The sequence below is a fragment of the Aquidulcibacter paucihalophilus genome, assembly GCA_030285985.1.
Taxonomy (GTDB): domain Bacteria; phylum Pseudomonadota; class Alphaproteobacteria; order Caulobacterales; family Caulobacteraceae; genus Brevundimonas.
In genome coordinates, this window is the sequence record CP127384.1 from 2,112,869 (window position 1) to 2,169,816 (window position 56,948).

At 67.0% G+C, this 56,948-nt stretch carries 54 protein-coding genes and 2 tRNA genes (2 of these 56 running past the window's edge); 17 read left to right on the plus strand and 39 right to left on the minus strand.

The genetic code is table 11. The annotated features are described in order from the left end of the window. Nucleotides 1–981: the 5' portion of a WYL domain-containing protein gene (locus KB221_10375; protein ID WIY68500.1), read on the minus strand. 3 nt of this gene lie to the left of the window's left edge; the window shows 981 of its 984 coding nt (coding positions 1–981); the start codon lies at nt 979–981; its stop codon lies beyond the left edge, outside the window. 85 nt (nt 982–1,066) lie between these two features. Between KB221_10375 and KB221_10380 the strand changes: the two genes are divergently transcribed. Continuing rightward, nucleotides 1,067–1,297, plus strand: coding sequence for a hypothetical protein (locus tag KB221_10380; GenBank protein WIY68501.1), 231 nt, complete (start codon nt 1,067–1,069; stop codon nt 1,295–1,297). Between the two features lie 4 nt (nt 1,298–1,301). Here the strand turns inward: KB221_10380 and KB221_10385 are convergent, their stop codons facing one another. The 13 genes from KB221_10385 to KB221_10445 all read right to left on the minus strand — a co-directional run bounded on the left by KB221_10385 (nt 1,302) and on the right by KB221_10445 (nt 11,204). Continuing rightward, nucleotides 1,302–1,706 (minus strand): DUF1801 domain-containing protein, encoded by a 405-nt coding sequence (locus KB221_10385; protein ID WIY68502.1) that lies wholly within the window; start codon nt 1,704–1,706, stop codon nt 1,302–1,304. 13 nt (nt 1,707–1,719) lie between these two features. Beyond that, nucleotides 1,720–2,445 (minus strand): alternative oxidase, encoded by a 726-nt coding sequence (locus KB221_10390; protein WIY68503.1) that lies wholly within the window; start codon nt 2,443–2,445, stop codon nt 1,720–1,722. Between the two features lie 133 nt (nt 2,446–2,578). Continuing rightward, complete coding sequence (locus KB221_10395) at nt 2,579–2,980, minus strand: hypothetical protein (protein WIY68504.1); 402 nt, start codon at nt 2,978–2,980, stop codon at nt 2,579–2,581. A gap of 7 nt (nt 2,981–2,987) precedes the next feature. Further along, nucleotides 2,988–3,758, minus strand: coding sequence for a hypothetical protein (locus tag KB221_10400; protein ID WIY68505.1), 771 nt, complete (start codon nt 3,756–3,758; stop codon nt 2,988–2,990). Beyond that, nucleotides 3,755–5,170 (minus strand): NAD(P)(+) transhydrogenase (Re/Si-specific) subunit beta, encoded by a 1,416-nt coding sequence (locus tag KB221_10405; protein ID WIY68506.1) that lies wholly within the window; start codon nt 5,168–5,170, stop codon nt 3,755–3,757. The genes KB221_10400 and KB221_10405 overlap by 4 nt, the downstream gene beginning before the upstream one ends. A gap of 21 nt (nt 5,171–5,191) precedes the next feature. Then, nucleotides 5,192–5,479, minus strand: coding sequence for a hypothetical protein (locus KB221_10410; GenBank protein WIY68507.1), 288 nt, complete (start codon nt 5,477–5,479; stop codon nt 5,192–5,194). Then, nucleotides 5,476–5,778: a hypothetical protein gene (locus tag KB221_10415; GenBank protein ID WIY68508.1), complete on the minus strand. Its 303-nt coding sequence runs from the start codon at nt 5,776–5,778 to the stop codon at nt 5,476–5,478. Before KB221_10415 ends, KB221_10410 begins: the two co-directional genes overlap by 4 nt. Further along, complete coding sequence (locus KB221_10420; protein ID WIY68509.1) at nt 5,775–6,113, minus strand: NAD(P) transhydrogenase subunit alpha; 339 nt, start codon at nt 6,111–6,113, stop codon at nt 5,775–5,777. The genes KB221_10415 and KB221_10420 overlap by 4 nt, the downstream gene beginning before the upstream one ends. Beyond that, complete coding sequence (locus KB221_10425) at nt 6,113–6,343, minus strand: hypothetical protein (protein WIY68510.1); 231 nt, start codon at nt 6,341–6,343, stop codon at nt 6,113–6,115. Before KB221_10425 ends, KB221_10420 begins: the two co-directional genes overlap by 1 nt. Beyond that, nucleotides 6,340–7,473: a Re/Si-specific NAD(P)(+) transhydrogenase subunit alpha gene (locus tag KB221_10430; GenBank protein WIY68511.1), complete on the minus strand. Its 1,134-nt coding sequence runs from the start codon at nt 7,471–7,473 to the stop codon at nt 6,340–6,342. The genes KB221_10425 and KB221_10430 overlap by 4 nt, the downstream gene beginning before the upstream one ends. 215 nt (nt 7,474–7,688) lie before the next feature. Next, nucleotides 7,689–7,931 (minus strand): aa3-type cytochrome c oxidase subunit IV, encoded by a 243-nt coding sequence (locus tag KB221_10435; protein ID WIY68512.1) that lies wholly within the window; start codon nt 7,929–7,931, stop codon nt 7,689–7,691. A gap of 85 nt (nt 7,932–8,016) precedes the next feature. Next, on the minus strand, nt 8,017–9,357 hold the full coding sequence (locus KB221_10440; GenBank protein WIY68513.1) for a serine hydrolase: 1,341 nt from the start codon (nt 9,355–9,357) through the stop codon (nt 8,017–8,019). Between the two features lie 44 nt (nt 9,358–9,401). Continuing rightward, nucleotides 9,402–11,204, minus strand: a complete 1,803-nt coding sequence (locus tag KB221_10445) for a M3 family oligoendopeptidase (protein WIY68514.1) — start codon at nt 11,202–11,204, stop codon at nt 9,402–9,404. A 98-nt stretch (nt 11,205–11,302) separates the two neighbouring features. On the opposite strand from KB221_10445, the gene KB221_10450 reads away from it, so the two are divergent. Continuing rightward, nucleotides 11,303–11,773 carry a DUF1203 domain-containing protein gene (locus KB221_10450; GenBank protein WIY68515.1) on the plus strand — a complete coding sequence of 157 codons (471 nt, stop codon included), beginning with the start codon at nt 11,303–11,305 and terminating at the stop codon, nt 11,771–11,773. Here KB221_10450 and KB221_10455 read toward each other — a convergent pair. From KB221_10455 to rpsL, 14 genes are all read right to left on the minus strand, one after another. Next, the gene (locus KB221_10455; protein ID WIY68516.1) at nt 11,770–12,204 is read right to left on the minus strand and encodes an NUDIX hydrolase; all 435 of its coding nucleotides are present in this window, start codon (nt 12,202–12,204) and stop codon (nt 11,770–11,772) included. The genes KB221_10450 and KB221_10455 overlap by 4 nt on opposite strands. Before the next feature lie 105 nt (nt 12,205–12,309). Next, entirely contained in the window at nt 12,310–12,810 is a 501-nt protein-coding gene (locus tag KB221_10460; GenBank protein ID WIY68517.1) for a DUF2059 domain-containing protein, read from the minus strand. Between the two features lie 144 nt (nt 12,811–12,954). After that, nucleotides 12,955–13,644 carry a 50S ribosomal protein L1 gene (gene rplA, locus KB221_10465; GenBank protein WIY68518.1) on the minus strand — a complete coding sequence of 230 codons (690 nt, stop codon included), beginning with the start codon at nt 13,642–13,644 and terminating at the stop codon, nt 12,955–12,957. Between the two features lie 4 nt (nt 13,645–13,648). Further along, nucleotides 13,649–14,080, minus strand: coding sequence for a 50S ribosomal protein L11 (gene rplK, locus KB221_10470; GenBank protein ID WIY68519.1), 432 nt, complete (start codon nt 14,078–14,080; stop codon nt 13,649–13,651). A gap of 194 nt (nt 14,081–14,274) precedes the next feature. After that, nucleotides 14,275–14,850, minus strand: a complete 576-nt coding sequence (nusG, locus tag KB221_10475) for a transcription termination/antitermination protein NusG (protein WIY68520.1) — start codon at nt 14,848–14,850, stop codon at nt 14,275–14,277. Between the two features lie 12 nt (nt 14,851–14,862). After that, nucleotides 14,863–15,156 (minus strand): preprotein translocase subunit SecE, encoded by a 294-nt coding sequence (secE, locus tag KB221_10480; GenBank protein WIY68521.1) that lies wholly within the window; start codon nt 15,154–15,156, stop codon nt 14,863–14,865. 64 nt (nt 15,157–15,220) lie between these two features. Beyond that, a tRNA-Trp gene (locus tag KB221_10485) sits at nt 15,221–15,296 on the minus strand. Nucleotides 15,297–15,407: 111 nt separating this feature from the next. Then, nucleotides 15,408–16,742 (minus strand): hemolysin family protein, encoded by a 1,335-nt coding sequence (locus KB221_10490; protein WIY68522.1) that lies wholly within the window; start codon nt 16,740–16,742, stop codon nt 15,408–15,410. Nucleotides 16,743–16,835: 93 nt separating this feature from the next. Further along, nucleotides 16,836–16,961: a hypothetical protein gene (locus KB221_10495; protein WIY68523.1), complete on the minus strand. Its 126-nt coding sequence runs from the start codon at nt 16,959–16,961 to the stop codon at nt 16,836–16,838. Between the two features lie 91 nt (nt 16,962–17,052). Further along, nucleotides 17,053–18,057, minus strand: coding sequence for a DUF4118 domain-containing protein (locus KB221_10500; GenBank protein WIY68524.1), 1,005 nt, complete (start codon nt 18,055–18,057; stop codon nt 17,053–17,055). A 167-nt stretch (nt 18,058–18,224) separates the two neighbouring features. Beyond that, nucleotides 18,225–19,415, minus strand: coding sequence for an elongation factor Tu (gene tuf, locus KB221_10505; protein WIY68525.1), 1,191 nt, complete (start codon nt 19,413–19,415; stop codon nt 18,225–18,227). A 56-nt stretch (nt 19,416–19,471) separates the two neighbouring features. After that, on the minus strand, nt 19,472–21,553 hold the full coding sequence (gene fusA / locus KB221_10510) for an elongation factor G (protein ID WIY68526.1): 2,082 nt from the start codon (nt 21,551–21,553) through the stop codon (nt 19,472–19,474). A gap of 151 nt (nt 21,554–21,704) precedes the next feature. Then, on the minus strand, nt 21,705–22,178 hold the full coding sequence (gene rpsG, locus KB221_10515; protein WIY68527.1) for a 30S ribosomal protein S7: 474 nt from the start codon (nt 22,176–22,178) through the stop codon (nt 21,705–21,707). Between the two features lie 66 nt (nt 22,179–22,244). Continuing rightward, nucleotides 22,245–22,616, minus strand: coding sequence for a 30S ribosomal protein S12 (gene rpsL, locus KB221_10520; protein WIY68528.1), 372 nt, complete (start codon nt 22,614–22,616; stop codon nt 22,245–22,247). A gap of 442 nt (nt 22,617–23,058) precedes the next feature. On the opposite strand from rpsL, the gene KB221_10525 reads away from it, so the two are divergent. Next, nucleotides 23,059–23,754 (plus strand): hypothetical protein, encoded by a 696-nt coding sequence (locus KB221_10525; protein ID WIY68529.1) that lies wholly within the window; start codon nt 23,059–23,061, stop codon nt 23,752–23,754. Nucleotides 23,755–23,756: 2 nt separating this feature from the next. Here KB221_10525 and KB221_10530 read toward each other — a convergent pair whose 3' ends face one another. The 3 genes from KB221_10530 to rpoB all read right to left on the minus strand — a co-directional run bounded on the left by KB221_10530 (nt 23,757) and on the right by rpoB (nt 33,028). Further along, on the minus strand, nt 23,757–24,467 hold the full coding sequence (locus KB221_10530; protein ID WIY68530.1) for a hypothetical protein: 711 nt from the start codon (nt 24,465–24,467) through the stop codon (nt 23,757–23,759). 148 nt (nt 24,468–24,615) lie between these two features. Continuing rightward, nucleotides 24,616–28,812: a DNA-directed RNA polymerase subunit beta' gene (gene rpoC / locus KB221_10535; GenBank protein ID WIY68531.1), complete on the minus strand. Its 4,197-nt coding sequence runs from the start codon at nt 28,810–28,812 to the stop codon at nt 24,616–24,618. Nucleotides 28,813–28,909: 97 nt separating this feature from the next. Next, entirely contained in the window at nt 28,910–33,028 is a 4,119-nt protein-coding gene (gene rpoB, locus KB221_10540) for a DNA-directed RNA polymerase subunit beta (GenBank protein WIY68532.1), read from the minus strand. 791 nt (nt 33,029–33,819) lie between these two features. On the opposite strand from rpoB, the gene KB221_10545 reads away from it, so the two are divergent. From KB221_10545 to KB221_10560, 4 genes are all read left to right on the plus strand, one after another. Next, complete coding sequence (locus KB221_10545; protein ID WIY68533.1) at nt 33,820–34,266, plus strand: hypothetical protein; 447 nt, start codon at nt 33,820–33,822, stop codon at nt 34,264–34,266. A gap of 73 nt (nt 34,267–34,339) precedes the next feature. After that, nucleotides 34,340–34,849 (plus strand): FKBP-type peptidyl-prolyl cis-trans isomerase, encoded by a 510-nt coding sequence (locus KB221_10550; protein WIY68534.1) that lies wholly within the window; start codon nt 34,340–34,342, stop codon nt 34,847–34,849. A gap of 337 nt (nt 34,850–35,186) precedes the next feature. After that, nucleotides 35,187–37,139 carry a peptidase M61 gene (locus tag KB221_10555; protein ID WIY70908.1) on the plus strand — a complete coding sequence of 651 codons (1,953 nt, stop codon included), beginning with the start codon at nt 35,187–35,189 and terminating at the stop codon, nt 37,137–37,139. A gap of 17 nt (nt 37,140–37,156) precedes the next feature. Next, the gene (locus KB221_10560) at nt 37,157–39,118 is read left to right on the plus strand and encodes a peptidase M61 (protein WIY68535.1); all 1,962 of its coding nucleotides are present in this window, start codon (nt 37,157–37,159) and stop codon (nt 39,116–39,118) included. Between the two features lie 37 nt (nt 39,119–39,155). Here KB221_10560 and KB221_10565 read toward each other — a convergent pair whose 3' ends face one another. The 3 genes from KB221_10565 to rplJ form a co-directional block, all read right to left on the minus strand. Further along, nucleotides 39,156–39,830 carry a type 1 glutamine amidotransferase domain-containing protein gene (locus tag KB221_10565; protein WIY68536.1) on the minus strand — a complete coding sequence of 225 codons (675 nt, stop codon included), beginning with the start codon at nt 39,828–39,830 and terminating at the stop codon, nt 39,156–39,158. A 141-nt stretch (nt 39,831–39,971) separates the two neighbouring features. After that, nucleotides 39,972–40,355: a 50S ribosomal protein L7/L12 gene (rplL, locus tag KB221_10570; protein WIY68537.1), complete on the minus strand. Its 384-nt coding sequence runs from the start codon at nt 40,353–40,355 to the stop codon at nt 39,972–39,974. Nucleotides 40,356–40,421: 66 nt separating this feature from the next. Further along, nucleotides 40,422–40,937: a 50S ribosomal protein L10 gene (rplJ, locus tag KB221_10575; protein WIY68538.1), complete on the minus strand. Its 516-nt coding sequence runs from the start codon at nt 40,935–40,937 to the stop codon at nt 40,422–40,424. Between the two features lie 360 nt (nt 40,938–41,297). Here rplJ and KB221_10580 point away from each other — a divergent pair, with 360 nt between their 5' ends. From KB221_10580 to KB221_10595, 4 genes are all read left to right on the plus strand, one after another. After that, entirely contained in the window at nt 41,298–43,163 is a 1,866-nt protein-coding gene (locus KB221_10580) for a DUF4153 domain-containing protein (protein ID WIY68539.1), read from the plus strand. A 193-nt stretch (nt 43,164–43,356) separates the two neighbouring features. Continuing rightward, nucleotides 43,357–44,490 carry an aspartyl/asparaginyl beta-hydroxylase domain-containing protein gene (locus KB221_10585; GenBank protein WIY68540.1) on the plus strand — a complete coding sequence of 378 codons (1,134 nt, stop codon included), beginning with the start codon at nt 43,357–43,359 and terminating at the stop codon, nt 44,488–44,490. A 251-nt stretch (nt 44,491–44,741) separates the two neighbouring features. Then, nucleotides 44,742–46,211 carry a sigma-54 dependent transcriptional regulator gene (locus KB221_10590; GenBank protein ID WIY68541.1) on the plus strand — a complete coding sequence of 490 codons (1,470 nt, stop codon included), beginning with the start codon at nt 44,742–44,744 and terminating at the stop codon, nt 46,209–46,211. Nucleotides 46,212–46,395: 184 nt separating this feature from the next. After that, entirely contained in the window at nt 46,396–49,002 is a 2,607-nt protein-coding gene (locus KB221_10595; protein WIY68542.1) for a TonB-dependent receptor, read from the plus strand. A 45-nt stretch (nt 49,003–49,047) separates the two neighbouring features. Here KB221_10595 and KB221_10600 read toward each other — a convergent pair whose 3' ends face one another. The 4 genes from KB221_10600 to KB221_10615 form a co-directional block, all read right to left on the minus strand. After that, entirely contained in the window at nt 49,048–49,299 is a 252-nt protein-coding gene (locus KB221_10600) for a hypothetical protein (GenBank protein ID WIY70909.1), read from the minus strand. Between the two features lie 98 nt (nt 49,300–49,397). Beyond that, nucleotides 49,398–49,673: a DUF2312 domain-containing protein gene (locus KB221_10605; protein WIY68543.1), complete on the minus strand. Its 276-nt coding sequence runs from the start codon at nt 49,671–49,673 to the stop codon at nt 49,398–49,400. Between the two features lie 188 nt (nt 49,674–49,861). Then, the gene (gene ykgO, locus KB221_10610) at nt 49,862–49,987 is read right to left on the minus strand and encodes a type B 50S ribosomal protein L36 (GenBank protein ID WIY68544.1); all 126 of its coding nucleotides are present in this window, start codon (nt 49,985–49,987) and stop codon (nt 49,862–49,864) included. A 571-nt stretch (nt 49,988–50,558) separates the two neighbouring features. Next, nucleotides 50,559–50,972, minus strand: coding sequence for a BLUF domain-containing protein (locus KB221_10615; GenBank protein ID WIY68545.1), 414 nt, complete (start codon nt 50,970–50,972; stop codon nt 50,559–50,561). 191 nt (nt 50,973–51,163) lie between these two features. On the opposite strand from KB221_10615, the gene KB221_10620 reads away from it, so the two are divergent. The 6 genes from KB221_10620 to KB221_10645 all read left to right on the plus strand — a co-directional run bounded on the left by KB221_10620 (nt 51,164) and on the right by KB221_10645 (nt 56,295). Then, the gene (locus KB221_10620; GenBank protein ID WIY68546.1) at nt 51,164–52,453 is read left to right on the plus strand and encodes a lytic murein transglycosylase; all 1,290 of its coding nucleotides are present in this window, start codon (nt 51,164–51,166) and stop codon (nt 52,451–52,453) included. Nucleotides 52,454–52,573: 120 nt separating this feature from the next. Then, on the plus strand, nt 52,574–53,446 hold the full coding sequence (locus KB221_10625; protein ID WIY68547.1) for a MoxR family ATPase: 873 nt from the start codon (nt 52,574–52,576) through the stop codon (nt 53,444–53,446). 107 nt (nt 53,447–53,553) lie between these two features. Continuing rightward, nucleotides 53,554–54,459: a methyltransferase type 11 gene (locus KB221_10630; protein ID WIY68548.1), complete on the plus strand. Its 906-nt coding sequence runs from the start codon at nt 53,554–53,556 to the stop codon at nt 54,457–54,459. 131 nt (nt 54,460–54,590) lie between these two features. After that, nucleotides 54,591–55,184 (plus strand): HD family hydrolase, encoded by a 594-nt coding sequence (locus tag KB221_10635; protein WIY70910.1) that lies wholly within the window; start codon nt 54,591–54,593, stop codon nt 55,182–55,184. 3 nt (nt 55,185–55,187) lie between these two features. Further along, complete coding sequence (locus KB221_10640) at nt 55,188–56,120, plus strand: NAD regulator (protein ID WIY68549.1); 933 nt, start codon at nt 55,188–55,190, stop codon at nt 56,118–56,120. A gap of 85 nt (nt 56,121–56,205) precedes the next feature. After that, nucleotides 56,206–56,295 (plus strand) — tRNA-Ser (locus KB221_10645). A gap of 67 nt (nt 56,296–56,362) precedes the next feature. On the opposite strand, the gene KB221_10650 is transcribed toward KB221_10645, so the two are convergent. Beyond that, nucleotides 56,363–56,948, minus strand: the 3' portion of a protein-coding gene (locus tag KB221_10650; GenBank protein WIY68550.1) for a DUF2189 domain-containing protein. The gene runs 179 nt beyond the window's last position; only the last 586 of its 765 coding nucleotides appear in the window; the start codon falls outside the window, past its right edge — the gene reads right to left on this strand; it ends in the stop codon at nt 56,363–56,365.

Below are 56,948 nucleotides of genomic sequence, written 5' to 3' on the forward strand. Positions count from 1 at the left end.
GCCCCGTTCGAGCGCCGCCTGCGCCGCTGCCAGCTCGGCGGCCATCACCGATTTCAGTCGCGCCGGCGCGACGATCTGCACCTGGTCGCCCCAGCTGAACAGATGCCAGGCCAGCTCACGCATGCCCGAGGCCCGGAACCGCACCTCGACCCCGCCGTCCGGCAGATCCTCGACCGTCTGGGTCGGGTGCCAGCGCCAGGCCCGCGCCTCGGCCGCGCCGCCCGGCGTGACCCGCAGCACCACATCCTCGATCTCGTCCTGATAGATGCCGAACGACTGGCTGGCGAAGGCCTGCAGGTCGAACTCCGCAGGCGGAGTGGCCACCCCGTCCTCGGCCCGCACGGCGCTCATCCGGTCGAGGCGGAAGGTCTGGATCCGCCCGCTCTCCCGGTCGGCGGCGACCAGATAGTTGGCACGGCCGAACATCACCCCGCACGGGGCCACGCTGCGCCGCCGCGCCTCCGCCCCCGGACGGCTGTAGATGAAGCCCAGCGGCTGCCCCGCCAGGATCGCCTGCCGGATCTCGGCCAGCACCGCCTCATCGGCCGACGGTCGCGGCCCCGCCTGCACGGCGATGGTCTCGGCCCTTACGAGTGCCTCCAGATCGGGGGCCAGCCGGTTCAGGGTGGTCGAGCGCATGGCCGACTTCAGCTTGCGCTCCAGCCCCTCCAGCGCCGCGGCCCGGCCCGGCTCGCCCGCCGCCCGCAGCCCTTGCGCCGCCTTGCTCAGCTCGACCAGTTCGGTCGTCGTCGGGGCCTGTTCGAACGCCGACAGGCCGCCCCGGATGCGCCAGCGCTTGGTCGGCGGGTCCGACACCTCCTCGGCGGCAGGATAGAGGGCCAGGACCGCGTCCCGCATCCGCTCGGCGGTGCGCCGGCCCACGCCGCTCTCGCGCGCCATCTCGTCCAGCGTCAGGCCCTCGGCGCTGGCCGCCATCCGCCGCGCCAGCTCGATCACCACGGCCGCCTTGTCCTGTCTCATGCGCCGACGATGGCATACGACCGTTTTTGACGCAACGCTGCTCCAAGGTGAGTTTCAACAGAGACCCACTCCCCGGAGACATCCCATGGCCCGCTCGTTCGCTCCCCACGCCGCCGTCGCCGCCAGCCGCTATCTGATCGTGCCGTGCGAGGCCGACGGCTGCGGTGATCTGGCCGTGATCTGGGACCGGCTGGAGGAACAGGTGATCGACGTCATCGACGCCCGCCTGTCCGCCCGCTACGCCGACGAGGACGCCCTGTGGGACGAGGCCCGCCCGGCCTTTGATCCGGCCGAAGATTTCCGCATGGCGGCGTGATCGGTCACCCGGGGTATTTCGCCCACATATGCGCCAGCGACGCGGCCGCCAGGTCGCGCAGCACCCCCTCGTCGACGGCGTCCATCCGGTTGATGTAGATGCAGCCGCCTTTGGTGCTGACCTTGCCCAGCCGTGAGACAAGATCACCCCGGGCTTCGAAATCGCCCATCACATACAGAACCAGCTGGGCCTTGCGCGGCGAGAAGGCGATCATCGGCCAGTCGCCCGTCGGCCCCCGATAGCTGCAGTAGCCGACGATTGATGGTCCCCACATGACCGGGGCAGCGCCGGACACCTCGGTCAGCAAGGCCTGCATGACCTCGGCATCCGCACGGCGACGGGGATTGTCGACGGCGGCGATGAAATCGGCGACCGGCACATCCGTCGGTTTTGTCTTCGGCTCGGCCATGGTCGCCCTCCCCTCAGGCTGCGCCCCTCAGCTCCGTCGCATGGGGCGGATAGGGGGCCGACGGTACAGTGCTGACGGGCAGTCTGGCCAGAGTGCTGGCGAAGCCGTGATTGACGTCGCGGTGATGCGCTTCATCGGCCCGCACCTTCAGCACCACATCGCGCAGCGTCGCGTTGGCCGGCAGCTTCCAGTAGTGGATGGCGATGGCCGGGGCCGCGACGTTGGGCGAACGGCCCTCGTCGATTTCCTTCAGATACAGGGTGTAGCTGATCACGGCCTCTTCCTCGAAATAGCCGACCACGCGGTGGGCCGTGCGCGACGAGATCAGGTAGAGCAGGAAGAAGCCGATATAGAAGACCGCCTGGGCCAGCTGGACCACCAGCCGCTCAAAATACGTCGGCTTCGCCACCTCGATGAAGGTCATCAGGTGCATCCTCTCGTTCTCCGCCTCCTCCATCAGGGTACGGATCCAGCCCTCGTCGTCCCGCATTTCGCGCAGGCAGCGGAGATGCTGAAGCGTCGCCCCGACCATGCCCGGCACGGCGGCGACCGTTTCCAGCACGATGGCGCGGTGGCCATATTTCTTGGCAAAGAAGGTGTCGGCGCAGACCCTCAGCAGTTTGGTGAAGCCGAGGGCGAAACGGTCGGAGAAGTCCTTCGGCTCATAATGGATGACGGGTTCGGCGTCCTTTTCCTCTTCGAGAGCGCGTTCGTCGGGAGCGAGGATCTTGTTGACCATAGGAAAGGGCTTTCAGGCATCACAGCCGCGATGGGCTGGCGCTCTGAACCCTAACGCGCGAGAGACCCCCCGCGGGGCCGGACGCAATATTGCAAAGGGCGGGCAGGGTGACGCAGTCGGGCGCGTCGGCGGCTCAGAATTTCCGTCCCCGCGGCTCGGCCACGATCTGGAACTGGTCCTGCCAGACGATCAGGCCGGGATCGCGGGTGGTCAAAACCTCGACGTGGATGCCGCATTCCTCGAGCGCGATCTTCAGCCGATGCATGCGGCTGATGTGCCCGGTGGCGGCGGGCTTGAACCATGACAGCCCCGGCTGGCCGAACCCCTTGTGGCCCCCGGTCGAAAAGGCCTTCGGGATGGCGAGATTGGCGTTGAACCAGGCGCTCAGGCTTCTCGCCTCTGCGATGGCCCAGCCCGGCGCGTGCTCACTCTCGACCGCTTCATCGATGGCCTTGAACAGACCGAGCCGACTGCGCTGGCGGCCGATCGACTGGAAGCAGACGAAGCGGATGTAGGTCTTGTCGGACAAAGCCATGACCGGATCAGCTCTCCGGGATCACGACATATTCGCCGGGCCTCAGCTCGGATTGATCGACAACAAGGAGTGCTGAAATTCGCTCAACAGGCACCCCCAGGCGATCAGCGAGGCGTGCGGGGCAACCGCTGTCGAACGCCGTACGACCATCACTGCGGCGCTGTGGAGCCCGAACCGCGCCCGCCTGTCCAGCGGCGGCAAAGATTCGCTCGACAACGGGAAGCCGCGGCTCCCGTTCGCGGTCCATCCAGCCACCGCCGCGATCCCATATCTCAAACCGCCTGCCGTCGCCGAAGTTCAGTGTAAGGCCGCCTCTCGGCTTTCCTGCCCGGCTCCCCCGTTGCCGCACGATAACGCACGAACTCTCTGTGCGGCGGATGTCCATGAAGCTCCGGGTCTCAAGCGGCTGCCCAAGTCCGGCATCCCGGTACATGAGCTTGTCCGGATAGAGCGCGACTCCGCTACTCGCATCCCACAGGATTCCAGCGGCGAAGGCGATAACTCCCAGGGCAACCAGGCCAACCCCCGTCCGGCGGGACCTTGTCCAGGGAGGGACCACACAGGCCAAGCCTCCCAGCATCAGCGGGGTGAAAGTCAGCGCGAAGCCGACAAACGACATCTCCGGCCACCATGCGAGCGGCTCGGACGGGAGCCCTTGCCGAAAAGCAGAGATAAGACGACTTCCGCCGAGGAGCATCGGGACGGAGAGTCCGCTCCAACCAAATACCAGAACCGCCGCGGGCCAGTTGAATGGCTTGTGCCCGAGGTAGCGGATCACAGCCCCTTCACGATCCCCTCGACCATCTTCTTGGCGTCGGCGAACAGCATCATGGTGTTGTCGCGGAAGAACAGCTCGTTCTCGACGCCGGCATAGCCCGCCGCCATGCCGCGCTTGATGAACAGCACCGTGCCGGCCTTCTCCACATCGAGCACCGGCATGCCGTAGATCGGGCTCTGCGGGTCGGTCTTGGCGGCCGGGTTGGTGACGTCATTGGCACCGATGACGAAGGCCACGTCGCAGGAGCTGAACTCGCTGTTGATGTCCTCCAGCTCGAACACCTCGTCATAGGGGACATTGGCCTCGGCCAGCAGGACGTTCATATGGCCGGGCATGCGGCCGGCGACGGGGTGGATGGCGTATTTCACCTCGACCCCTTCCTCCTTCAGCTTGTCGGCCATCTCGCGCAGCGCGTGCTGGGCCTGGGCGACGGCCATGCCGTAGCCGGGGACGATGATGACCTTGGAGGCGTTCTTCATGATGAAGGCGGCGTCGTCGGCGCTGCCCTGTTTGACCGGCCGGGTCTCGACCCGCGCCTCGCCGCCGGCGGCGTCCGTACCGCCGAAGCCGCCCAGGATCACCGAGATGAAGCTGCGGTTCATGCCCTTGCACATGATGTAGCTCAGGATCGCGCCCGAGCTGCCGACCAGCGCCCCGGTGATGATCAGGGCGATATTCTCGAGCGTGAAGCCCAGCGCGGCCGCGGCCCAGCCGGAGTAGGAGTTGAGCATCGACACCACCACCGGCATGTCCGCCCCGCCGATGGGGATGATCAGGGTCGCGCCGAGGATCAGGGCGATCAGGAACACGCCCCAGAACGCCCAGACCGCCGTCCCGCCGGAGGTGATCATCACCCCGATCAGGACCACGAGGCCGAGCAGCAGGCCGATGTTCAGCAGGTGTCGCGCCGGCAGGATGATCGGCGCGCCACTCATATTGCCGTTCAGCTTGGCGAAGGCGATCACCGAGCCGGTGAAGGTGATGGCACCGATGGCAACGCCGAGGCTCAGTTCGATGATCGACAGGGTCTTGATGCCGCCGGCAGCGGTGGCAATGCCGAAGCTCTCGGGGGCATAGACCGCGCCGATGGCCACCAGACAGGCCGCCATGCCGACCAGCGAGTGGAAGGCCGCGACCAGCTGCGGCATCTGGGTCATCTGCACCCGCCCGGCGATCAGGGCTCCCGCCCCGCCGCCGACCACCACCCCGCCCGCGATCAGGCCGAGGGTCAGGGTGTCCAGCGTCCCCGTCGACCACAGGGTGGCGAGGGTCACGCCGACCGCCAGCGCCATGCCGACCATGCCGAAGGTATTGCCCTGCCGGCTCGTCTCCGGGCTCGACAGGCCGCGCAGGCTGAGGATGAACAGGACGCCGGAGACCAGATAGGCCAGGGCCGCGAAGGATGCGTTCATGCGATCAGTCTTCCCTCAGTCTCAACGTCCGGGCGGGAGGTGGGCCGTGCGCGCCAGCCGCCAGAGGGCGGCGGCGATGAACAGCGGCCCGATGAAGATCATCGCCCAGTCCCAGGTGCTCATGGTCTTTTCCTGGGCCACGATGCGCAGCAGGATGGAGGCGAACAGCAACACCACGCCGCAGTCCAGAAACCGCAGCTTGCGGATGGCGTCCTTCTCGCGAAGCCAGCTCCACAGCCACAGCCCCGCCCCGATCGCCGTGGCGACCCAGGACGCGCCGACCGCGAGCTGGAGGACGTCTACGGTCACGCCCTCTGGCTCCGAAATCTCGGAAAGAGCGTCCCTGATCGAACCGACTGGACGAGTTGGAGTGCGAAGATGAGAGCCGCGGCAAGGAATAGGCTGAACTCAAGCCAGTCAGCGCGCTGCTGGCGTTCCCAGGCCTGCCATCCGAAGTGGAGGATCATGACAGGATAGACCGTCAGCATCAGTGCCCACTGAATACGAACCCGCGCTCGCTCGCTCAGATGGCCGCTGATCAATACGAATAGCAGCACCAGCAGGAGCGCCAGCGGCAAGATCGCCATGAAAAGCACGGCCTGCGTCATGCCTTGGCCGCCTCCGCCGCCTTGGGCTTTTCCTTCTTGCGGTACATGGCCAGCATGCGCCGGGTGACCATGAAGCCGCCGAAGATGTTGACGCTGGCCAGGGTCACGGCCGCGACGCCGGCTCCCTTGGCGATCCAGCCGTTCGGCCCCGCGTCGCCGCTGAAGGCCGCCGCCGCGATCAGCCCGCCGACCACGATCACCGAGGAGATGGCGTTGGTCACCGCCATCAGCGGCGTGTGCAGGGCCGGCGTCACCGACCAGACGACATAATAGCCGACGAAGATCGCCAGCACGAAGATGGCCAGCCGGAAGACAGTGGGGTCAACGTGTTCCATCAGGCAGCTCCCTTAACGCCGCGCGACTGCAGCAGCACCCTCAACACCCATCCGATCAGGACCAGCGCCCCGGCGCTCTGCAGCAGTTGCATCGGCATCCGCCAGTCCGGTCCGCCCGCGGCTTCCAGCCCCCACAGCGCCAGCCAGACGACGGCGAGCAGCAAGCCCAGGCCCATCGCCGCCGTGGCGAACCCCTGGATGAAGCCCGTCGCACCCTTTGAAGCGGTCATCCCCGCACCCCCTCGTGCACCACGGCGCCGCCGTGGGTCACCGCAGAGGCCTTGAGGATCTCGTCCTCCAGATCCAGCGCCAGCGCCCCGTCCTTGATCATCAGACCGACGAAGGCGACCAGGTTCTTGGCGTAGAGCGACGAGGCGTCGGACGCGATCCGGCCCGGCAGATTGGTATGGCCGACGATCTGGACACCGTTGGCCGTGGTCACCACCTCGCCGGCCTTGGCGCCCTCGACATTGCCGCCCGCCTCGACCGCCAGGTCGATCAGCACCGAGCCCGGCTTCATCGTCGCCACCTGGGCCGCGCTGACCAGCACCGGCGCGGCGCGTCCGGGGATCAGGGCGGTGGTGATGACGATGTCCTGCTTCTTGATGTGCTCGCCGGTCAGGGCCGCCTGTTTGGCCTGATACTCGGGCGACATCGGCTTGGCGTAGCCGCCGGCCGTCTGGGCGTTCCTGAACTCCTCGTCCTCAACGGCGAGGAATTTGGCGCCCAGCGATTCCACCTGCTCCTTGGTCGCGGGCCGCACGTCGGTGGCCGTGACCACCGCCCCGAGCCGCCGCGCCGTGGCGATGGCCTGCAGCCCGGCCACGCCCACGCCCATGATGAAGACCTTGGCCGGAGCGACCGTGCCCGCCGCCGTCATCATCATCGGGAAGCCCTTGCCATAGGCGTAGGCCGCCTCGATCACGGCGCGATAGCCGGCGAGGTTGGCCTGCGACGACAGGGCGTCCATCACCTGCGCCCGCGAAATCCGCGGCACGAACTCCATGGCGAAGGCGGAGGCGTTGGCACCGGCCAGGGCCGTCACCGTCTCCTTGTCGCGATACGCGTCCAGCAGGGCCACGACGATCGCGCCCGGCTTGAGCGCGCTGGTCTCCTGAGCCGTCGGCCCGCGCACCTTCAGCACGATATCGGCGCCCGACAGCACCGCCTTGGTGTCCTTGGCCACGGTCGCGCCGGCGGCGGCATAGTCGTCGTCGGGAATGGATGAGCCGGTCCCCGTCCCGGCCTCGACCGTCACGGTCGCGCCCATGGCGACGAATTTCTTCACCGTTTCCGGGGTGACGGCGCAGCGCGTTTCGCCATCTCGGCGTTCGCGGGTCACAGCGATGGCGACAGCCAAGCGAATCCCTCCGTCATCTCTCGACAGAGCGACGTTAGGCTTATCCGGGAGGGCGCGTCAAAGCAGCTTGTTTGCCGGGCCGCGGTCAGAAGGCTCCGCCTTCTCGACCAGTTTACCCTTGGGCCGACCAGAGGTCGGACCAGAGGGTGGCCTGGCGCTTCGCGCCGCGCTCAAGCAGCGAGCGACCGGGTCGCGGGCGTTAGCGCACCTGACGCTTAATGCTTTTTGGGCGACTTCAGGACGAAGAAGCCGAGCACCAGCACCACCACGGCCGAGATGAAGGCGGGGATGAAGGCACCGCCCGGCTGGAACCAGATCACCAGGAACAGCAGGGACGCCGCGATGATCAGAGAGCCCCATTTGGACAGGCCGACGAAAGCGTCGAACGTCGACTCCTGCTCGCTGATTTCCTGCGAACCGCGGACATAGGCGTCGTTGGAGTCGTGGGAGTTGGCCATGATCGGGTCCGGGAATCTGTAACGGCGGGTGGCGTCCTTATAGCGAGCCTTGCGTCCCGCTCAAGACGTCCGGTTCAAATCGCGATCAGTCGAGCGCGGCCAGGACGTCGCGGGTGAAGGCGATGAAGTCGAACCGCCGGCCGGCCGGGTCCTCGCCCCGGCGCACGATGACGATGTTCCGGCTCGGCACAATGATCACATACTGGCCGCGATTGCCGTTGGCCGAGATCGTATCCGTCGGCACGCCCTCCGAATTGTTCATCAACCAGAAGGTCGCGCCATAGCCCTGCTCGCCGTTCGGCTGGGGGCCTGACGGACGGGAGACGTAGTCGCGCCAGCCCTCGGGCAGGATGCGCTCACCGTCGACCACCCCGTCGTGCAGGTACAGCTGCCCGAACCGGGCAAGATCGCGCGCCGTGGTCCAGACCTGGCTGGAAAGCATGTAGTTGCCGCGCCAGTCGGTCTCGGCCCAGGTGTCGTACATGCCCAGCCGCCGGAACAGGTCGGCCGGCGAGTGGTCCGCAAACGTCGGCGCGATCGACAGCACCGCCAGCAGGGTGTCGTTGTTGGCGTAGCGATAGCGGGTTCCCGGCGGCGCGATCAGCGGCCAGGTCGTGGCCTGCTCATCGATCCCGACCCCGCCGAAATACAGGGCGTCCGTCCGGTTGCCCGCCGTGTCGCTGGTCAGGCCCGAGGCCATCCGCATCAGCTGGTCGAGGGTGATGGCTGCGCGCGGGTCCCCGGGACGGCTCCAGTCGGCGATGGCGGCGGGCGCGTTCACATCGGCCTCGCCGCGATGGACGGCGGCGCCGATGATCGTCCCGGCCAGGCTCTTGCCCACCGACCATGTCCGCTGCGGCGTGTCGACGCCGAAGCCGTCGGCATAGGCCTCGGCAACCACGCGGTCGGCCTGCAGCACCAGCACGGCGGTGGTGTTCGAGCCCTCGCCGTAGCGGCCCTCGAACGCGCTTTCGACGGCTTCGTTCAGACGGGCGGCGTCGCCGACGGGGGCCGCCGGGACGTAAGTTTCGTTCACCCGCACGCCGGGCAGGAACATGTCCGGGCTCTCGCCCGTCCAGCCGACCGGCTGAATGGCGCAGCCACGTCCCGGCGAGAACTCCGCCACCCGAGGCGGCATGGCCTCATCCCAGGCGACCGAGACCTGCCGATCGCCGATCTCGACCAGCATCGCGCGGACCAGCCCGTCCAGTTCCGGATAGACGCCGACCAGTTCATTGGCCTCCACGCTCTCCAGCGTCCGGCTCCCGCCCGCCGCTTCGGCCATCTTCAGGGCGCTGCAGACCGTCAGGGCCTTGTACCCGGCCGCCATGGCGCGCACGGCCGGTGACGGCGGGGCCGGGGTCGTCTGGGCGTGGGCGACCAGAGGGAGGGCGGCCAGGGCCGCGGCGAGGATCAGGGTGCGCATGGCGGGACGCTCGCGCGTCCAACCCGGCCCGTCAACGCCGGCCGTCAGACCAGGGCTTCGAACCGGTCGATCAACCCTTCCAGCCGCTTCGTCCCGATGGTCCAGAAGGCCGGATCGCGCGGGTTCAGGCCGAACGGCGCGAGCGCCTCGACATAGCCACGCGATCCCCCGCCCGCGAGCAGCTCCCGATACAGCGGCGTGAACCCCGCCGGGTCCTTGGCTCGCGTCTCCATCAGCGCCGCCACCAGCAGGTCGCCGAACGCATAGGCGTACACATAGAAGGGCGAGTGGACGAAATGGCTGACATAGCTCCACCAATTCTCGTAGCCGGGGTTGAGCGTGATCGCGGGGCCGAGCGACGCCACCATCTCCTCCATCCAGATCTCGCCGATCCGTTCGACCGGCAGCTCGCCCGCCGCCCGCTCGTCATGGAACCGCGTCTCAAACCGGTGGAAGGCGATCTGGCGCACCACGGTGTTCAGCCCGTCCTCGATCCGCCCGGCCAGCAGACCGCGCTGCTCGGCCTTCGGCGCCGTCTTCAACAGCCGGTCGAAGGTCAGGCCCTCGGCGAAGATCGAGGCGGTTTCGGCGAGCGTCAGTGGCGTATCGGCCAGCAAACTCCCCTGCCCCGCCGCCAGTGTCTGGTGCACCCCATGCCCCAGTTCGTGCGCCAGCGTCAGCACGTCGCGACGCTCGCCCATCCAGTTCAGGAAGACATAGGGGTGGCGGTCCGAGGTGACCGGGTGGGCATAGGCCCCTGACTGTTTCCCCGGCCGCGCCTTGCCGTCGATCCACGGCTTGTCGAAGAAGCCGCCGGCCCGATCCGCGAACTCCGGCCCGAGATCGGCGAAACTCTCCAGCACCAGCTGTTTGCCCGCGGCCCAGTCATAACCGCGCGGGGCGCTCGTCTCGATCGGGGCGTTGCGGTCCCACTGGTCCAGCTTCGCCTTGCCCATGGCCCGCGCCTTGAGCGCGTAATAGCGGTGCGACAGCTTCGGATAGGCGGCGGCCACGGCCTCGGCCATGGCGTCCACCGACTCGCCGTCGACCTCATTGGACAGGTGCCGCGCATCCGCCGGGCGTTTGAAGCCCCGCCATTTGTCTTCCAGCGCCTTGTCGGCGGCGACGGTGTTCATCACCAGCGCCATGGTCTGGGTCCGCGCCGCCAGCGCCTCGTTCAGCCCCTCGGCTGCCGCCTTGCGCCGTGCGCCCTTGGGATCGGACAGCTGGTTCAGCGCCTGGGACAGGGTGAGTTCGTCCTTGCCCGCCTTCACCTTCATCGCCGCCAGCGTCTCGTCGAACAGGCGCGGCCACTGGGCGCTGATCGGGCCACGCTCGGCCAGGAAAGTCTCCAGTTCCTGCGACAGCTCATGCGGCTTCATTGCCCGCACGCGCCGCAGCCACGGCCGCCAGCGCGCCGCCGCCGGATGCGCCGCCAGCGCCGCCTCGATCTCGGCCTCCTCCAGCTGGTTGACCTCCAGCGTGACCCAGACCGTTGGCGTGGCGATGGCCGTCAGCTTCTCGCGCACGGTGGCCTCGAACCCCTGGGCCGCCGCGTCATTGCGATCCGTCGAGGCCGCCAGGAAGGAATAGGCCCCCAACGCCCCGAGGATGTCGGACGCCTGCTCATACAGGCTCACCGCCCGGTCCAGCCGCTCGCCCAGCGCCGCCGGCTCGCCGCGCGCCGCAATCAGCTTGCCCTGCAGCGCGTTGAGCGCATCGACCATGCCGCGCGTACGGGCCAGGTCGGCCTCGATACGGGCGTCCTCGCGCGAGGCGTACAGGTCGGACAGGTCCCAGACGGGAGCGTCGAGCGGATCGGTAGGGGTCTTGAAGGGTGCGTTCATACCCCCGTTGTGGGGATGCCGGCGGCCCGGCGCAACGTCCGAAACCCGCGAGACGGCCCCAACCCTTCGTCGCACCCTGGCGATCGAAGGAGACCCTCATGACCTACCGCATCGAAGCCCTGCCGCTCGCCCCGTTCACCCGGTTCTTTTCCATGTCAGACAGCGAGCTCGCCGCTGTCGGCGCCCGGCGCTGGGTCGCTGATGCGCCAGGCCGCGCCCCCTGCCGGGTCAGCCTGCGTGACGCCGACGCCGGCGAGCGGCTGGTGCTGGTCAACCACGCCCACCTGACCGACGCCACATCCCCCTATCGCGCCTCGGGCCCGATCTTCGTGCGTGAAGCGGCCGTGGAGGCCGGCGCGATCGAGGGCCCGGCGCCGGAGATGCTGGCCAGACGCCCGCTCTCGCTGCGCGTCTACGACCGGCGCAACATGATGATCGAGGGCGAGGTCATCGACGGCCGAACCCTCGACGACCGGCTGGCGGCCTGGTTCGACCATCCGGCCACCGATCAGGTCCACATCCATTTCGCCCCGCGCGGCTGCTATCTGGCGCGGGCGGTGAGGGCCTAGCCCTCGAAGGCGGCGATCAGGGCCTTCAACTCCGGCTCATCGACCCGGCGGACGGCCTCGTCCCGGCTGACCCAGACCCGTTCGCGCTCCGCCTGTTCGTGCCAGGTCTCGTGCTCGACCCGGACCTCCAGCGCATGGACCGCGACCACGCACCAGCGCGGTGCCCGACGCTTGAGGATTTTCAGATAGCGGAAGGTCCCGAGCGGCGCGTCCCCGACCACGCCTTCAATCCCCGCCTCCTCCAACGCCTCCTGCGCCGCGGACTCTGCGTCGCTGAGCCCGGTCATCCGGCCGCCCTTGGGCGTGACCCAGCGCCGCGTCTCACGTGAGGTGACGAGCATGATCTCGATGCCGTCCGGCCCGTGCCGCCACGGCAGGGCCGCGACCTGACGGCGCTCGACCGGCCGGGCATGGATCAACGGCGTTGTCATCGGTCGGGCGGAGATCCGGAAGCGGCGAGCGCCGCCAGCCGGCGCCCGTCAATCCGTCCGTTGCCTGAAGATTCTTTGCAATAGAAATCAACCCGAAGGTCGAAGCTAGAGCCCGAATTTGGACGCCGACTCCTCACCGGCCTCGCATTCGAACTGCGCGCAGAATTTCTCACCCAGCTGGGTGAAGGCCTCGGTCAGATGGGGCGTCATCACCGTCTCCAGCCGGACGCCGAACTCGAAGCTCTTCTCGGTGATCGACCGCCCGAGGGGCGTGTCATAGAAGGCGATCATCGCCTCCAGCTCCGGTTCGCTGAACAGCTCGGCGACGTCATCGGTCAGATCGGTGAAGGTCGCCTGCATCGCCTTGTCGAAGGCGGCGGTCATGTTCAGGGTGAGCCAGTCACGCTGGTCAGCCGGCATTTCCGACTTGGCGAAGGTTTCCTCGAAATAGGCGCTGATCGATTTTCTCAGGTTCTCGCCCTGGGTGACCTCGAGATACCGCTCCGCCAGTTCAAGGCGGCGGGCCTCTCCCGCGGACTCCTGCGCCGCGGCCGGCGCGGCGAAGCCCAGCCAGACGGCGGCCAGCAACACAAAGAAGATACGCATGACGCCCCCGGGCCCAAGATCCGTCTGAACCTTCGGTTGCTTGCGCGCCTGATACAAGCGTCCGCAAAGCACAGGCGGCCTGAAAATGAAAAAAGGGCGGCGACCCTGCGGTCGCCGCCCTCTTCATTCAGTCAGCCAGGCCGATCAGGCGTTCAGCGACGCCGGGTCGATCTTGAAGCCCGGTCCCATGGTCGAGGACAGGGTGATGCGCTTGACGTAGGTGCCCTTGGCGCCGGCCGGACGGGCCTTCTGCAGGGCGTCCACATAGGCCTTCACGTTGGCTTCGAGGGCTTCCTGGGTGAAGGAGGCCTTGCCGATGCCGCCGTGGGCGATACCAGCCTTCTCGACGCGGAACTCGACCGCACCGCCCTTGGCGTCCTTGACGGCCTGGGCGACGTTCGGGGTCACGGTGCCGACCTTGGGGTTCGGCATCAGGCCGCGCGGGCCCAGCACCTTACCCAGACGGCCGACCAGGGCCATCATGTCCGGGGACGCGATGACGCGGTCGAAGTCCATGAAGCCGCCGTTGATCTTCTCGTACAGATCCTCGGCACCCACGATGTCGGCGCCGGCAGCCAGGGCTTCAGCCGCCTTGGCGTCCTTGGCGAAGACGGCGACGCGAACGTCACGGCCCGTGCCCGACGGCAGGTTCACGACGCCGCGGACCTGCTGGTCAGCGTGACGCGGATCGACGCCCAGGTTGACGGCGATCTCGATCGACTCGTCGAACTTGGCGGTGGCGTTGGATTTGACCGCGGCGATGGCGTCGTTGAACGCCATCAGGGCGACGGTGTCGCCGGTACGGGCCTTGGTGCGCTTGGTTTGCTTGGCCATGTGCTTAGCCCTCCACGACGTTGAGGCCCATGGCGCGAGCCGAGCCTTCGATGATCTTGGTCGCGGCGTCCAGGTCGTTCGCGTTCAGATCCTTCATCTTCTTCTCGGCGATCTCACGCAGCTGGCTGCGCTTGATCTTGCCGGCCACTTCGCGGCCGGTCATCTTCGAGCCCGAGGTGATCCCGGCGGCCTGCTTGATGTAGTGGGTCGCGGGCGGGGTCTTGGTGACGAAGGTGAAGCTCTTGTCCTGGTAGACCGTGATCACGGTCGGCAGGGGCGTGCCTTTGACTTCCTTCTCGGTACGGGCGTTGAACTCCTTGACGAAGCCCATGATGTTGACGCCGCGTTGACCGAGGGCGGGCCCGATCGGGGGGGACGGCGTGGCGTTGCCGGCCGGCACCTGCAGTTTGATATAGCCCAGAATCTTCTTGGCCATTGGTCTCTCCTTACAATGGCCCCGAACTCAATCGGGACCGGTGAGCCGTGGTCTGGCATGGCTGCCTCCCACGGATTTATGCGGGCGAACCCGCACCGCCCTTAAGAGCGAGGCGCGCGTGTAGCAAAAGGCCGCCGCAAAAGCAAACGGCGGCCCGAAGGCCGCCGCTGCAAAACGTCAGAACCGGCCTGGGATCAGCCCGCGTTCTTCTCGACCTGATTGTATTCCAGATCGACCGGGGTCGGGCGGCCGAAGATGGACACGGCCACGCGCAGGCGGGCGTTGTCCTCGTCGACGCTCTCGACCTGGCCCTCGAAGCTGGCGAAGGGACCGTCGATGACCTTGACGGTCTCGCCGATGTCGAAGCGGATGGTGGGTTTCGGACGTTCGACGCCCTCCTCCACCTGGCCGATGATGTTCTGGACCTCGCGCTCCGAGACCGGCAGCGGCTTGGTGCCGCCCGCGGCGCCCAGGAAGCCGGTGACCTTCGGGGTGTTCTTGACGAGGTGATAGGCGTCGTCGGTCATCTCCATCTTCACCAGCACATAGCCGGGGAAGAATTTGCGCTCGGAGTTGACCTTCCGGCCGCGGCGGATCTCGACCACGTCCTCGGTCGGCACCAGGATTTCAGAGAAACAGTCCTCGAGGCCCTGCTGGCGCGCCTGGTCCGTCAGGTGCTGGGCGACCTTCTTCTCGAAATTCGAATAGGCGTGGACGATGTACCACTTGTGGCGGGGATTGGCGGCGGGCTTGGGGGCGGCGTCGGTCATGGGGGGTGTTTCCTACTGGCCGATCGCGAGGATGAAGCGCGAGGCCACAGACAGACCGGCGTCGACCACGAAGAAGAAGATGGAGGCGATCACGACCATGATCAGCACCATCACCGAGGTGATCCAGGTTTCCTTGCGGCTCGGCCACACGATCTTGCGCCCTTCGGCGCGGACCTGGCTGGCGAACTGGGGAATCGAGGTGCGCGGCTTCTTCGGCGCATTCGCTTCGGCCGCCACAGCGTTCCCGGCGATCGCCGGCTGGACGGGCTGGGTGCGGCGCCCCGAGGGGCTCTTGGCCTTGGCCATGGTCTTCTGGTCTCGTTTCAACGGGCTGACGACGCAGATAGGAAGCCGCGTCGTCAGTGAAAAGTGGCAGGAGTGGAGGGACTCGAACCCACGACCCTCGGTTTTGGAGACCGATGCTCTACCAGCTGAGCTACACTCCTAGGTTCCGGACAAAACTATAACGCGCCGGAGGGTCTCCCCCCAGGCGCGCTCGGCTTCGCCAGACCGCGGCGTATGCCCGACCCCGCGGGGGTTTTCAAGCGGCTTGGCCCCTAATCCTCGTACTGTTCGGCCACGGCCCGGGCTTCGTCCTCAGGCTTGACCACCTGTTTGAACAGAAGTTTGTCGATCCGGCGGTCGTCCATGTCGATGACCTCGACCTCGAACCGTCCCAGCTGCAGGATTTCGCCCTCATTGGGGACGCGCGACAGCTGGTGCAGCACCAGGCCGGCGATGGTGTGGAAGCCATCGGCCTCGCCGAAATCCTCGCCCAGCGTATCCGCCAGCTCGTCGATGTCGGTCTGGCCGTCGACCAGCCAGCTGCCGTCCTCGCGCTGGCGCACATTGACCTCGGCGTCGTCGTGGCCCTCGTCGAAGTCCCCGGCGATCATTTCCAGCAGGTCGGTCGCGGTCACCACGCCCTCGAAGGCACCGAACTCGTCGACCAGGAAGGCCATATGGACCTTGGAGGCCTTCATGATCTCCAGCGCCTTCAGCACCGAGGTCGACTGCGGAATGAAGGCCGGTGTCTGCACATGGCGTTCGACGTTGAACTCGCCATTGTCCAGCAGGCTGTCCAGCAGGTCCTTCTTGTGGACCACGCCCAGCGGGTTATCGACGTCGTTCTCGCGCGCGACCACGATCCGGGAATAGGGACAGGTCCGCACCTCGGTGCGCAGGACCTCCTCGGTGTCGTCCAGGGCGATCCAGAACACCTCGTGCCGCGGCGTCATGGCGACGCGAATCGGCCGGTCACCCAGACGCAGGATCTCCTCGATCATGGTCTGTTCTTCGGGTTCGATCAGGCCGGAGGCCGTGCCCTCGGCGATCATCGTCTCGACCTCTTCCTGGGTCACGTCCGAGCCGTCGCGGTCCTTGACGCCCATGACCTTGAGGATGGCCGAGGTCGAGGCCGTCAGGATCAACACGAAGGGCTTCAGCACGATGGCGACGGTCGAGATCGGCGCCGCCATCTTGGAGGCGATCGATTCCGGGAAGATCAGCGCCAGCCGCTTGGGCACCAGTTCGCCGACAATCACCGACACATAGGTGATGAAGATGATGACGAGCGTGGTCGAGATGACCTGCGCCCAGTGGCCGAGCGCCGGAAAGGCCTCGGACAGGATGCGGTTAAGCTCACCGGCGATGGAGGCCTGGCCGTAGGCACCCGCGGCAATGCCGATCAGGGTGATGCCGACCTGGACGGCCGACAGGAAATGCGTCGGATCCTCGGCCAGCCTCAGGGCCGCCCGCGCGCCCTTGTCGCCGCGTTCGGCGCGGCTGTGGAGTTTGGACTTGCGGGAGGAGACGACCGCCAGCTCGGTCATGGCGAACAGGCCGTTTAGCACCACGAGGAGCAGAACGACGACGATGGCGAAGGCTAACATCTAGGGGGGTCGAAACCGGCGCGGCGCGACAGTCGGCGTCCGCGAGCGGGATGATAGGCGGAATTCGTCTCCGCCGCCACGGTTTCCTTGGCGTCAGTTCGTGCGGCCGACCTCGACGCTTCCATAGCCGCCGCGCGAACCGCTGTCGGGCATCGCGGCGCAGGCCGACATGCCGATGAAGGTGCCGATGAACAGGCCGATCCGAAGCGCGCGCCGCATGGTTACTGAATTCCTAACGTCCGTGACGCGAACGTAGGCCCCGGATCGATGGTTCCCGCAAGCACTCTCGCCCGCCTCGGGAATCCCGGGTTCAGGCCGCGGCGGGTCCCTCCATCGCCTCGACGGGGAAGACCAGACGGCTGCAGACGCCGCGGTCTCGAGCGATCATCTCGAACTGTCCGCCGAGCTGGCGCGCCATACTGTGCACGATCCGCAGGCCCAGCGAGCCGGCCTGGGCGGCCTCGAACCCCGGCGGCAGGCCGTCGCCGTCATCGGTGACCGTCAGCGCCTGTTGTGCGCCGTCCATCGAAAGATCGACCCCTATGACGCCGCTCCGGCCCGCGAAACCGTGCTCGAGGGCGTTGTTGACGCATTCCAGCATGATCAGACTGACCGGGGTCGACTGGTCCGCTGACAGGGGCTGCTCGCCGCCTGTCACGGTCAGCTGGACATCGTTGCGCCCGGCGGCATCGAGGGCATCCGCCAGCAGATCACGGGCGAACGCCGCAAATGGCAGGGCGTGGCCGTTCAGGTCATGCAGACCGCGCTGCACCTTGGCGATCAGGGCGGTCCGGCCCCTCGCCTCCTGCAGGCCGCGCCGGGCGTCCGGATCGGTCGTATGCTGGGCCTGCAGTGCCAGCATGGCCGAAACCACCTGCAGGTTGTTGCTCACCCGGTGCTGGATCTCGCGGGACAGGAGGTCCCGGCTCTCGGCCAGTTCCCGGCTCCGCTCCACCTCGACTTCCGCCCGGCGACGCTCGCGCTGCATGCCGTGGATGAAGAAGATGTCGACCGCGACCACGAAGGCATAGAAGGCCAGGGCCAGGCTGGTCGCACTGTTGAGCTCGAACCCCGGCGGCCCGATGAAGAACCACCAGGCGGTCAGGCCCGACAGGACGGCGGTCAAAAGGCCGGCGCGCAGGCCCGCCAGATAGGTGACCACCACGACCGCCGGAAAGAAGGTCAGATAGGGAAAGCCGGGCGGGAACTGGTCATCCAGGCCCATGCGGACGAGGAAGGCGACCAGCCAGGCCGCCACGGCAAGGCCATAGGCCGCGACCGGATGGGTGATCCTTCGCTCTGGTCCCAATTCCATCTTCCGTAACAGGGCGCGCAATGGCCTGAAGAACCCTCCGCGCCGCGCGGGGCAGGGTCAAGCGACGAAAACGGCCCCCGGATTGCTCCGGGGGCCGTTCTCTTTGTCTTCACGACCGCGCTCAAGCAGTGAGCGACCGCGTCGCGAGCGTTAGTGCACCGAAAGGCTTACTCGGTGATCTTGGAGACGACGCCGGCGCCGACGGTGCGGCCGCCTTCACGGATGGCGAAGCGGAGCTTCTCTTCCATGGCGATCGGGGTGATCAGCTCGACGTTCAGCTCGGCGTTGTCGCCGGGCATGATCATCTCGACACCTTCCTTGAGGTGCACGATGCCGGTCACGTCCGTGGTGCGGAAGTAGAACTGCGGGCGGTAGTTGGTGAAGAACGGGGTGTGACGGCCGCCCTCTTCCTTGGTCAGGATGTAGGCTTCAGCCAGGAATTTGGTGTGCGGGGTGATCGAACCCGGCTTGCACAGAACCTGACCGCGCTCGACGTCTTCACGCTTGGTGCCGCGCAGCAGCACGCCGACGTTGTCGCCCGCCTGGCCCTGGTCCAGCAGCTTGCGGAACATTTCCACGCCCGTGCAGGTCGTCTTCTGGACCGGACGGATGCCGACGATCTCGACTTCCTCGCCGACCTTGACGATGCCGCGCTCGACGCGACCCGTGACCACGGTGCCGCGGCCCGAGATCGAGAAGACGTCTTCCACCGGCATCAGGAACGGCAGGTCCAGCGGACGCGCCGGCTGCGGGATGTAGTCATCAACCGTCTGCATCAGCTTGATCACCGACTGCTCGCCGATTTCCGGGTTCACGCCGTCGGTCGCGGCCTTGGCCGAACCCGCCGTGATCGGAATGTCGTCGCCCGGGAACTGGTACGACGAAAGCAGCTCGCGCACTTCCATCTCGACCAGCTCGAGCAGCTCGGCGTCGTCCACCAGGTCGACCTTGTTCAGGTAGACCACCAGCGCCGGCACGCCGACCTGACGGGCCAGCAGGATGTGCTCGCGCGTCTGCGGCATCGGGCCGTCAGCGGCCGAAACCACCAGGATCGCGCCGTCCATCTGCGCGGCGCCCGTGATCATGTTCTTCACATAGTCGGCGTGGCCGGGGCAGTCGACGTGGGCGTAGTGACGGTTGGCCGTCTCATACTCGACGTGCGCCGTGTTGATCGTGATGCCGCGGGCCTTTTCTTCCGGGGCCGCGTCGATGTCGGCGTAGTTCATCGCCTTGCCGCCGCTGGCCTTGGCCAGAACCATCGTGATCGCCGCCGTCAGCGTCGTCTTGCCGTGGTCAACGTGACCAATCGTGCCGATGTTGCAGTGCGGCTTGTTACGTTCGAACTTTTCCTTGGCCATTCTCTTCTCTCCGTCCCCTGAACAGGGGGCTTGTCCAAAATTTCAGGGTGTTGGGTTTAGGCGGAATACTTCTTGATCACTTCGTCGGCGACGTGTTGCGGCACCGGCTCGTAGTGGTCGTACTGCATGGTGAAGGCGGCGCGGCCCTGCGACATCCCGCGAAGGGTGTTCACATAGCCGAACATGTTGGCCAGCGGCACGAAGGCGTTCACGACGGTGGCGTTGCCGCGCATGTCCTGACCCTGGATCATGCCGCGACGGCCGTTCAGGTCGCCGATGACCGAACCGAGGTAGTCCTCGGGGGTCACAACCTCGACCGCCATGATCGGCTCGAGCAGCTTCGGCGCGCCCTTTTCCTTCAGTTCGCGGAAGGCGGCGCGGGCCGCGATTTCGAACGCCAGCACGCTGGAGTCGACGTCGTGGTATTTGCCGTCCGTCAGCGTCGCCTTGAAGTCGATCAGCGGGAAGCCGGCCAGCAGGCCGCCGTCCTTGATGGACTCGAGGCCCTTCTGGACGCCCGGGATGTATTCCTTGGGCACGGCACCGCCGACGATCGAGTTCTCGAACACGAAGCCCGAGCCCGGCTCGCCGGGTTCGAAGGTCAGCATGACGCGGGCGAACTGGCCCGTACCGCCGGTCTGCTTCTTGTGCGTGTAGTCGATGTCGACCTTGCGGCCGAGCGATTCACGGTAGGCGACCTGCGGCTGGCCGATCGTGGCGTCGACCTTGTAGGTGCGGCGCAGGATGTCGATCTTGATGTCCAGGTGCAGTTCACCCATCCCCTTGAGGATGGTCTGGCCCGACTCGTGGTCGGTCGAGACGGTGAACGAGGGATCTTCCGAGGCCAGCTTGGCCAGGGCGACGCCCAGCTTCTCCTGGTCGGCCTTGGTCTTGGGCTCGACCGAGATCTCGATCACCGGCGCCGGGAATTCCATCTTCTCGAGGATGACGGGCGACTTCAGGGGATCGCACAGGGTGTCGCCGGTGCGGGTGTCCTTCAGGCCGGCCAGGGCGACGATGTCGCCGGCGTAGGCTTCCTTGATGTCCTGACGGTCGTTGGAGTGCATCAGCAGCATGCGGCCGACGCGCTCTTTACGATCGCGGCTGGAGTTCAGCAGGCCCATGCCGGTTTCCATCTTGCCGGAATAGATGCGGCAGAAGGTCAGCGAACCGACGAAGGGGTCGTCCATGATCTTGAACGCGAGAACCGACAGGGGCTCGTCGTCCGAGGCGCGACGAACGATCGGCTCTTCCGTCTTGAAGTCGATGCCCGGGGTCGGCGGGATGTCGATCGGCGCCGGCAGATAGTCGACGACGGCGTCCAGCAGCGTCTGCACACCCTTGTTCTTGAAGGCCGAGCCGCACAGGATCGGATAGAAGGCGCCGGTCAGCACGGCCTTGCGGATGCACTTCTTCAGCACTTCCAGCGAGGGCTCGGTGCCGTCCAGATAGGCCTCCATCGCCTCGTCATCGAGTTCGACGGCGTTGTCGATCAGGTACTGACGAGCGGCGACGGCCTTCTCCATCAGGTCGTCCGGGATCGGGCCGACGGTGAAGTTGGCGCCCAGGGCGTCGTTGTCCCAGACCACCGAGTTCATGGCGACGATGTCGACCAGGCCCGACAGCGAGGATTCCGAACCGATCGGGAACTGGATCGGCACGGCCTTGGCGCCCAGACGGTCGCGGATCGACTGCACCGAGGCGTCGAAGTCGGCACCGATCTTGTCCATCTTGTTGACGAACACGATCCGCGGCACGCGGTATTTGTCGGCCTGGCGCCAGACGGTTTCGGTCTGCGGCTCAACGCCGGCGTTGCCGTCCAGCACCGTCACGGCACCGTCGAGCACGCGCAGCGAACGCTCGACTTCAATGGTGAAGTCCACGTGGCCGGGGGTGTCGATGATGTTGAGGCGCTTGCCTTTCCAGTAGGCGGTCGTCGCGGCGGACGTGATGGTGATGCCGCGCTCCTGCTCCTGGTCCATCCAGTCCATGGTCGCGGCGCCGTCGTGGACTTCGCCGATTTTGTGGTTCTTGCCGGTGTAATACAGGATCCGCTCGGTCGTCGTCGTCTTGCCCGCATCGATGTGGGCCATGATGCCGAAGTTGCGGTAGTCCTCGATCTTGTTTTCGCGGGCCATGAGAAGCGTGCCTTGAAGTGAGTTCAGGACGCGTTTCGCGCCCTCGGGGAAGATGTCGATCTGTGCGGATAAGCGGGCGCGGGCGATTTAGCTCAAACCGCCCGCGCCGGATAGTCTCTAGATAGGTGCCGAACAGGGCACCTTGAAGGCGTTACCAGCGGTAGTGGCTGAAGGCGCGGTTGGCCTCGGCCATCTTGTGGGTGTCTTCGCGCTTCTTGACCGCGGTGCCGCGGTTGTTCGAGGCGTCCAGCAGCTCGGCCGCCAGCTTTTCGGTCATGGTGTTCTCACCACGCTTGCGCGCGGCGTTGACCAGCCAGCGGATGGCCAGGGCCCGACGGCGATCGGGGCGAACCTCGACCGGCACCTGGTAGGTGGCACCGCCGACGCGACGCGACCGGACTTCCACGGCCGGAGCCACGTTATCGAGCGCAGCGTGGAACGTCGCGACGGGCTCCTGTTCCTTCTTCTTGTCGGCCAGGATCTCGAACGCGCCATACACGATGTTCTCGGCGACGGCCTTTTTGCCCTCGTACATGACGTAGTTCATGAACTTGGTGACGATCAGATCCTTGTATTTGGGATCCGGCAGAACTTCGCGCTTCTGGGCGCGGTGACGACGGGACATGGGCTTGGCCTTCTAAATCGGTGTCGGACGGCTGGTGTGAACCAGCGAATGGAATAGGACGGTCGCTTACTTCGGACGCTTGGCGCCGTAGTGCGAACGGCGCTGCTTGCGGTCCTTGACGCCTTGCGTGTCGAGCACGCCGCGCAGGATGTGGTAGCGAACGCCGGGAAGGTCTTTCACGCGGCCGCCACGGATCAGGACCACCGAGTGCTCCTGCAGATTGTGGCCCTCGCCGGGGATGTAGCACACGGCTTCGATGCCGGTGGTCAGACGCACCTTGGCAACCTTACGAAGCGCCGAGTTCGGCTTCTTCGGGGTCGTCGTATAGACGCGGGTGCAGACGCCGCGGCGCTGCGGGCAGCCCTTCAGGGCCGGGACCTTGTTACGGACCGGCTTGGGTTGGCGCGGCTTGCGGATCAGCTGGTTGATAGTCGGCATTCGAAACTCGTCTCTTTCAATCGATGGAGGCGTGTGCCTTTCGGCCGGAGCGCCTCATGAGCCTTCTTTTCGGACGACGCCGATGCGCCGCCCCGGGTTTGATCTCGAGCCGGCAACGCGACGTCCAAACGAAAAAACCGGAACGCGCGCTTCGGGCGTTCCGGCGGGCACAGCCCGTCCGCTCAATTGTCACGATCCCGGAACCCGGCGGACCGGGAACCTCGAAAGTGGGCGGCTTCTACGCGCGGGGGGGCTGAAGGTCAAGGGCGGCGGGTTCGTCGAGCCGGGCATGGCTGCATTCCGCGCCTGTTCAGGCCCCAATACCGCCACGCTCGCCCCATCCTGTGCGCCTATGGCGGGTGGACAGCGATTCAAGGGGCCGGCGTGGGTTTGGCCCCGACGCGCAGAGCGGTGGCGAAAGCCCGCGATCATCGCCGTATCCGTGCTCGGCCATGCGGCGCTCTTCTCCTACCTTGGCCTGCGCTCCATGGGGCTGAGCATCCCGGACCTGCTCCAGGACGACGCGGTCATCTATGTCCAGATGGAGCCCCGCCCGCTGCTGCCGGGCGAGGTCGCGCGTGTCCGGCCGCCGCCGGAAAGGACCCGGGACGTCGCCGCCCCCGCCCTGCCCGGCACCACCACCGCCGACCGCGACCTGCCCTTCCGCGACCCGACCGAAGATGAGGATCAGCCTGCCCCGCCCGCGCCCCGCCTGGGCGTTCCGGCACCCGGTGCGCCCGCGGCCCCGCCCGGGGTCGAGGGCTGGTCCGTGCGCCCCGAGACCCTCGGCGACCGTGTCGGCCGCGGCCTGCGCACCCGCGGCCCGGGCTGCAGCGCCCCTGCCCTGCTCAGCGCCGCCGAGCGCGCGGTCTGCGACGAGCGCTTCGGCCAGCGCGCCGGTGCCGCGGCTCCCATAGACGACACCGCCGGCAGCCCGTTCGCCGCCGAGGGTGCCCGCCGTCTTGCCGACTACGAGCGACGTCGCCGTCCTCTCGCCGGCGGCAGCGGCAATGTCGGCCCCCAGGACGGTCCCGGCTCCAATTTCGGCACGGGGGTCGCGGGAGGCCTCCTGGACCCGTCACTCCGCCCGGACTCGACACAGAACATCAGAACGGACCGCCGGGACGGACCGCGCTGACCTCAGGCCGCGGGCTCCTCGTTGTCCACGCGCCGCCGCTGCGAGGACTGGAACAGCGCCTCTACGGAGCCGCCGTTCGCCTCCAACTCCCGCGTCACCCGCTTACGGCTCTCATAGTAAAACAGCCCCCGCGTCCGGCGGCCCTCGGCGATCATCCGTGCCGCCGCTTCATCGGACACCGAACCCGTGCCCGACACATGGTCGCTGTAACCTTCCACGACCCAGGTCGGGTAAACTTGGGAACTGAGCAGCCCGAAGCGTTGGCGGATCAGGACGTGGGTCCGCTCATGAGCGATCACGCTGGTCAGGTCACGCGCCGGAACAGGATTTCCGCTGTACCAGACCCGATCCGTGGCCACATCAGACCGATTGACCACGATGATCTCAACCGATGGCCGCGACAGGGCCAATGAGTTTGACACATTGAGGCTCAACAGCCGCCAGCGCAGCCCCCCGTCGGTCAGATAGACGGGGCGGGTGAGCACCTCGGGCGTGAATAGCGGACTGGCCCGCACAAGGGCGTCGGCCCGGCCGATGACACCCTCAATCTCGTCGGGGATCGGGCTTGCTGAATAGACCGGTGTGACACCGACCATTCGCTTGTGAGGAAACAACAGCAGCGGCGGGTAGAACACGCTGGCGAGCCAGTACATCCCGGTGCCTGCGACCCCCAAAAGGACGACAATCACCCAACGCGTGCGCTTCGCCTTCATCAAGCTCCCCCGAACTGCTGACCCGAAACAAGCTTAGCCTGTAAACGCGGCACCCCCCAAGCCACCTCTGCGCGCATCCATGACGGTATGAAAAAGGGCGGCCCCGTTTCCGGAGCCGCCCTCTTCATTGCAATCCTGAACCTGTCGATCAGCCTTCGCTGTTCTCCAGTTCCAGCGCCAGGTCCGCGGGAAGCGGCTCGATGGCGGCTTCACGGGTCGACGTCAGTTCAGCGTCACGCTCGTTGGCGATCTTCTGCAGGGCGCGGAGATAGGCGCCCGTGCCGGCCGGGATGAGGCGGCCGACGATGACGTTCTCCTTCAGGCCTTCCAGCGTATCGACCTTGCCGTTGACCGAGGCGTCGGTGAGGACGCGGGTGGTCTCCTGGAAGGACGCCGCCGAGATGAAGCTGCGGGTCTGCAGCGACGCCTTGGTGATGCCCAGCAGGACCGGCTGGGTGGTGGCGATCCGGCCGCCACGCTTCTCGACCTTGGCGTTCTCGAGCACGGCTTCAGCCACTTCGACCGTGTCGCCACGGATCAGGGTGGTTTCGCCCGAGTCGAGGATCTCGACCTTCTGCAGCATCTGGCGAACGATCACCTCGATGTGCTTGTCGTTGATCGGCACGCCCTGCAGTCGATAGACCTCCTGCACTTCGTTCACGAGATACTCGGCGAGGGCCTCGACGCCCTGGATGCGCAGCAGGTCGTGCGGATCCGGGTTGCCGTCGATGATGTAGTCGCCCTTGTTGATCAGATCGCCGTCGTGGACAGAGATGTGCTTGCCCTTGGGGATCAGGAATTCGACCGCATCAGCCTGGTTGCCATCGGCGTCCAGTTCCGGCGTGATCTTGATGCGACGCTTGTTCTTGTAGTCGCGTCCGAATTCCACACGGCCGTCCATCTCGGCGATGACCGCGCAGTCCTTGGGTCGACGGGCTTCGAACAGCTCGGCCACCCGCGGCAGACCGCCGGTGATGTCGCGCGTCTTGGCACCCTCGGTCGGGACGCGGGCGATGATCTCGCCCGGCTTGACCACATCGCCGTTGTTCACGGACAGAACCGCGCCCACCGGCAGCAGGTAACGGGCGTCAGAGCCCGAGGCCAGCTTGGCATAGGCGTCGCCCGAGGTGACACCCATGGCCGGACGCAGGTCGGCCCCGCGCGGGCTGGCGCGCCAGTCGCTGACGACGCGCTGGGCGATACCCGTCGCTTCGTCGGTTTCCTCGCGGACCGACAGACCCTCGACCAGGTCCTCGAACCGGATCGCGCCGCCGACTTCGGTCAGGATCGGAGAGGTATAGGGGTCCCACTCCGCCAGACGCTGGCTGCGCTTGACGTCCGAACCCTCGACCACCCGCAGACGGGCGCCGTAGGGGATTTTGTGGCTCTCGCGGTCCTTGCCGTCGACCACGATGGTCACGACGACGTTGCGGCTCATGGCCACCAGATCGCCGTGCGCCGCCTTGACGGTGGGGCCGGTGATGCGGGCGATGCCGGGGTTGGTCGCCTCGTAGAACGAGGTTTCCGCCACCTGCGCCGTACCGCCGATGTGGAAGGTCCGCATCGTCAGCTGGGTGCCGGGTTCGCCGATCGACTGGGCGGCGATAACACCCACCGCTTCGCCGATGTTGACGTTGGTGCCGCGCGCCAGGTCACGCCCGTAGCAATAGGCGCAGATGCCGGCTTCGGCCTCGCAGGTCAGGGCCGAGCGGACCTTGACCGACTGGACGCCGGCGTTGTCGATGACCTCGACTTCTTCTTCCTGCAGGTAGGTGTCGGCCTTGAACAGGACGGTCTCGCCGCCCGGCTCCTTGATGTCCTCGGCCGCATAGCGACCCAGGACGCGTTGGCCCAGCGAGACCAGCACGTCGCCGCCTTCGACCACGGCGCGCAGGGTGATGCCCCGCGTCGAGCCGCAATCGTCCTCGGTGACGATCGAGTCCTGCGCCACGTCGACCAGACGACGCGTCAGATAGCCGGAGTTGGCGGTCTTCAGCGCGGTGTCGGCCAGACCCTTGCGGGCGCCGTGGGTGGAGTTGAAGTACTCAAGGACGGTCAGGCCTTCCTTGAAGTTCGAGATGATCGGCGTCTCGATGATCTCGCCCGACGGCTTGGCCATAAGGCCCCGCATGCCGCCCAGCTGCTTCATCTGCGCCTGCGAACCACGGGCACCGGAGTTGGCCATCATGAACACCGAGTTGATGTCCGGTGCCTGACCCTTGGCGAGGACGCGCGGCTGGGCGATCTCGCCCATCATCGCATCGGCGATCTTGTCCGTGGCCTTGGCCCAGGCGTCGACGACCTTGTTGTACTTCTCGCCCTTGGTGATCAGGCCGTCGGCGTACTGTTGCTCGTACTCCTCGACCTGGGTCCGGGTGTCGGCGACCAGGGTGGCCTTGGCGGCCGGGATGACGATGTCGTCCTTGCCGAAGGAGATGCCGGCCTTGGCGGCTTCACGGAAGCCCAGCTGCATCATCTGGTCGGCGAAGATGACCGTCGCCTTCTGACCGCAGTGGCGATAGACCTGATCGATCAGGTTACCGATTTCCTTCTTGGTCAGGTTCTTCTCAAGCAGGCGGTAGCCGATGTTCGCATTGTGCGGCAGCAGCGCGCCCAGCTTCATCCGGCCCGGGGTCGTGTCGATGACCTTGGTGATGACTTCGCCGGCGGCGTTCATCTCGGTCCAGCGCGCCTTGATCTTGGTGTGCAGGGACACCACGCCGGCGTCGAGCGCCGCGTCGATCTCGCCCATGTTGGCGAACAGCTTGCCCTCGCCCTTCTCGCCTTCCTTGATCAGCGACAGGTAGTACAGGCCCAGGACGATGTCCTGCGACGGCACGATGATCGGCTTGCCGTTGGCGGGCGACAGGATGTTGTTCGTCGACATCATCAGGACGCGCGCTTCCAGCTGGGCCTCGAGGCTCAGCGGGACGTGAACGGCCATCTGGTCGCCGTCGAAGTCGGCGTTGAACGCCGTACAGACCAGCGGGTGCAGGCGGATGGCCTTGCCCTCGATCAGCTTCGGCTCGAACGCCTGGATGCCCAGACGGTGCAGCGTCGGCGCGCGGTTCAGCAGGACCGGGTGCTCGCGTATGACCTCGTCGAGGATATCCCACACCTGCGGCTGCTCGCGCTCGACCATACGCTTGGACTGTTTGACGGTGCCCGACAGGCCCTTGGCGTCAAGGCGCGCGTAGATGAACGGCTTGAACAGCTCGAGCGCCATCTTCTTGGGCAGGCCGCACTCGTGCAGCTTCAGCTCGGGACCCACGGTGATGACCGAACGGCCCGAATAGTCGACGCGCTTGCCCAGAAGGTTCTGGCGGAAGCGGCCCTGCTTGCCCTTCAGCATGTCGGCGAGCGACTTCAGCGGACGCTTGTTGGCACCCGTGATGACGCGGCCGCGACGGCCGTTGTCGAACAGGGCGTCGACCGATTCCTGCAGCATCCGCTTTTCGTTGCGGATGATGATGTCGGGCGCGCGCAGCTCGATCAGGCGCTTCAGGCGGTTGTTCCGGTTGATGACCCGGCGATAGAGGTCGTTCAGGTCGGAGGTGGCGAAACGGCCGCCGTCCAGCGGCACCAGCGGGCGCAGTTCCGGCGGGATGACCGGCACGACCGTCAGAATCATCCACTCGGGCTTGTTGCCGGACTCGAGGAAGGCCTCGATCAGCTTCAGGCGCTTGGAGGCCTTCTTGGCCTTCATTTCCGAGGGGCTGTCGGCCAGTTCGCCGCGGTGCTTTTCAGCCTCGGCGTGCAGGTCGATGCCGATCAGCAGGTTGCGCACGGCCTCGGCGCCGATTTCGGCGGTGAAGCCGTCATCGCCGAACTCGTCCTGGTAGCGGTAGAACTCGTCTTCCGTCAGCAGCTGGTTCTGCTTCAGCGGGGTCAGGCCCGGCTCGGTGACGATGTAGTTTTCGAAGTAGAGCACGCGCTCCACGTCCTTCAGCGCCATGTCCAGCATCAGCGAGATGCGCGACGGCAGCGACTTCAGGAACCAGATGTGGGCGACCGGGGACGCCAGTTCGATGTGGCCCATCCGCTCGCGGCGAACGCGGGCCAGGGTGACCTCAACGCCGCATTTCTCGCAGATAATGCCCTTGTACTTCATGCGCTTGTACTTGCCGCACAGGCATTCGTAGTCCTTGGTCGGGCCAAAGATACGGGCGCAGAACAGGCCGTCACGCTCGGGCTTGAACGTCCGGTAGTTGATGGTCTCGGGCTTCTTGATCTCGCCGAACGACCACGACCGGATTTTCTCCGGGCTGGCGAGGGCGATCTTGATCTGGTCGAAGGTCGGAGTGACCGGGACCGCGTTGAAGATGTTCAGGACTTCCTGGTTCATCTTGATTCCTTCTGCGGGCTGACCCGCCAAATTTCATTGAGGGAGAAAGTGGACGATCGTCCCTCCCCGCTTGCGCGGAGAGGGATCATTCGATCGGTCAGCTGTTCTCCAGCTCCACGTTCAGGCCCAGCGAGCGCATTTCCTTGACGAGCACGTTGAAGCTCTCGGGAATGCCCGCCTCGAAGCTGTCGTCGCCGCGGACGATGGCCTCGTAGACCTTGGTCCGGCCGGCCACGTCGTCGGACTTCACCGTCAGCATTTCCTGCAGGGTGTAGGCCGCGCCGTAGGCTTCCAGCGCCCACACCTCCATCTCGCCGAAGCGCTGTCCGCCGAACTGCGCCTTGCCGCCCAGCGGCTGCTGGGTGACGAGCGAGTACGGTCCGATCGAACGGGCGTGGATCTTGTCGTCGACCAGGTGGTGCAGCTTCAGCATGTAGATGTAGCCGACCGTGACCGGACGCTTGAACTGCTCGCCGGTCTGGCCGTCATAGACGATCGACTGGCCGGTGCGGTCGAGACCCGCCTTCTCCAGCAGTTCCTCGATGTCGTCGATGTGGGCACCGTCGAACACCGGGGTGGCGAACGGAACGCCCTTGGACAGGTTCTTGGCCAGCTCGATCAGGTCCTCTTCCGACTCGGGAAGCGGGGTGTCCGGGCCGTAGATGCTGGTCAGGTGATCGACCAGCGCCTTCTTCTGTCCGCCCTGTTGCCAGGCTTCCAGAAGACCCTGGATCTGCTTGCCGAGACCGGCGGCGGCCCAGCCCAGGTGGGTTTCAAAGATCTGGCCGATGTTCATGCGCGAAGGCACGCCCAGCGGGTTCAGAACGACGTCCACCGAGGTGCCGTCTTCCAGGTGCGGCATGTCCTCGATCGGCAGGATCTTGGAGATGACGCCCTTGTTGCCGTGACGGCCGGCCATCTTGTCGCCGGGCTGAAGCTTGCGCTTCACGGCCACGAAGACCTTGACCATCTTCATCACGCCGGGGGGCAGTTCGTCGCCGCGTTGCAGCTTCTCGACCTTGTCCTCGAAGCGGCGGTCGAGCGCCTTGCGGGCGTCCTCGAACTGCTTCTTCATGGCCTCGAGCTCGCCCATCGCCTTCTCGTCGTCGAGGGCGATCTGCCACCACAGGCCGCGCGACAGCTCATTGAGCTTGTCTTCCGACACGACGCCGCGGCCCAGGCCCTTCGGACCCGAGGTGGCGTTCTTGCCGAGGATCAGCGGCTTCAGGCGGCCATAGACGTTGCGCTCGAGGATCTTGAGCTCGTCGTCGCGGTCCTTGCCGAGGCGCTCGATTTCCGAACGCTCGATGGCGATGGCCCGCTCGTCCTTGTCGACGCCGTGGCGGTTGAAGACGCGCACGTCGACGATCGTGCCGGCGACGCCGGGCGGCAGGCGCAGGCTGGTGTCGCGGACGTCCGAAGCCTTCTCGCCGAAGATGGCGCGCAGCAGCTTCTCTTCCGGCGTCATCGGGCTTTCGCCCTTCGGCGTGACCTTGCCGCACAGGATGTCGCCCGGCTGGACCTCGGCGCCGATCGCCACGATGCCGGCTTCGTCGAGGTTGCGCAGGGCTTCCTCACCGACGTTCGGGATGTCGCGGGTGATCTCTTCCGGCCCCAGCTTGGTGTCGCGGGCCATAACCTCGAACTCCTCGATGTGGATCGAGGTGAAGACGTCGTCGCGCACGATACGCTCGGAGATCAGGATCGAGTCTTCGAAGTTGTAGCCGTTCCACGGCATGAAGGCGACGAGCGCGTTCCGGCCCAGGGCCAGTTCGCCCAGGTCCGTCGACGGGCCGTCGGCGATCACGTCGCCGACCTTCACTTCATCGCCCACGCGCACGATCGGGCGCTGGTTGATGCAGGTCGACTGGTTGGAACGCTGGAACTTGGACAGGCGGTAGATGTCGACGCCCGAACGGCCGGCGTCGGCTTCGTTGGTAGCGCGCACCACGATGCGGGTGCCGTCGATCTGTTCGACGACGCCGTCACGCTTGGCGACCACGACGGCGCCGGAGTCCACGGCCACGACCGCTTCCATGCCGGTGCCGACCAGCGGCGCGTCCGACTGCACCAGCGGCACGGCCTGACGCTGCATGTTCGCGCCCATCAGGGCCCGGTTGGCGTCGTCGTTTTCCAGGAACGGGATCAGGGCGGCGGCGACCGAAACGACCTGTTTCGGCGACACGTCCATCATGTCCACGTCGGCGCGGATCAGCAGCTGGGAGTCGCCGTTGATCCGGCCCGGGACCAGCTCCTCGACGATCATGCCGTCCTTGAGCTCGATGTTGGCCTGGGCGATCGTGTATTTCGCCTCTTCCATGGCCGAGATGTAGACCACTTCGTCCGTGGCCTTGCCGTCCTTCACGCGACGGTACGGGCTCTCGATGAAGCCGTACTTGTTCACCCGGGCGTGGGTGGCCAGCGAGTTGATCAGGCCGATGTTCGGACCTTCCGGCGTTTCGATCGGGCAGATGCGGCCGTAGTGGGTCGGGTGCACGTCGCGGACTTCGAAGCCGGCGCGCTCACGCGTCAGACCGCCCGGGCCAAGCGCCGAAAGGCGACGCTTGTGAGTGATCTCGGACAGCGGGTTCGTTTGGTCCATGAACTGCGACAGCTGCGACGAACCGAAGAACTCGCGCACGGCCGCTGCGGCCGGCTTGGCGTTGATCAGGTCGTGCGGCATCACGGTGTCGATATCGACCGAGGACATGCGCTCCTTGATGGCGCGCTCCATCCGCAGCAGGCCGACGCGGTACTGGTTTTCCAGCAGCTCGCCGACCGAACGGACCCGGCGGTTGCCGAGGTTGTCGATGTCGTCGATCTCGCCCTGGCCGTCCTTCAGGCCGACGAGGATCTGCAGCACGCGCAGGACGTCGTCCTTGCGCAGCACGCGGATCTCATCCGACACGTCCGGGGTTTCCAGACGCATGTTCATCTTCACGCGGCCGACGGCCGAGAGGTCGTAGCGCTCGCTGTCGAAGAACAGCGAGTTGAACATGGCTTCGGCGGCCTCCGGGGTCGGCGGCTCGCCCGGGCGCATCACGCGATAGACGTCAAACAGCGCGTCCTCGCGGCCGGTGTTCTTGTCGATGCGCAAGGTGTTGCGCATGTAGGCACCGACCGTGACGTGGTCGATGTCCAGCACGTCGATGGTGGTGAAGCCGAAGCTTTCCAGCAGTTCGATGGTCGGACCGTCCAGCTCGTCGCCGGCCTCGGCGTAGATTTCGCCGGTCTCGTAGTTCACGGCGTCGGCGGCCAGGTATTTGGTCAGCAGGGCGTCGGCGGCCAGCGACAGCGACGTGGTCGTGTCGCCCAGCTTCTTGGCCTGACGTGCGCTGATCTTGGTGCCGGCGGCGGCGATGATCTCACCGGTGTCGGCGTCGACCAGGTCGAACTCGGGCTTCACGCCCTTCCAGCGCTCCGCCTTGTACGGGGTGACCCAGCCTTCGCCGCGCTTCTCGTAGGGCACGGTCTCGTAGAAGGTCTTGAGGATCTCCTCGCCGTCCATGCCCAGACCCATGAGGAAGGTCGAGGCCGGCAGTTTCCGGCGGCGGTCGATGCGGACGTAGACGATGTCCTTGGCGTCGAACTCGAAGTCGAGCCACGAACCGCGGTACGGGATCACGCGGGCGGCGAACAGCAGCTTGCCCGAGCTGTGCGTCTTGCCCTTGTCGTGGTCGAAGAAGACGCCCGGCGAACGGTGCATCTGCGAGACGATAACCCGCTCGGTGCCGTTGACGACGAAGGTGCCCTTGTCGGTCATGAGCGGGATGTCGCCCATGTAGACGTCCTGCTCCTTGATGTCCTTGACCGAGCGCGCGCCGGTCTCTTCATCCGCCTCGAACACGATCAGGCGCAGCTTGACCTTCAGCGGCGCGGCATAGGTCATGTCGCGCTGGATGCATTCCTCGACGTCGTATTTCGGGTCCTCGAACTCGTAGGACACGTATTCCAGGATGGCGCGTTCGTTGAAGTCCTTGATCGGGAAGACCGACTTGAAGACCGCCTCGATGCCCTGATCCTTGCGCGGACCGCTGCGCACTTCGCGCTGCAGGAACTGCTCATAGGAGGCGCGCTGCACCTCGATCAGGTTCGGCATCTGCACCGCTTCCGGGATCCGGCCGAACGAGTGACGGATGCGCTTCTTGCCGGTGAAGGTCGTGGCGTGTGCGAACTGGCCGTTGGCGACGGCGACTTCGGCTTTGGACTTGGCCATTCTGTATTCCCAATACGCCGCCCGGGCAGGCGGCGATCAATGCAGCAGCCACGGCTCCGCCTCTCGGGCGACCCGTGACCATCGGTTTCGACGTCCACCCTCGGGCCTTGCGGCGCCAGGACGTCTGAAATTGCAGGGCTCCCTGGGAAGGAGCGCGCCTTCGCACCGGTCGGAGGGCGACAAACCGGGCCTCGGCGCTTTCGCGCGTGTCTCATACTGAGTTAGCGGAGCCGGGTCATATACTCGCTTTTCCGACGAAATAAAGGCCCGTTCGGCAGTTTTCGGGATTGACCTCGCAGGGGCCGAAGGAGGTACCTTCAGATTGTTCACGGCTGACGGAAAAACCGGATGTTGAAAGAGGGCCATTTGAGGCATCGGCAGGACAACGGGCTATGAGGCACTTGGCATTAGCGCTGGGCGTTGCTCTAAGCCTCGTGGCCACGGCAGCCTCGGCTCAGCGGTCGCTGGAGGAGACGTCGACCACCCGCGGTCGGGTCAGGGACACATCGACCCTTTTGGCCGCGCAGGACGCCGCCGCCCGGGCCGGCGCCGACTGCGTCGTCATCAGCGCTTCGCTTCGCGGCATGGACAGCTTCGGCGACCGTCAATACGAGGCCGTCTGCCGCGACGGGCCGGGTTATTTGATCGTCGATGGGACCAGCCCCACCGCGCATAGCTGCCTCCTTCTGGCCAGCCAGAGTGACCGGTTCCAGCGCGGAGAGCCGTCGAGCCGCCCGGCTCCGGCCTGTGTTCTCCGCGGCAACCGGAATCCGGTCCGGCATTTTGCCTCCATGGCGACTCACGCGGGGATGGACTGTCGGGTCGACGAAGGCCGGGTCGTCGGCCTTTCTCCGACAGGAACCACGATCTATGAGATTGGCTGTCGCCGTGCCCCCGGGGCTTGGATCGAACAGGCGTCCGGCGTATGGACCGTCACCGATTGCCTTGATGTCCGGTCGCGGGGCGACCTTTGCCAGTTCACCACCGAGTCCGAAGAAGTCGCGGGCTTCCGCCCAAGGCTTTCCGGAAGCGCCGCCGAAGCCTGCGCGCCGACGCGGGTACGCGACATGGGGCGCAATGCGGCGGGGCTCACCTGGTACGAACTGACCTGCGCCGGCGGCGACCCGATTGTCGTCAGTCTGGATGCCGGACGCAGGGTGACGAATGTCTTGTCCTGTACGGAAGCGGCCCACATCGGCGACGGCTGCAGGGCCGAGGTTCGCGCGCCCCAACGGTGAAATGTTCGCTGTCCCCGGAAGGCTCGATCGCAGCCGTATTCCTCAGCGGTCCTGCCCCTGCTAGCGTCGCCCCATGACCCGCACCCTCCTGATCGCCGCCGCCGCCCTGTCCCTCGCCGCTTGCGCCACCGCCCAGGCCCCGGCACCCGCCGCCACGCCCGGCGTCGGCACGCTGGAAGGCTGGACCGCCGGCAATGCGCAATATCTGGTCGTCAACGGGGCCCGGCGCGGCTGGACCACCACCGAATCGGGCCTGCAGTACCGCCGCGTCGGCCGCGCCCAGCCGAACGGCCGCCAGCCGGTCGCGACGGACACGGTCAAGGTCCACTACCGTGGGACCTTCGTCGACGGCCGCGAGTTCGACAGTTCCTACAGCCGTAATGAACCGGCCGAGTTCCCGCTCAACCGCGTCATCCGCGGCTGGACCGAGGGCGTGGCCCTGATGCGCGAGGGCGAAAAGTTCGAATTCGTCATCCCCGCCGCCCTCGGCTACGGCGAGCGCTGGGTCGGCGGTGGCGAACTGCCGCCCAACTCCACCCTGCTGTTCACGGTGGAACTGCTGGAAGTGAAACCGGCGTCCTGACCTCTCTGCTTTCGTCATCCTCCGGCGAGCGAAGCGAGACCGGGGGACCCAGTGGCGCCGCGACGGCGGCGAAACACAGGTGGTCGCGAGGGACCCTCATCCGCAAACACCGCGCTCCCGACAGGTTCGCGCTCACGCGCGCCGCTGGGTCCCCCGGTCTGCGCCGCTGCGCGGCTTGCCGGAGGATGACGATAGCAGGAGGGCTATCCCATGTGCTGGAGCCATCGGTAACCCGATCATGACAGCGTTTTAATGCTGCGCGTTCCTGTCCAGCTTGACCCGTGCCTGCGCGCGGCGTGATCTGCGACCGCCCCCCGACCGAGAGTCTCCCGACATGATGCGCCCCGCCGTCCGCCTGTTCGTCACGTCCTGCGCCGCCGCCCTCCTGTTCGGTGCCGCGCCCTCTCTCGCACAGGTCGGGACGCCTGCCCTCGACCGGGCCCTCGCCCCGATCCCGGCCCCGCGCGATGTAGCCTACGCCGGCGTCATCACTCTGGATATGGATGCAACCGACATCGACCGACGGATCGTCTCGGTGCGCCAGACCATCCCTGTCGCCGGCCCTGGCCCGCTGGTGCTGCTCTATCCGCAGTGGATCCCGGGCAACCACGGCCCCGTCGGCCCGGTCGACGACATCGCCGACCTGCAGATCACCGCCAATGGCCAGCCGCTGCGCTGGGTCCGCAATACCGCCAACACCAGCGCCTTCCAGGTCGAGGTCCCGGCCGGCGCGACCTCGGTCGAGGTCGCCTTCAAATGGCTGACCCCCATCGACGGCGCCCAGGGGCGGGTCGTCATCACCGACGAGATGCTCAACATCCAGTGGGAAAAGGCCATCCTCTATCCGGCCGGCTACTACTCCCGCCAGATCACGGTCCAGCCGACCCTGCGCCTGCCCGCCGGCTGGCAGTACGGCGCGGCGCTCGACACGACCTCGTTCCAGAACGGTGTCGCGGTCTTCGCCCCGATCACCCTCGAGCATCTGGCCGACAGCCCGGTCTTCGCCGGGGCCCACTATCGCCAGATCGACCTCGATCCGGGCGGTCGGTCGCCCGTGCGACTGAACATCGTCGCCGACGACGCCGACATGCTGGCGGCCACCGACGACCACATCGAACGCCACCGCGAACTGGTCCGCCAGGCCGACCGCCTGTACGGCGCGCGGCATTTCAACCACTACGACTTCCTCGTCGCCGTCAGCGACCGCCTCGGCGGCATCGGGCTGGAGCATCACCGCTCGTCCGAGAACAGCGTCGACACCGACTATTTCACCGCCCCCGCCTCGACCCTCGCCGACCGCGACCTGCTGGGCCACGAATACAATCACTCCTGGAACGGCAAATGGCGGCGTCCGGCCGACCAGCTGACGCCGACCCTGAACGAGCCGCTGCAGAACTCCCTGCTCTGGGTCTATGAGGGCCAGACCCAGTACTATGGCCTCATCCTGACCGCCCGCGCGGGCCTGATGAGCAAGCAGCAGGCGCTGGACGTCCTCGCCAACACCGCCGCCAGCTATGCCGAAGACAATCCCGGCCGCGCCTGGCGCGCCATGCAGGACACCACCAACGACCCGATCATCGCCCGGCGTCAGCCCCAGCCCTGGAGCAGCTTCCAGCGCAGTGAGGACTACTATCGCGAAGGGGCCATGATCTGGCTCGACGCCGACACCCTGATCCGCGAACAGTCCAACGGTCGCCGCTCGCTGGACGACTTCGCCAAGGCCTTCTTCGGCGTCCAGGACGGGAACTGGGACCCGGCCCCCTATACGTTCGACGATGTGACCTCGACCCTGAACGGGGTGCAGGCCAACGACTGGGCCGCCTTCCTGCGCGCGCGTCTCGACGCCGTCGGTCCGGACGCGCAGACGCCGCTCGCCGGCATCGAGCGCGGCGGCTATCGCCTCGTCTGGAGCACCACGCCCAATGCCTACAGCCGCGCGCTCAACGCCGAGCTCGAACGGGTCGATTTCGCCTATTCGCTCGGCCTCAGCCTGAACAACGCCAACCGCGTCACCGCCGTCCGCTGGGGATCACCCGCCTTCGAGGCCGGTCTGACCTCGGGCTGGGAAGTCGTTGCCGTCAACGGCCGCGCCGCAAGCGCCACGGCCATCGCAGAAGCCATCACCGCCTCCGCCGGCAACACCACGCCGATCGAGATGATGCTGAAGCGGGGCGAACGCTTCCGCACCATCCGCTTCGACTACCACGGTGGCCTGCGCTACCCACGCCTCGAACGCATCGAGGGCACCCCTGACCATCTCGGCGACATTCTCGCCCCCCGTCGCCGTTGATCGTGAGGGACACGAAGATGATCCGCACCGCCGCCCTCGCCCTGCTCCTGACCTCAGCCGCCCTGCCGGCCATGGCCCAGGTTCCGGCCTCCCAAGCCGCGACGCCCCTGCCCGCCCCGACCAGCCTGCCGCACGCCCTGCCGCCGATCCCGGCGCCCCAGGACCGCGACTATCCCGGCGTCATCGGCATTCGCGTCGACCTGACAGACCTCGATCACAAGGTCATCCGCACCCGCCAGACCATCCCGGTCAGCGCCGGGCATCTGGTCCTGCAGTATCCGAAGTTCATTCCCGGCAACCACGCCGACACCGGCCCGATCCAGCTGGTCTCTGGCGTCACGGTCACGGGCAACGGCCAGCGCATCGAATGGGTGCGCGACACCGTCGATCCCCACGCCTTCCACCTCGACATCCCCGCGGGCGTGACCTCGATCGAGGTCGGCTTCGAATGGCTGACCCAGCCCGACAACGCCGTCTGGCGCGTGGTCATGACGCCCGAGATGGTCAACCTCCAGTGGGAGAAGGCCCTGCTCTATCCGGCAGGCTACAACCACAGCCGCATCACCTTCGCCCCCTCCGTCGTCCTGCCGACCGGCTGGAACTACGGCGTGGCGCTGGACACCGTCTCCCGCGAGGGCGACGTCGCGACCTTCGCCCCCATCTCGCTCGAGCATCTGGCCGACAGCCCGATGTTCGCGGGCAAACACTATCGCCGTGTCGACATCGATCCGGGCGGCCGCTCGCCCGTGCACCTGAACCTGGTCGGCGACACCGCGGCCTCGGTGAACATCACCCCGGAGTGGGTCGCCCGCTATGAATCCCTCGTCGACCAGGCCGACCGCCTGTTCGGTGCCCGCCACTACGACCGCTATGAGTTCCTGCTCGGCCTGACCTCGAAGATGGGCGGTATCGGCCTCGAGCATCACCGCTCATCCGAGAACACGGCGGCCCCCAACTACTTCTCCACCGCCAATCCCGCCTATGGCGCCCGGGGCCTGCTGCCGCACGAATACGTCCACAGCTGGAACGGAAAATTCCGTCGCCCGTCAGACGAATACGTCCCGAATTTCAACGTCCCCACGCAGAACACCCTGATGTGGGTCTATGAGGGCCAGACCGAATACTGGGGCGATGTCCTGACCCCCCGCTCGGGTCTCGGGACGGTCGAGGAGGCCATCGTCAACCTCGCCGAGGTGGCCGGCTTCTATGACCAGCAGCCCGGTCGCCAGTGGCGCGCCCTGCAGGACACCACCAACCACAACCTGCTCGGCTACCGCACCACCAATCCGTGGTCGTCATGGATGCGCGGCACCGGCGACTACTACCGCGAGGCCCTGCTGATCTGGCTCGACGCCGACACCCTGATCCGCGAGGCCACAAACGAGCGCAAGTCGCTCGATGACTTCGCCAAAGCCTTCTACGGCGTCGAGGACGGCGTCTGGGAGGCCCGGCCCTATACGTTCGAGGATGTGGCCTCGCACCTGAATGCGGTCCACCCCCACGACTGGGAGACCTTCCTGCGCACCCGCCTCGACGCCGTCGGCCCCGACGCCGAGGCCCCGCTGGCCGGGATCGAACGCGCCGGCTGGCGGCTGACCTATGTCGATGAACTGACCCCGCTCGAAAAGCGGATGAACGGCGGCTGGGCGACCGACTTCCAGTATTCGCTCGGCTTCAGCCTCGGTGCTGGCAACCGCATCGGCGGCGTTGTCTGGGGCGGTCCGGCCTTCGAACAGGGACTGGGTGCCGGCTGGGAGCTGATCGCCGTCGGCGACCGGGTCGCCTCCGCCGAAGTCCTGCGCGACGCCGTCACCGCGGCCAGGGGCGGCACGGACCCCATCGTGCTGGTGGTCAAGCGCGGCGACGAGTTCCGCACCCTGTCGTTCGCCTACCACGACGGCCTGCGCTACCCGCGTCTGGTCCGCATCGAGGGCACCCGCGACCGCCTCGCCGACATCTTCGCCCCGCGGCGGCGCTGACGATAGAGGGCCGGGCCCCAGGCCCGGCCCCGGTCGGCTAGAGCAGTTTCAGCAGCGCTTCCGCCGCCTCGCGCGACGAGGCCGGGTTCTGGCCGGTGACCAGCTTGCCGTCGGTCACGACCCAGGAGCCCCAGTCCGCGCCCTTCGAATAGTCGCCGCCGTTCGCCTTCAGCATGTCCTCGACGAGGAAGGGCACGATTTCGGTCAGGCCGACGGCCTCTTCCTCGCTGTTGGTAAAGCCGGCGACCTTGCGGCCCTTCACCAGCGGCGCGCCGTCGGTGCCCTTGACCGACTTCAGCACCCCCGGTGCGTGACAGACCGCGGCCACGGGCTTGTCGGCCCGGGCAAAGGCCTCGATCAGGCGGATGGACGTCGGGTCTTCCGCGAGATCCCACAACGGCCCGTGACCGCCCGGATAGAAGACCGCGTCGAAATCGGCCGCGCTGACGCCGTCCAGTTTCACCGTATTGGCCAGGACCTTCTGTGCGGCCTCGTCCGCCTTGAAGCGTGCGGTGTCCTCGCTCTGCGCGTCGGCTTCGTCGCTCTTGGGATCCAGCGGCGGCTGACCGCCTTTCGGCGAGGCCACGACGATGTCAGCCCCTGCGTCCTTCAGCGCGTAGTACGGCGCGGCGAACTCCTCCAGCCAGAAGCCGGTCTTCTGGCCGGTGTCGCCAAGCTGGTCGTGGGAGGTCAGCACCATCAGGATGTTCATGCGGGAGGTCCTTCGTTCGGGGAGACGTCGGCGCGGGTCGGTCCCGCGCATCCCAGACCAAACGAAAACGGGCCCGATGGTTTCCCATCGGGCCCGCGATATCGGGACGCAGGTAGCGTCCTCAAGCCATGAGGCTCGGTCTTACTTGACCTGCACCTTGGCGCCGGCTTCCGTCAGCTTCTTGGCGACTTCGTCGGCGGCTTGCTTGGAGACGTTCTCGACGACGTTCTGCGGAGCGCCTTCGACGAGGTCCTTGGCTTCCTTCAGGCCCAGGTCCGAACGGACGCCGCGGACTTCCTTGATGACGTTGATCTTCTTGTCGCCACCGTCCAGCAGGACGACGGTGAACTCGGTCTGCTCTTCAGCAGCTTCGGCCGGAGCGGCACCGCCGCCGGCGGGCATGGCCATGGCGACCGGAGCAGCGGCGCTGACGCCCCACTTTTCTTCCAGCAGCTTGGACAGTTCGGCGGCTTCCAGAACGGTCAGTTTCGACAGGTCTTCAACGATTTTGGCGAGATCGGCCATGGTGTGTTTCCTTCGGAGGATTGGGTTTCAGTAGAGAGTTTGCAGAGATGAAAGAGGCGGGTCCGCTTACGCGGCGTCCTTGGCGGCATAGGCGCTGAAAACGCGGGCCAGTTGGGACGCCGGGGCTTGCACGACGCCGGCGACCTTGGTCGCGGGAGCGTTGAGCAGGCCGAGCAGCGAGGCGCGGATCTGGTCCAGCGAAGGCAGTTTGGACAGAACGCCCACGCCCGCTGCATCCAGAATCTTCTCACCCATGAAGCCGCCCAGAACGACGAACTTGTCGTTGGCCTTGGCGTATTCAGCGGTGATCTTGGCGGCCGTCACCGCGTCGTCGGCGTATGCGATGCCCACGGGACCCTTGAACAGGCCGTGGTATTCGCTGCCTTCAGCGGCGTCGAGCGCCTTGAGCGCCAGGCGGTTCTTGACCACCTTGAACGTGCCGCCGGCAGTACGCAGGCGTCCACGCAGGTCTTCCATATCCGCAACGGTCAGACCCAGGTTGTGGGTCACGACCACGGCGCCCGCGTCGGCGAAAACGCCCTTCAGCGTTTCGATCGACTCGGCTTTTTGTGCGCGGTCCATTGCGGTCTCCAGTCTGTATTCGCCGCCGGGCTTATTCCCGACGACGGATTGGCCAGTGCGCCGCGCATCGCTGCGAGGCGTTCAGGCCGGTCGTAATGTCCGAAGGAAGCTCGAACCCCGACGCCCGGATACCGGAACGTCTGGCGTCGTCTGCATCCCCATCTCCCCACGGCACCAGAGGGCTCTCTGGCATTTACGGTCTGGGTGACCCCCGGACCCCGAAGTTCTCGGACAGGACCGCCGCGGCCGAAGCTGCGACGGAAGAGGCGCGCTCTATACACGCAACCGCGCAGAACTCAAGCGGGCACTATGCAGGCGGGTCGAAACGGGGTCACATTCCTTCATCAAGGGAGTGCGATTATGAGTAACACGACCGAAGCGACCGGCCGCGACAGTCTCGGCGGCGCAACCGCCCCCCTGCTGGGTCCGATCCGGATCGGGATCGGTCTGCTGCAGGGCCTCGGCCTCTTCTGGCTTCACCGCAGCGCCGACAGTGACCTGAGGGTCTGGCCCGCGACCGAGCCCCTGGCCTTCGGCCCCCTGCTGATGGTCATCGCCTTCCTGCCCCTGGTGCTGCTGACCGGACTCGGCCGCCTGCGCCCCGTCACCATGGCCATCTGGACCGCCGTCGCGGCCCTCAGCCTCGCCCTTCTGGGCCTGCACGACATCGCCCGTCAGAGCGCCGACACCCTGCGCGGCTCGCCCTTCCTGTCCGGGCCGGTGGCGATCTTCTCGGCCGCCGCCCTGTTCATCAGCCACCATCTCGTGGCCGCCGCCGATCTCGAGAAGCTTCGCATTCCGAACTTCCCGGCCTTCTTCGACACCGCTTCCAAGGCCCTGGTCCAGTTGGTGCTGTCTCTCGGCTTCACCGTCGCCTTCTGGGCCCTGATCCAGCTCGGCGCGTCCCTGTTCAGGGTCATCGGCCTGGACTTCCTCGAGGATCTGCTGCGTGAGGAATGGTTCGCCATCCCCGTCACCTTCCTGGTTCTCGCGACGGCGGTGCACCTGACGGATGTGCGCGACGGCCTGATCCGCGGCGTGCGTACGGTCGGCCTGATGCTGATGTCGTGGCTTTTGCTGGTCATGACCATCCTCGCCGCCAGCTTCCTCGCCGCCCTGCCCTTCACCGGCCTCGACGGCCTTTGGGAGACCGGCAGCGCCACCTCCCGCGTGCTGGCCGCTGCCGCCGCCCTGATCATCCTCATCAACACCGCCTATCAGGACGGGCGCGCCGACAACCGGCCGCCCGCGGTGCTGCGGATCGCCGTGCGCGTCGCCGCCGTACTGATTACGCCCCTGATCGTCATCGCCGTCTGGGGACTAGCCCAACGCATCGGCCAGTACGGGCTGACGCCCGACCGGATCATCGCCGCCGCCTGCGCCCTCGTCGGTGCCGCATTCGCCGCCGGCTATGGCTGGGCCGCCCTCAGCCCCTTCTGGCGCAAGGGCGACTGGATGCGCCCGCTGGAGCCAACCACAATCTGGACGGCCGTCCTCGCCGTGGCTCTCATCCTGTTGCTGTTCAGCCCCGTGCTCGACCCCGCCCGGCTTTCCGTCATGGATCAGGTCGCCCGGCTGGAGCGCGGCGCGGTGGCACCTGACAAGTTCGACTACCGCTTCCTCCGCTTCGAGAGCGGCAAGGCCGGACAGGCGGCGCTGGATCGGCTGACGCGGTCACCCGACGCAGCGGTCGCGACCCGGGCCAGGGCCGCCGCTGTAGCTGCCGGGATCCAACCGGGTCGCCCGTCGCCAGCTGAATCGCGTCCATCACCCGCGGACATCCGCATTCGCGCCTACCCGTCCGGCGCGACACTCCCCGCCTCGTTCATCCAGCAATATCCCAGGCTGATCGAGACACTGAAATACTGCAATGACGATCAGGCCTGCGCCGCCCGGCTGATCGACCTCGACCGCGATGGTGTGGAGGACGTTCTGATCGCCCGACAGACGACAATCGGTGTGTTCAAACGCGAGTCTGGCGGCCTCTGGTTCGAATGGGCGATTTATCACCGGAACACCTGCGCCGATCGGTCGAAGGACATCCTGCAAGCATTCGCCGCCGGTCGGTTTGAGACCGTACCGCCAACCTTTCCGGATTTGATCGTTGATGGGGTCCGCCTGCGACATGAAGAGGGCGAGCCGGAGTGTCCGGGCGATCCTGAATCGGCGGAGCCGGCCATGCCGACCGAAGTCGACGGAAGGGATCGTCGGCCGCTGGTCTTCTGAAGTGAGGTCACGCGCTTCCAGCCAAGCAACCGCGCCGCCTGAGCGCTAATTCCGGCGCAAACGGCTCCGCTTGTCGCATCAGGCCGTCCCGCCTCTTGACCCGGCCCGCCGACGTAACATTACACTGAGTTCACAAACCGGGATCGGGGGACCCCACGTGAACCAGTCGGGCGGAAGCGCTCAGGATGATCTGTTGCGCCGGGCCGCCGAGGCCCTCGCGCGCCGCGATCCGCAATCCGCCCTCGGCCTGATCGATCAGGCCGACGCCATGGGCGCGACGCACGATGGAACACTCAACCGGGCGCTCGCCCTGCGGCTGCTCGGCGATTTCCACGGCGCGCTGACGGTGCTCGACGACGCCCTGGCGATGCAGCCCTATGATTTCGCCGCCCTGCTGGGCAAGGCGTCCATGCTCGAGCAGATCGGCCAGGGTCGGTCCGCCGCCGACGTCTATCGCAACGCGCTGAAGATCTCCCCGCCGCGCGATCGCTGCCCGCCGGTCATCCAGTCCCAGATTGATCATGCCGCCGGCGTCGTCCGCCGCCACGCCGAGGCCCTCCGCGACCATATGCGCAGCAAAGTCGCCGCCCTCCGCGGCCAGGTCGACGCCGCCACGCTCGACCGCTTCGACGAGGGGCTGGAGATCTACGCCGGCCTGAAGACCGCGCCGAAGCAGGAGCCACTCCTGCTCGACTACCCCCGCCTGCCCGCCATCCCCTTCTACGACCGCGCCCTCTTCCCCTGGCTGGAGACGCTGGAGGCCGCCACCCCCATCATCACGGCCGAGCTCGAGGCCCTGCTGGCCGGCGGCATGGACGATTTCGCCCCCTATATCGCCTACCCGAAGGGCGCGCCGGTCAATCAGTGGGGCGAGCTGAACCACTCCCGCAAATGGAGCTCGCTCTGGCTGTGGAAGGACGGCGCGCGACAGGACGCCGTGTGCGAGCGCTGCCCGCAGACCGCCGCCCTGCTCGAATCCCTGCCCATGTGCCGCCAGGACGGCTTCGCCCCCACCGCCGTCTTCTCGGCGCTCCAGCCCCACACCCACATCCCGGCCCACACGGGCTCGTCCAACGTCCGTCTGCTGACCCACCTGCCCCTGATCCTGCCGGGGCCGGCCCGCTTCCGCGTCGGCAACACCGTGCGCGACTGGAAGATGGGAGAGGCCTGGGTCTTCGACGACACCATCGACCACGAGGCCTGGAACGACGCCGACGCGATGCGGGTCATCCTGATCTTCGACGTCTGGAACCCTTATCTGTCGGAAGCCGAGCAGTCCCTGATCACCGCCATGATGCAGGCCCGGCAGAGTTTCGCGGGCGGGTAGCCGCGAGGGCTTGGGGCTTGGGGCTCTCGACCAGGCACCGGGATGGCCCGGGCACCATTGCCGAAACCCCATCCGTAACTCCTGAGCCCTAAGCCCTCAGCCCTAAGCCCTACTCCTCCTCTCTGTTAACCCCCCACTCACCCTGCCCCCCAACCCGATCTTCACCTTGTGACGGCTAAAACGTCCCGGAATGAGCCAGTCCCGCCTCAACGAGGACCGGCCAAAACCGTGATGTTGAAGGGGCCGAACCCATGGCAAAGACCGTTCTCGTGGTCGACGACGATCCCACCCAGCGCCGCCTTGCGCAGGCCGTGCTGGAGCGTGAGGGCTATGCCGTCGTCCACGCCGAGTCCGGCGGCGAGGCCATCGACCGCCTGACCAAGGGCGGCGGGGCTGACGTGGTCCTGCTCGACATGGTCATGCCGGGCATGAGCGGCATGGAGGCCCTCGCCGAGATCCGTACCGCCGGTGTGACGACCCCGGTCATCGTCCTGACCGCCTCGGGCGGCGTCGATGCGGTGGTCAAGGCCATGCAGGCCGGGGCCCAGGACTTCTTCGTCAAACCCGTCTCCGCCGAACGCCTGCTGGTCGGGGTCTCCAACGCCCTGCAGTTGACCCGCCTGACGGCCGAGGTGGGCCGGCTCAAGAAGCACGTCTCCGGCCGCACCTCCTTCGACGATCTGGTCGGCCAGAGCCCGCCCATGCGGATGGTCAAGTCGCTGGGTGCCCGTGCCGCCAAATCCTCCATCCCGGTCCTGATCACCGGCGAGAGCGGCGTCGGCAAGGAAGTCATCGCCCGCGCCCTGCACGGTGCGTCGGATCGCGCCGGCAAACCCTTCGTGGCCGTCAACTGCGGTGCCCTGCCCGCCAACCTGATCGAGTCGATCCTGTTCGGCCATGAGAAGGGTGCCTTCACAGGTGCCCATGACAAACACCTCGGCAAATTCCAGGAGGCCAACGGCGGCACCCTGTTCCTCGACGAGATCGGCGAACTGCCGCTGGACATGCAGGTCAAGTTGCTGCGCGCCCTCCAGGAGGGCGAGGTCGACCCCGTCGGCGCCAAACGCTCGGTCAAGGTCGACGTCCGCATCGTCTCGGCCACCAACCGCGACCCGGCCCAACAGGTCCGCGCCGGTGCCTTCCGCGAAGACCTGTTCTATCGCCTCAACGTCTTCCCGATCGAGGCCCCGTCCCTGCGCGAGCGCCGCGAGGACATCCCTGCCCTGATCGATCACTTCATCGCCCGCTTCAATGTCGAGGAGGGCAAGCGCGTCGCGGGCTGCGCCGGCGAGACCCTCGCCCTGCTCAGCGCCTTCGACTGGCCCGGCAACGTTCGCCAGCTCGAGAACGCCGTCTATCGCGCCATCGTCCTGGCCGATGCGCCCTTCCTGCAGCCGCATGACTTCCCGGCCATCTCGGGCCTCTCCTCCCCCCCCGTGGGGGAGGTGGATCGCGGCGACAGCCGCGAGACGGAGAGGGCCAATGCCGGCGCCAGTTCCATCGAGCTCCCGCCCCTGCCCGAAACCCCGATCCGCATCCTCGACGAGCGCGGTCATCTCCGCACCCTCGAGGAGATCGAACGCGACCTGATCCAGCACGCCATCGAGGTCTATGCCGGCCATATGTCCGAGATCGCCCGCCGCCTCGGCATCGGCCGCTCGACCCTGTACCGCAAGGTCCGCGAACAGGGACTGGAAGGCATTCTCAAGGAAGTCGGGTGAGGATTTCGGGCAACGCCCGGCAGAACACCGCGATCTGACCAAAAAGTCATTGGCCAGCGGTCGATCCAACCCCGATGAGGGGAGAATAATCGCCGCGATCTCAACCTTCGGTTTCCTCGCTGAAATGCGACGGAAAAGTCGGGCGGGCACGTTGCAGGGCTAGTTTCTCCCCGGGACCTTTCGCATGCTGCTCGTCACCACCGCCCTGTCCGGCCTCCTGGCCGGCCTGATCCAGACTGCGCCGACGCCCCCGCCGCAACTGCCGCCGCAACAGCCGGCGACCCCGGTGCCGGCCGCCGCCCCGGCTGCGGACGCCTTTGAGCTGGACAACGTGGTCACCACCGGCGTGCGCCCGCGGGGCAGCGTCAACTCCGACATCCCGCCTGACGTCACCCTGAGCGCGGAACAGATCGCCGCCTACGGTGCCTCCAACATCGCCGAACTCCTGACCTATCTGGAGCCCCTGACCCGCAGCTCGCGCGGTCGCGCCGACGGCATGCCGGTCTTCCTGGTCAACGGCCGACGCATCTCCGGCTTCCGCGAGATCCAGGGCCTGCCGCCCGAAGCCATCGAGCGGATGGACATCCTCCCCGAGGAGGTCGCGCTGGAATACGGCTACGCCGCTGACCAGCGGGTCGTGAACTTCGTGCTCAAGGCCAATTTCCGCTCCCTCACCGGCGAGGTCGCCGGCCGCATGCCCACCCAGGGCGGTCGCACCACCACCGAGATCGAAGGCAATGCACTCAACATCTCGGGCCCGATCCGCTGGTCGGTGGACGCCGAATACGAACGCACCAGCCCGCTGTACGAATCCGAGCGCGACATCCAGCGCGACGCGGGCACGACGCAGTTCGACGACGTCGACGCCTTCCGCACCCTGCTGGGCCAGAGCGAGCGGTCCACCCTGCGCGGCACCTACAAGCGCGACCTGAACAACACCACCCAGGCCACCGTCAGCGCCAGCCTCGAGGATCGCTCCAGCCTGAGCTTCAACGGCCTGCCGGGCGTGATCCTGACGGTGCCCGTCGGAAGCCCGTTCTCGACCTCGCTCTCGCCCACCCCGGTCAGCCGCGTCCTGAACGCCCTCCCCCTGAACCGCGAGACCGACAGCCTGACCGGCGGCATCGGTGTGGTCGTCGACGGCTTCCTCGGCGATGACTGGCGCTGGACCCTCAACGGCAACTACGACCGCGTCGAAACCGACACCCTCAGCGGCCGGGGCTTCGCCACCACCGGTCCGTTCCAGACGCGGCTGGACGCCGATGACCCGACGGCCAACCCGTACGGCATGCTGTCGGCCAACGACTTCGTCCGCCTGTCCAGTGACACCGCCAACTCGGTCTCCGAGGTGCTGTCGACCGAACTGGTGCTGAACGGAGACGTGTTCGATCTGCCGGCCGGCGGCATCTCCTCCACCTTCCGCATCGGCGCCGACACCCGGTCCCTGGACTCCACCAGCGTCCGCTCCGGCCTGACCACCGAACGCTCCCAGTCGCGCGACCGCCTCAACAGCCAGGCCAGCTTCAGCATCCCCATCGCCAGCCGCCGCCGCGAGGTTCTGCCCGCGATCGGCGACCTGTCGGCCAATTTCAACGTCGGCTATGAGGACCTGTCGGACTTCGGCGGCCTGACCACCCTCGGCTTCGGCGTGAACTGGTCGCCGATCGAGCCCCTGTCGTTCCAGCTCAGCTACACCGACGAGCACGGTGCCCCGTCGATCTCGCAACTGAACGACCCGACCATCTCCACCCCCAACGTCCCGGTGTTCGACTTCGCCACCAACCAGACGGTGCTGGTCACCCGCATCGATGGCGGCAACGCCGGTCTGAACTCGGACAACCGCCAGGTCTGGAAGGCCGGCTTCAACCTCAAGCCCTGGTCCGAGACCGACTTCCGCGTCAGCTCGACCTGGACGTACAGCCTCACCGAAGACGCTATCGCCGCCTTCCCGACCCTAACGCCGGACCTCGAGGCCGCCCTGCCAGGGCGCTTCACCCGCGCGCCCGTCGACCCTACCGACCCGCCCGGCACGGTCGGAGATCTGCTCTCCTTCGACGCCCGTCCGCTGAATTTCGAACGGTTCGAGCGCCAGGACATCCGCAGCGGCTTCAACTATTCGCGGGCCTTCGGTGCGGCCACGCCTGCGGCCGCCCCCCTGCCCGGCGCACCCGGCAGCGCCCGCCCGCCGATGAGCTTCGGTGGCCCACCGCCCGGCGTCGTCGCTGCCGCAGGCGGCGGTGGCGGCGGCGGTCAGTTCCGCATGGGCGGCGGTGGCGGCGGACGCGGCGGCATGGGCGGCATGCAGCCCGGCCAGGGCCGCTTCAACCTGTCGATCTACCACACCTACCGGATCCAGGATGAGATCGTCATCGCCACCGGCCTGCCGATCCTCGACCTGCTGGACGGCGCCGCCACCGGTTCGCGCGGCGGCAGTTCCCGCAACGAGATCCAGGCCCAGGGCGGCGTCTTCCGCAACGGCATGGGTGCCTTCGTCAACGCCAACTGGCGCGAGGGCACCCGCGTCGACGGCGGAACCGGCCCGGACCTCGATTTCTCGGATCAGGCGACGGTCAATCTGAACGTTTTCATCGACCTCAACTCCCAGGCCTCATGGGTGGCGAAATTCCCCTGGCTCAAGGGCTCGCGGGTCAATTTCGGGGTCCAGAACCTGTTCGACACCCGCCCCGAGGTGACCGCCAGCGCCGGCACCACCCCGCTGAACTATCAGTCCGACTACCTCGACCCCCAGGGCCGGGTGGTCAGCCTGACGTTCCGGAAGATCCTCTTCTAGGGATGAGGGAAGAGGAATGAGGGATGAGTCGGCAGGGACGATCCCTCATCCCTCATCCCTCTTCTTCCCCCACCGCCGCTTCGGCTCCTCGCCTTTCGCCTTGGCGGCGATCTCCTTCAGCTTTCGGCCCTGCATGGCCGACAGCGCCTGACCCGGCGCGCCCAGTTCGGGGTCGCCGAAGGCGCGGCCGTGGGTCTTCACCCGCTCGGACACCGAGTCGAGGAACTCCCCCTCCCATTCGGACAGCGAAACGCCCGCCTTCTCTGCCGAGCGGCGGGCGCGTCTGAGGGCGTTCAGGGCCGCCCGCTGGGCCGCCTTGCGTTCGGCTTCAAACGGGCCTGCGGGCGGCTTCTTCGCGCCCCCCTTGCCCCCGCCGAAGCCGGTTCTCTTCAGTGTCAGATCTCGCCGAGCGCCGAGAGGTACAGGTCGAGGATCGCATCCTCCTCCTGCCGCTTGGCCTTGTCCTGCTTGCGGATGCGGATGACCTTGCGGAGGATTTTCACGTCATAGCCCTCGCCCTTGGCCTCAAGGAAGACCTCCTTCATGTCGGCCATGACGGCGGCCTTGTCCTCTTCGAGCCGCTCCAGCCGCTCAATCACGGTGCGCAGCCGGCCCTGGGCGGCCGAGGTCAGGACGTCGGGCGAGGAATCGAAGGAAGCGTCGTCGGCCAAGGGAGAACTCCGGAACACGGCTCTCCGGGTCGGCGGGAGGCCGTCGGAGAACGAGGGGGATTTGAGAGGGACGCTAACCACGTCGCCCCGCGCGACTCAACGACCGTCGGAGCCAGACGCGAAAAAGGCTGCGGACAAGTCCGCAGCCCTGAAACTTTCGAGCCGCGCTGTGGCGCGGACGACCGTGTTTAGCCCTGCTTCGCCTTGAAGCGCGGGTCGGTCTTGTTGATCACGTACACAATACCCTTGCGGCGCACGACCTTGCAGTCGCGGTGGCGGGTCTTGAGCGACTTGAGCGAGCTACGGACCTTCATGGTCGTCGTCCTGGGGCAAAGCAAAACAGAAAAGCCGCGGGACGAACCTGCGGCGGAGCGGTGCGTATAGAGAGGCTTCCGGGAATCGTCAACCGGGGACTGGCGGTGCCTGCAAGGCGGGCGTGGCCAGAGGTCCGCCAGGGGTGGGGAAGCGACACCGCCCCGGGCCGAAGCGCGCCGCCCCGTCCCCGAGGCACAGTGCGGCCCTGCATCAGATCCTCGGGTCAAGCCCGAGGATGACGGTGGGCAAGGAGGAGGCGAAATACGGAAAGCCGACCCGGAGACTGTCCGTTACGGGTCGAACGACGTCCTTCGGAATGTCCGCAGGTCACCCGCGCTCAAGCAGCGAGCGACCGCGTCGCGAGCGTTAGCGCGCCCAACACCGATGGAGGCCTGGCCTCCGAGTTGAACGGAGGGTCTACGGCGTTGCACCGCCGTCGCGTCGCCCCTCCGCCACCAGGCCGCAGGTATCGGGTCTCAGAGCTGACCCCCTATTGCGCCCCGACCTCTCAAATATTCCATGATATTGAGGGTTAACGACGCAAAACAGGGAAGTCGCCTGCCCGCGGCCCTACAGCCAGGCCGTCGCCGGTGCCCGGGTCATGCCCAGCAGAATGCCCGTCACCTGCACGCCGCTGCCGTCCTGGGTGACGATGCGGAAGGCCTGATTGCTCAACGGCTCCGGATCGGGCCGCGCCATCGCCCAGCCCTCGAACAGCCGGGCGGTGACCGACCAGTCCCCCAGAACCGCGACATTGAAATGTCGATCATCGGCGCGGATGCGCACCATCAACGCCTCGACGTCCCGCCTGGTGCCCTCGACGACCTGAACGAATTTGCCGTCCGGCAGTGCAAGGGCACCGGTGATCCGGTCCCGAAGGTTGTTCTTCACCGATGTTCTGAAAATTCTGTCGAGCCCTGCATCGTCGTTGTGATCGATCCGGGACTCGCTCCGATACACCAGCCTGCACAGGTCTTTCGCCATTGCTGCCCCCGTGGGGCGCAACGCCCCGACCGGCGGAACCGTTCGCAGACCCGTAGGTTGCGAATAAACTTTACGGGCCCTCACGTTGCTCTATCAGGACGGCCCGCCTTGGCCCCGGTATTGCAGCAACACCTGTCGCCCTCGCGTACTTGTCATGACGCGAACGCCGTCGGGGACCTATGATCAGAGCCATGCGTATCAGCCTTCGCCTCATCCTAATCGCCTCCGTCGCCGCCTGCGCGCCGATGTTGCCGGAGGCGCCGCCGGTGACTCCGACCTCTGACTCCGCCGCGCCGGTGCCCGGCCCCGCCGCACCCGCTGCGCCCCCGTCGTCCCCGGCGACGCCCGCGCCCGTGGTTGTGGACCAGGCCGGCTTCGACGGCTGGAAACAGGGCTTCCTCGCCCGCCACGGCGGCGCCCGTCGCGCGGAGTATGAGCGCGAGCTCGCCGGCCTCACGCCTGACCCCTCGGTCATTCGCCTCGACCGCAACCAGCCCGAGTTCAGCCGCCCTGCCGGGGCCTATGTCCAGTCCGCCGCCTCGGCCACCCGCATCGCCCAGGGCCGGGCCCGCACCGATCGCGTGCCGTGGGAAGTGACCCAGCGATTCGGCGTGCCGACCGAAATCCTTGTCTCGGTCTGGGGCAATGAGAGCGCCTTCGGGGCCATCCAGGGCGACTATGACGTCATTCGCTCGCTGGCCACCCTCGCTTACGACGGCCGCCGGCGCGACTGGGCCGAGGGCGAACTCAAGAACGCGCTCGACATCGTCGTCGACGGCCGCCGCGACCGCGCGGGCCTGAAAGGCAGCTGGGCCGGGGCCATGGGCCAGACCCAGTTCATGCCCGACGCCTATCTGCGCCTCGGCGTCGACCAGACCGGCGACGGCAAGGTCGACATCTGGGGCTCCGACGCCGATGCCCTCGCCTCGGCCGCCAATCTGCTGGCCCGCGCCGGCTGGAAGCCCGGCCAGACCTGGGGCTATGAGGTCACCCTGCCCGACGGCTTCGACTACGCCGAGGCCGAGGGCCCGCGCCACACTTGGCGCGAATGGGCCCGGCGCGGCGTCAGCCTCGCCCGCGGTGGTACGCCCAACGCCGCCGAAGCCCTTGAGGAGGGCGTCATCCTCCTGCCCCAGGGGGCCCGCGGCCCGGCCTTCCTGGCCCTGCCCAACCACTATGTGATCCGCCGCTACAACAACTCGGTCAGCTATGCCCTCGCCATCGGCCTGACCGCCGACGGCATCGCGGGTCGGCCCGGTCTCGTCGCCACCTGGCCGGACGACGCCCCCTTGTCCCGCGACCAGCGCATCGGTGCCCAGCGCGCCTTGACGGCCCTGGGCTTCGACACCCAGGGCATCGACGGCGTCGTCGGCGCCAACACCCGCGCCGCCCTGCGCCGCTGGCAAGTCGCCAACGGAAGGCTGGCCGACGGCTATCTGACGGCAGACCTGGCCGACGAGCTGATCCGGCGGGCGGGGTAGTCGCTCGGGTCTCCTCCCCATTCGCTTCGCGAACAGGGAGGAGACAGGAACGCCCCACATGATCGTTGTTAACCCGGCCCGGCTTCGCTAACCCGGAACCGATCACAATCCGGAACCGCCATGCCCCGCACGACCGACCGCTTCGAAGGCACGTCCAACTACATCGCCACCGACGACCTCAGGATCGCGGTCAATGCGGCGGTCGCCCTCGAGCGCCCCCTGCTGATCAAGGGCGAGCCCGGCACCGGCAAGACCGTCCTCGCCTATGAGATCGCGAAGGCGATGAACGCCCCGCTGATCACCTGGCACGTCAAGTCAACGACCAAGGCCCACAACGGCCTGTACGAATACGACGCCGTCTCGCGCCTGCGTGACAGCCAGCTGGGTGAGGAACGCGTCCACGACGTGCGCAACTACCTCAAGCCCGGCAAGCTGTGGGAGGCCTTCACCGCCCCCAACCGCCCCGTCCTGCTGATCGACGAGATCGACAAGGCCGATATCGAATTCCCCAACGACCTGCTGCAGGAACTCGATCGTATGGAGTTCTACGTCCAGGAGACGGACGAGACGATCCGCGCCGAGGTCCGCCCCATCGTCATCATCACCTCGAACAATGAGAAGGAACTGCCCGACGCCTTCCTGCGCCGCTGCTTCTTCCACTACATCCGCTTCCCGGACGACCAGACGATGAAGGCCATCGTCGAGGTCCACTTCCCGGGCATCAAGCCGCGGCTGGTCTCCGAGGCGCTCAAGACCTTCTACGAAATCCGCGAAACGCCCGGCCTGAAGAAGAAGCCCTCGACCTCGGAACTGCTGGACTGGCTCAAGTTGCTGCTGGTCGACGATGTGGATCCCGAGACGCTGCGCGAGAAATCGCCCAACAAACTGATCCCGCCGCTGCACGGTGCCCTGTTGAAGAACGAACAGGACGTCCACCTGTTCGAACGCCTCGCCTTCCTTCACCGTCGTGAAGGCTCGCGCCCCGGCTCGTAACGGGTCGAACACACGAACGAACAGGTTTCGTCACCCGCCTTACCGCGATTTCACTGGCAAATGAATCAGGTGCGCGCAGGATGAATGTGTACCAGGACACTACGTCGATGCCCCTCCGTCCCTTTCTGATCCCCACCCTCTGCGCCGCGACGGCGCTCGCCGCCTGCGGCGACGGCGTCCGCATCTCTTCGACGCGCAGCGAGAACAATGACGAAAAGGGCGTGCTCAAGGTCGTCGAGACGCTGCAATGCCCGCAGACGATGGGCTCCCTGACCCGCAAGGGGTCCGCTTCCGCGGGCGGCACGGTCTGCACCTACGTCGGCCCCAAGGGCGCCGAGGTCACCCTTCAGCTCGTGGCGCTGGACGGCAAGACGCCCGCCGATGTGCTGAAAACCTTCGAACAGCGCCTCTCCGCCGACCTGCCCCGCGCCATGGCCGCGATCAGCGCCGCCGAGTCCCGCGCCCAGGCCGACGCCGCCGCTGTCGAGGCTGACGCCGCCGGGGCCGCCGCGGATACGGCGCAACGCGCCGCCGACACCGCCCAGGCGGCCGCGGACCAGACCACTGCCTCAGGCGACCGCGCCTCGGTCCGCGCCCCGGGCGTGAATATCGAGGCGAACGGCGACGACGCCACCGTCCGCCTGCCGGGCATGCGTATCGAGACCCGGGGCGACAAGGCCAGCGTCCGGATCGGCGGCTTCCAGATCAACGCCGACGACAGCGACGGCTCTGCCCGTGTCACAGGCTCCAGCCCCGATGGCGACAATGTCAGCATCAATGCCCAGGACGACGCCGCCGAAATCCGCGCCGCGGCGGCCGGCGAGGCCACCCGCGCCAGCTGGATGCTGACCGACAATCGCGGCTCTGAAGCGGGCTGGCGGCTGGTCGGCTACGAGGCCCGCGGCCCTGTCGGCGGGCCGCTGGTGATCGCGACGGTCCGCTCACGCGACCGCAATCGCGAACGCGCCTTCGAGGACGCCAGGGACCTCGTCGCGCTCAACGCCGGGGAATAACCGCCGCGCGAAACCCGCTCCGGCCTTGATCACGCCGCCCTGATGCGTCACCAACCCTGCCCAGCAAGCAGGACAGATCCTTGGCCGTTACGCCCCGCCCTTCCGTGAAAGAGCCCCGCGCCTGGCAGCGCATGCTGTCCGGCCGCCGCCTCGACCTGCTCGACCCCTCGCCCTTCGACATCGAGATCGAGGACATCGCCCACGGCCTGGCCCGCGTCGCCCGCTGGAACGGCCAGACCATCGGCGAACACGCCTTCTCGGTCGCCCAGCATTCCTGCGTCGTCGAGGAGATCGCCGCCCACATCAGGCCGGGCCTGGAACCGAAATGGCGGCTCGCCGCCCTGCTCCACGACGCCTCGGAATACGTCATCGGTGACATGATCTCACCGTTCAAGGCGGCGCTGGGCGTCAACTACAAGGCCTTCGAGGCCCGGCTGGAAGGTGCCATCCACCTCCGCTTCGGCCTCCCGCCGAAGAACCCGGTCGAGATCAAGACCCTGATCAAGAAGGCCGACGTCGCCTGTGCCTATTTCGAGGCCACGCAGCTGGCGGGCTTCAGCAAGAAGGAAGGTCTGAGCCTGTTCGGCTCGCCGCCCCCCGGCTACGACCTGATCATCGACCCCCTGCCCGCGCCCGTCGCCCAGCAGCGCTACCTCGAACGCTACCGCGTCTTGGCCGAGGCCGTCGGCCTGATGCCAGCCGCCGACGCATGGCATACGGAATAGGCGATGGGCTCGCCGGCTGAACAGGGTGTTCGCATCGGCCTCTCGGCGGTTGTCATCGCCCTGCGCGACCGCAAGGCCTGCGTCCTGACCACACCGGCCGAGGACGGCGACGCCGCCCTGCCCTTCGGCCCCTTCGACCCGGCCCGCGACCGCACCTTTGAACGGGCGCTGCGTGACTTCGTCACCGCCCAGACCGGCTTCCGCCTCGGCTTCGTCGAACAGCTCTACACCTTCGGCGACCTCGGCCGGGCCAGTCCCCGTGCCACGCCAGGGCCCGAGCGCCGCCGCGAGGTCTCCGTCGGCTACCTCGCCCTGACCGCTGACGACGCCCAGGCCGAGGCCCTCTGGACGCCCGTGCTGGACATCTTCCCGTGGGAAGACCGCCGCGACGGCCCGCCCGCCTGCCTCGCCCCGCTGATTGACGACCTGACCGCCTGGGCCGCCGGTGATCCGCGCCGCCTGGCCCGCATCGAGACCCTGTTCGCAACCACGCCCGCCCACCGCTGGAACGAAGGCCGGGTGCTGGATCGCTATGAGCTGCTCTACGAGGCCGGACTGGTCGCCGAGGCCGCCCGCGACCAGGACCGGTCACCGCTCCGGACCGCCCCCGGCCGCGCCATGGCCTCCGACCACCGCCGCATCCTCGCCACCGGCCTCGGCCGCCTGCGCAGCAAGCTGAAATACCGGCCGGTCCTGTTTGACCTCATGCCCGCGACCTTCACCCTGTCCGAGCTCCAGATCGCGGCCGAGGCCGTCACCGGCCTGTCCCTGCACAAGCAGAATTTCCGCCGCGGCGTCGAACGCACCGGCCTGGTGGAGCCCACAGGCCGCCTCTCCGCCGCCACCGGCGGCCGTCCGGCGGAGCTGTTCCGCGTCATCGACGGCGACCTGACCACCGGTGAGGCCCTCGGCCTGCCCCTGCCCGCACAGCGCTGACGCGATTTCTCGTCACGCCGCTTGCGGCGCAGGCCGTCGCCCATTAGAGAAGCCGCTCGCTCGACCAAGCGTCCTACGGCCCCGCGGAGAGGTGGCAGAGTGGTCGAATGTACCGCACTCGAAATGCGGCGTGCCTTTGCGGGCACCGTGGGTTCGAATCCCACCCTCTCCGCCACCGGCCTGGTTGCCTTGGGCACCCGGACGGGCCTGCCCCCCGGCTGCCCGTCACGCTGGAAACCCCGTCAGTCGTCGTTCACCAGGCTGCGGTAGGCACGCCAGCTGGCGAGACCGAGCCACGGGAAGACGACGATCAGCGCGAGGAATCCGGTGGCGGCGGACAACAACAGCAGGACGGTGATGATCACCGCCCACAGCAGGAGCGGAAAGAAGTTGGCGTTCACCGCCCGCACGCTCGTCGCCACCGCCGCGAAAACATTGGCGTTCGGATTGAGCAGCATGGGGGCTGAGACAACCACCAGGGCGTAGGTCACGAAGGCCAGGATGCCGCCCGTCACGGTTCCCGCCAACAGCATGGCGTGACCCTCTCTTGACCCCACGGCGAACGCGACAAGGGAGTCGAAGTCCCGATGGATCTGATAGGTCGAGAGGCCGTAGACGATCTGCGCGACCCGGCCCCACAGGAAGTAGATCAGCACCAGAAGCAGGCTGAGATAGGCGACGTCCTGGCGAAAGGCGGAGCGAACAAACAGAATCCGACCCAGTCCGGGCCGCTCTCCCAGACCGATCCGGCGACCGGCTTCGTAAGGCCCCATGGCAAGCACCGGCGCGATGATGACGAATCCCGCCGTCAGGACCATGACCGGAAAG

Bases quoted from the DNA above. Each gene is read 5' to 3' on its own strand.
- KB221_10380 (WIY68501.1), top strand. From the start codon at position 1,067: ATGGCCCGCTCGTTCGCTCCCCACGCCGCCGTCGCCGCCAGCCGCTAT.
- KB221_10385 (WIY68502.1), bottom strand. From the start codon at position 1,706: ATGGCCGAGCCGAAGACAAAACCGACGGATGTGCCGGTCGCCGATTTC.
- KB221_10390 (WIY68503.1), bottom strand. From the start codon at position 2,445: ATGGTCAACAAGATCCTCGCTCCCGACGAACGCGCTCTCGAAGAGGAA.
- KB221_10395 (WIY68504.1), bottom strand. From the start codon at position 2,980: ATGGCTTTGTCCGACAAGACCTACATCCGCTTCGTCTGCTTCCAGTCG.
- KB221_10405 (WIY68506.1), bottom strand. From the start codon at position 5,170: ATGAACGCATCCTTCGCGGCCCTGGCCTATCTGGTCTCCGGCGTCCTG.
- KB221_10415 (WIY68508.1), bottom strand. From the start codon at position 5,778: ATGACGCAGGCCGTGCTTTTCATGGCGATCTTGCCGCTGGCGCTCCTG.
- KB221_10420 (WIY68509.1), bottom strand. From the start codon at position 6,113: ATGGAACACGTTGACCCCACTGTCTTCCGGCTGGCCATCTTCGTGCTG.
- KB221_10425 (WIY68510.1), bottom strand. From the start codon at position 6,343: ATGACCGCTTCAAAGGGTGCGACGGGCTTCATCCAGGGGTTCGCCACG.
- KB221_10435 (WIY68512.1), bottom strand. From the start codon at position 7,931: ATGGCCAACTCCCACGACTCCAACGACGCCTATGTCCGCGGTTCGCAG.
- KB221_10440 (WIY68513.1), bottom strand. From the start codon at position 9,357: ATGCGCACCCTGATCCTCGCCGCGGCCCTGGCCGCCCTCCCTCTGGTC.
- KB221_10445 (WIY68514.1), bottom strand. From the start codon at position 11,204: ATGAACGCACCCTTCAAGACCCCTACCGATCCGCTCGACGCTCCCGTC.
- KB221_10450 (WIY68515.1), top strand. From the start codon at position 11,303: ATGACCTACCGCATCGAAGCCCTGCCGCTCGCCCCGTTCACCCGGTTC.
- KB221_10455 (WIY68516.1), bottom strand. From the start codon at position 12,204: ATGACAACGCCGTTGATCCATGCCCGGCCGGTCGAGCGCCGTCAGGTC.
- KB221_10460 (WIY68517.1), bottom strand. From the start codon at position 12,810: ATGCGTATCTTCTTTGTGTTGCTGGCCGCCGTCTGGCTGGGCTTCGCC.
- rplA (WIY68518.1), bottom strand. From the start codon at position 13,644: ATGGCCAAGCAAACCAAGCGCACCAAGGCCCGTACCGGCGACACCGTC.
- rplK (WIY68519.1), bottom strand. From the start codon at position 14,080: ATGGCCAAGAAGATTCTGGGCTATATCAAACTGCAGGTGCCGGCCGGC.
- nusG (WIY68520.1), bottom strand. From the start codon at position 14,850: ATGACCGACGCCGCCCCCAAGCCCGCCGCCAATCCCCGCCACAAGTGG.
- secE (WIY68521.1), bottom strand. From the start codon at position 15,156: ATGGCCAAGGCCAAGAGCCCCTCGGGGCGCCGCACCCAGCCCGTCCAG.
- KB221_10490 (WIY68522.1), bottom strand. From the start codon at position 16,742: ATGTTAGCCTTCGCCATCGTCGTCGTTCTGCTCCTCGTGGTGCTAAAC.
- KB221_10495 (WIY68523.1), bottom strand. From the start codon at position 16,961: ATGCGGCGCGCGCTTCGGATCGGCCTGTTCATCGGCACCTTCATCGGC.
- KB221_10500 (WIY68524.1), bottom strand. From the start codon at position 18,057: ATGGAATTGGGACCAGAGCGAAGGATCACCCATCCGGTCGCGGCCTAT.
- tuf (WIY68525.1), bottom strand. From the start codon at position 19,415: ATGGCCAAGGAAAAGTTCGAACGTAACAAGCCGCACTGCAACATCGGC.
- fusA (WIY68526.1), bottom strand. From the start codon at position 21,553: ATGGCCCGCGAAAACAAGATCGAGGACTACCGCAACTTCGGCATCATG.
- rpsG (WIY68527.1), bottom strand. From the start codon at position 22,178: ATGTCCCGTCGTCACCGCGCCCAGAAGCGCGAAGTTCTGCCGGATCCC.
- rpsL (WIY68528.1), bottom strand. From the start codon at position 22,616: ATGCCGACTATCAACCAGCTGATCCGCAAGCCGCGCCAACCCAAGCCG.
- KB221_10530 (WIY68530.1), bottom strand. From the start codon at position 24,467: ATGAAGGCGAAGCGCACGCGTTGGGTGATTGTCGTCCTTTTGGGGGTC.
- rpoC (WIY68531.1), bottom strand. From the start codon at position 28,812: ATGAACCAGGAAGTCCTGAACATCTTCAACGCGGTCCCGGTCACTCCG.
- rpoB (WIY68532.1), bottom strand. From the start codon at position 33,028: ATGGCCAAGTCCAAAGCCGAAGTCGCCGTCGCCAACGGCCAGTTCGCA.
- KB221_10545 (WIY68533.1), top strand. From the start codon at position 33,820: ATGGCGACTCACGCGGGGATGGACTGTCGGGTCGACGAAGGCCGGGTC.
- KB221_10550 (WIY68534.1), top strand. From the start codon at position 34,340: ATGACCCGCACCCTCCTGATCGCCGCCGCCGCCCTGTCCCTCGCCGCT.
- KB221_10555 (WIY70908.1), top strand. From the start codon at position 35,187: ATGCGCCCCGCCGTCCGCCTGTTCGTCACGTCCTGCGCCGCCGCCCTC.
- KB221_10560 (WIY68535.1), top strand. From the start codon at position 37,157: ATGATCCGCACCGCCGCCCTCGCCCTGCTCCTGACCTCAGCCGCCCTG.
- KB221_10565 (WIY68536.1), bottom strand. From the start codon at position 39,830: ATGAACATCCTGATGGTGCTGACCTCCCACGACCAGCTTGGCGACACC.
- rplL (WIY68537.1), bottom strand. From the start codon at position 40,355: ATGGCCGATCTCGCCAAAATCGTTGAAGACCTGTCGAAACTGACCGTT.
- rplJ (WIY68538.1), bottom strand. From the start codon at position 40,937: ATGGACCGCGCACAAAAAGCCGAGTCGATCGAAACGCTGAAGGGCGTT.
- KB221_10580 (WIY68539.1), top strand. From the start codon at position 41,298: ATGAGTAACACGACCGAAGCGACCGGCCGCGACAGTCTCGGCGGCGCA.
- KB221_10590 (WIY68541.1), top strand. From the start codon at position 44,742: ATGGCAAAGACCGTTCTCGTGGTCGACGACGATCCCACCCAGCGCCGC.
- KB221_10595 (WIY68542.1), top strand. From the start codon at position 46,396: ATGCTGCTCGTCACCACCGCCCTGTCCGGCCTCCTGGCCGGCCTGATC.
- ykgO (WIY68544.1), bottom strand. From the start codon at position 49,987: ATGAAGGTCCGTAGCTCGCTCAAGTCGCTCAAGACCCGCCACCGCGAC.
- KB221_10615 (WIY68545.1), bottom strand. From the start codon at position 50,972: ATGGCGAAAGACCTGTGCAGGCTGGTGTATCGGAGCGAGTCCCGGATC.
- KB221_10620 (WIY68546.1), top strand. From the start codon at position 51,164: ATGCGTATCAGCCTTCGCCTCATCCTAATCGCCTCCGTCGCCGCCTGC.
- KB221_10625 (WIY68547.1), top strand. From the start codon at position 52,574: ATGCCCCGCACGACCGACCGCTTCGAAGGCACGTCCAACTACATCGCC.
- KB221_10630 (WIY68548.1), top strand. From the start codon at position 53,554: ATGCCCCTCCGTCCCTTTCTGATCCCCACCCTCTGCGCCGCGACGGCG.
- KB221_10635 (WIY70910.1), top strand. From the start codon at position 54,591: ATGCTGTCCGGCCGCCGCCTCGACCTGCTCGACCCCTCGCCCTTCGAC.
- KB221_10640 (WIY68549.1), top strand. From the start codon at position 55,188: ATGGGCTCGCCGGCTGAACAGGGTGTTCGCATCGGCCTCTCGGCGGTT.